Below are 45,555 nucleotides of genomic sequence, written 5' to 3'. Positions count from 1 at the left end.
CGCCCGCGGGGAGGCCCCGCCGCCGTCGGCGCGTCGCGCGGGGCTGACCCGCACGGCGCGCCGACGGCGGCGACGGGGCTCAGTACGACGAGATGTGGACGTGGTCGTAGTGGTTCTGGGTGATGCTGCCGCGGTCCTCCATGGGCTTCCAGCCGGCGCCCGGGTTGCGGGTGTCCCAGATCTTCTGCTCCCAGATGATGTACATGACGCCCAGCCGGCCGGCGTTGGCCTGCGCGTAGTCGGCGATCTGCTGCCCGAGCTGCTGGTTGGCCGCCGACGGGGAGCCGCCGTTGTTGCTCATCATGAAGTCGCACGCGCGGCCCGTGCCGTGCTCGCCGGGGTCGCCCGGGCGCAGGCAGCCCACCGGGAAGGGGGCGCCGAACTGGCTGACGATGTCGTCGCGGATGGCGGCCATGCGCGGGGTCGCGCCGTCCCAGCCGGGGCCGATCGCGCTGTCGGGGACGGAGCCGGTGCCGGGGGTGTCGGGGACCTGCTCGGCCTCGTACTCCTCGATCTTGGCGAGGACGTCGTCGCGCTGCCCCTCCAGGTCCTCGATGAGGTCCTCGGCCTCCTTGAGGGTGTCCCGGGCGTCGTCGGCGGCCTCTTGGCGCTCCCCTTCCAGCTCGGTCAGGGAGGCGACGCGCTCGCCGTTGTTGTTGGCGACGTGCCCGACGACGGCCGCGTCGTCCAGCATGCGGTCGGGGTGGCTGCTCATCACGATCTCGACCGCCGGGTCGAGCCCGCTGCCCTTGTACTGCGCCGCGGCGAGTTCGGCGACGTTGCCCCGTGCGATGTCGAGGTCGTCCTGGACCTGCTGGAGCCGTTCGTCGGCGTTGGCGACCGCCTCTTCGGCGTCGGTGAACTGCACGAGTTCACTGTCGTACTCGGCCTCCAGAGCCTCGGCGCGCTCGTTCAGCTCGTCGATGTCGACCTCTTCGTCGGCCGGGTCGGCGAAGGACGAGGCGGGCAGGAGGAGGGCGGCGCCGATCGCGAGACCGGCGAGGACGGCCGCGCGTGGGGCGGCGCGGCGGGCTGAGGGTGTGTACATGTGGGGTCACCTGGTGTCGGGCGCGGACGAACCTGCGGTCTCGCCCGGGGGTGTAGGGGCGGATGGGCGGGGAGTGGTGGTACCCGTGGTCCGCGCGATGCTGGGGCAGACGATACGAGATCCCGCCGTTATCTGACTAGCGATCCTAGGAGATTTATCCGGCGTTCGGGTCAGATCGGTCGGATCAGGACAATCCGCCGAACGCGCTCGGCAGCTTCGGCGCCGGCTCGGCGGGCGGCTCCTCGCGCAGGAACCACGCGGATCGCCGGACGGCGCGCATGGCGTCGCGGCGGGTCTCGCGGTCGAGGCGGGAGAGGTACAGCATGCCGTCGAGGTGATCCGTCTCATGCTGGAGGCAGCGGGCCATGAGCCCCTCGCCGCTGACGGTGACCGGCTCGTTGCGCAGGTCCACGCCGGTCACCACCGCCCGCTGCGCGCGCGTGGTGGGATACCAGAGCTCGGGTACGGACAGGCAGCCTTCGTCGCCCTCCTGGACCTCATCGGACAGCTCGGCGATCCGGGGGTTGATGACGTAGCCGATCTTTCCCTCGACGTTGTAGCTGAAGGCCCGCAGCCCCACCCCGATCTGGGTGGCGGCCACCCCCGCGCGCCCCGGTGCGTCGACGGTGTCGAGCAGGTCGCGGATGAGCGCGTCGGTGTGCCGGTCGAACGTGGTGACGGGGGTCGTCGCGGTGACGAGGACGGGGTCGCCGAAGAGGACGATGGGGCGCTTGCTCATGGCACCACAGCCTAGCCGCGCCCGGCGCGCGGCGGTCGGGGTTCGCCGCCGCGGCCGGCGGACGGCACCGCGGGCCGCGCGGGGGAGTCCGGGCGCCGGGCGCATCCGGGCCGGTCAGGCGAGACTGGGCGCCAGGGCGTCGTCGAGCACCATCTCGATGTAGTCCAGGGCGGCCCGGCGGCGGGCCAGCGCGCTGGCGTAGAGGGACGGGAGACGGCTGTCCCGGCGCACGCGCAGGCACTCGTTGACGATGTGCTGCCAGCGCTCGGGGAACGCGTGCAGGGCGTACATGCCCGCGCCCGATTTCGACGTGATCTCGCAGGTGCGCAGGGTGAAGTGCAGGCGGCTGACGCTCAGCACGCTCCACGAGGGCGCCAGGGATCCCAGCGCGGCCAGCCCGCGGGGGGTGACCAGCCGCCCGGCCTTGGCGCGCCAGCGGCGCCACTGCTCGTCGAGGCTGCCCAGCGACCACGCGCGCAGGCTCTCGGGCTCGTCCCACACCTCCAGCTCCACCGGGAGCGGGCCGCGGACCGTCACGCCGCGGGTGGCGAGCACGTGCCAGGTGACGGGGTTGACGTCGGCGGCGGCCTGCTCCTTGAACCGGCCGCCCACCACAGAGGGGACGGGACCGCAGGACGCGGGGTCTTCGGCGAGGTCGGCCCAGGTCACGTGGACACCGTTGAACTGGGGCGAGGGCATGTGCGAGCGCGTGCGCGCGTGGATGTGGCGCAGGGCGTCGCGTTCCGGACCGGTGGGGCGGTGGGGGGTCACGACGACGAAGTCGACGTCGCTGGAGTGGGGCCGGAAGTCGCCCAAGGCGACGGACCCGGTCAGATACAGGCCCTGGACCAGACCCGGCGCTTCGAGGTCCGCGGTGCGCAGGAACACCTCGGCCAGGGCCTGCACGCGTGGGTGAATCGCCATGCGGTCTCCAGTCTGGATCGTCCCGGCCGCGGTGAGCGCCGGATTCGGGTGCCGGCGCCCCGACGGTGCCGAGTGGCCCGCCGTGCGGTGTGGCGGTGCGCCTCCGCTACCGCTCCGGGGAGCGTGTGTCCGGGGTGCCGCGTGGTGGGTGCCGCCTGTGGCGTGCGGAGCCACCGTCAACCCCAAGTCTGAGATCCATCCTCACTGTTCGCAAGCGATCACACCGGATCCGCTTGCAGACTCCCCGGCCGACGGGGTGCGGGTGTGTGGGGGAATAGGGGTGGTCGCTCCCTTGACCCGCATGCGCGATCCTGCTATCTGAGGGCGCTCTGGGGTCCCTGTCCCGGCGGCACGATCCGATCGGGGCTCCACCCGCGCGGTTCGACGTGATGTCGGGCACACCCCGTTCGGATGGGCATGATACCCCCGCGATCGGCCCTTCGGGTGGAGAAGGTGGGATGACGGGATCGTCGCCCCCGTCCTTGCTGCTCGGTGCGGGGTGCCCGGGAATCGCCCGCGCCGGTGGGCCTGCGGCACCGCTGTTCCACGCCACCGATTACCGCGTATTGGGTTTACCGTGCCCTTCCGGATGGGTAGTGAGCAATTCCCGACTCGCATCCACGAATTGCCGTTCTGATCTGCGCCGCGCGGTGCAGAGAGGTTGGGAAATGTGCTGCCCCCCATATTGCGTCACGTTTTCGACCATCGGACGGGTGGTGCGGTTGCGGGCGGGTGCGAAGTGACCACCGCAACAGCAGGTGGCCGTGGAAAAAGCAATGCGACGTGTATAACGTGTTCGGCATGTGAGTGTGCGGCCTGGTCCGGATGGCGGATCCTCCCTCGCCCCCGACCGCCCGGCCCCGCAATGGAGCCGCTCCGCATTGATCCCCGCCGTTCCTTCGGCCGGTCGAGTCAGGTGATTGTGCTCTGTTTTCACGTGCTTAACACGAGGTCATTCCAGGGAAACCGCTGGTCCCTACCCTCTTCCGTACCGGACTGGCGTTCTCGGCGATTCCAAGGAGACGGATATGGTCCCGACGATGGTGCTCGTAGCAGATGATTCACGTGATGCGCATCGAAGGGAGGCCTTGTGCGATCTCGCCGGAGCCGTCGCCGATCGCGGCGAGGCCCCCGTCGTTCCGGCGTTCGGATCGCGGGCCGAGGTGGAGGCGGCCGTCCGCGCCGTCAGCGGCCCCAAGGTCGTGGTCCCGACGTTCGTGGCGGGGGGTGACCTCGCCAGCGCCGAGCTCTTCGCCGGCCTGAACCTGCACCACTCGGCCGACGCCTGCTCCACCGCACCGCTGGGGGCCGTCCCCTCCATCGTCGCCGACCTCGCGAGCCGGCTGCTGGACGACGGCTGGACCGCGGGCGACGGCGTCGTGCTGGCGGCCGACGGCAGCACCGACCAGGAGGAGCGGCAGACGGTGACCGACGTCGCCCGGATGCTCAGCCGCCGGCTCCAGTCCCCGGTGCAGGTCGGCTACCTCAACGCGTGGGCGCCCACGGTCACCGACGCGCTGGAGCGCCTGCACCGGGGCGGACACCGCAGAGTCTCGGTGGCCGCCTGGCGCCTGGTCGAAGGCGGCGACTACGACCGCCTCCGCGATCTCGGGGCCACCTCGCTGACCGCACCGCTGTGGCCGTCGGACATCGTGGTCGACACCCTGCTCGCCCAGCACCGCGCGGCGAAGGCACGCCTGGCAGCCTGAACCGACCCCGGAAGGCGGGCCGCCCCGACGGAGCCGCCTCCTCCCCCCACACACCTTCCCGCGCATCCCCGCACCGGGCGCCGCGCCGCGGCGCCCTCCGACCCCGAGCGCGACGACTCCGCTCCGTCCCGGGACCGGCGGCCGACCAGATGAATGGGGCCGACCGGGCAGATCGGGCGCCTGGCTCCGCTACCGTTGCGCAATGCTCTCACTGACCTTTCCCCTGATCCTCTTCCTTGGGCTCATGCTCCTCGTCGTGGTCGCCGGTGTCGTCGGCCTCATCGTGTGGGCGGCGCGGCGCTGACAGGCCCGTCGCGCCTCAGCCCCTCGGGCCCAGATCGACCCGGCGCAGCAGCTGCGCGTTGAGGGCCACCACGATGGTCGACAGGCTCATCAGCACCGCACCGACCGCGGGCGGGAGCACGAACCCGATCGGCGCCAGGACGCCCGCGGCGAGCGGTACCGACAGCACGTTGTAGCCCGCGGCCCACCCGAGGTTCTGCCGCATCTTGCGGTAGCCGGCGACCGACAGCTTGCGCACGGCCAGGACCCCGCGGGGGTCGTCCGACGCCAGCACCACGCCCGCCGACTCGATCGCGACATCGGTGCCCGCGCCGATGGCGATGCCGACATCGGCGCGCGCCAGCGCCGGGGCGTCGTTCACGCCGTCGCCGACCATGGCCACGACGTCGCCGCGCTCCTGTAGGTCGCGGACCACGCCGTCCTTCTCGTCGGGCAGCACCTCGGCGAACACCTCGTCGAGCCCGAGCCGTGCCGCCACGGAGTCGGCGACGCTGCGCGCGTCGCCGGTCACCATGGCCACCCGCACCCCGTGTTCCTGGAGCTCGCGGACGGCCCGCGCCGACTCCGGCCGGACCTCGTCGGCCAGCGCCAGGGCGCCGACCACCGTGCCGTCGCGGACGACGTGCAGAACAGTGGAGCCGCGGTCGCGCCATTCGCGGGTTCGCTCCTCCAGCGCGGCGGGCTCCGCCAGGTCGAGCGCCGCCAGCAGGGCGGGGCCGCCCACGTGCACGGTGGCGCCGTCGACGACGGCGTGCACCCCGCGCCCGGTCAGCGAACGGAACTCCGCGGCCCGGGGCAGCGCGCCCTTCTCGCGGGCCGCGCGGACGACCGCCTTGGCCAGCGGGTGCTCGGAATCGGACTCCACCGCACCCGCCAGGGCCAGGACGCGATCGCCGTCCTCCCCTTCGGCGGCGGCCACGTCGGCGACCGCGGGGCTGCCCTTGGTCAGGGTGCCGGTCTTGTCGAAGAGAACGGCGTCGACGACGCGCATGCGCTCCAGCGCCAGCCGGTCCTTGACCAGGATCCCGGCCCGCGCCGACATCCCCGTCGAGATCGCGATGACCAGCGGGATCGCCAGGCCGAGGGCGTGCGGGCAGGCGATGACCAGGACGGTGACGGTGCGGGTGACCGCGTCGGTGAGGTCGCCCATGAGCGTCCAGACGGCGAAGGTGAGCAGTCCCGCCCCAAGCGCGAACCAGAAGAGCAGGGCGGCCGCCCGGTCGGCCAGCGCCTGCGCGCGGGAGCGCGACGCCTGCGCCTCGGCCACCAGCCGCTGGATGCCGGCGAGCGTGGTGTCGTCGCCGACCGCGTCCACGCGCACCCGCAGCGCGGAGTCGGTGGCCACCGTCCCGGCCACCACGTGGTCGCCGGCCGCGCGGGTGACGGTACGGGACTCGCCGGTGATCATGGATTCGTCCATGGCGGCGGCGCCATCGGACACGGTGCCGTCGGCGGGGACCCGTCCGCCGGAGCGCACCAGGACGGTGTCGCCCGGCCGCAGGGCGGCGATCGCCACCTCGGCGGTCTCCCCGTCGGACCCGATGCGCTCGGCGGTGTCGGGCAGCAGTGCCGCCAGCGCCTCCAGCGCCCCGGACGCCTGGCCCAGTGCCCGCATCTCCAGCCAGTGCCCCAGCAGCATGATGACGATCAGCAGGACGAGTTCCCACCAGAAGTCGAGCGCCATGCCCGCGAGGCCGAACGTGCTGGCCAGACTCGCCACGAACGCGACGCTGATGGCCATCGCCACCAGCGTCATCATCCCCGGCTGGCGGACACGCAGCTCCGTGACCGCCCCGCTGAGGAAGGGCCAGCCGCCGTAGCCGAAGACAACGGTCCCCAGCACGGGCGGCACCCAGGTCAGCACATCGGGGACCATGTACCCGAGCCACCCGGCGACCATGTGACTGGTCGCGACGACGGGCACCGAGAGCACCAGACTCCACCAGAACCGCCCCCGGAACACGGCGGCGTGATCCCCGTGCCCGCTGTGCCCGCCGCCGTCTCCGTGGCCGTGGCCGTGGTGTTGGTCGTGGTGCCCCTCGTGCGTTGCGTGCCCGCCGTGATCGGCTTGCCCGCTGTGATCGTGCGGTTCAGCGTCGGAGGTCATGACATCGCTCCCTGGACTAGTTCATCAACGCTCCATTAATACCCCTAGGGGGTATATTCCTGTCAAGGGGACATGCGGATGAGATCGAGAGGAATGGCGAGATCGGCCAGGGGGCCGCAGGCCACCCGCCCGGTCCCGCCCTGGGGGCCGGGCGGGTCGCCTGATTCATCTCCGCCTGTGCGGAGCGGACGCCCGGCCGTCCGACCACATCCAGGGGAGGAACGGTTCATCTCCGCCTGTGCGGAGCGGACTCCGTGAAACAGCTCTCGGGATCGTCATTCCACGGTTCATCTCCGCCTGTGCGGAGCGGACACTAACTGACCTGGTGTTATTCGCGGGCCGAATACCGTTCGGTGGCCTTCGTAGGCGCCGCGAACGGGGTCGGACCGTGTAGGGAGATCGTGGCCATCACGCCGACTATGTCACAGGGGAGTGGAGCGCGGGCGCCCCCTTCGGGGCGCCCGCACCCTCGCCGCCGGTCATTGACCGGCGTGTAGCGGATCAGTGGCCGCCGTGGCCGCCCTCTTCGCCGCCCTCGGCGCCGGTGTCGGCGTCCGAGCCGGAGTCCTCCGCCGGGGCGGACGGGTCCTCGCCGAGGAGGCCGCGCATCTCCTCGATCTCGGTCTCCTGGGCGTCCACGATCTCCTGGGCCATCTCGACGGCCTCGGGGTAGGAGCCGCTCTCCAGCTCTGTCTGGGCCATCTCGACCGCGCCCTCGTGGTGTTCGATCATCAGCTCCAGGTAGAGCGTGTCGAATTCCTCGCCCTCGGCCGCTTCCAGCTCGGCCATCTGGTCGTCGCTCATCATCCCGTCCATGCCGTGGTCCATGCCGCCCTCGGGCTCGGTCGGCTCGCCCCAGGTCTCCAGCATCGCGGTCAGCCGCTCGATCTCGGGGCCCTGGGCGTCCTCGATCCGCTGGGCGAGGTCGAGGACCTCGTCCCCCGCGCGGCTCTCGGCCAGGCTCGACATCTCCACGGCCTGCTCGTGGTGCGGGATCATCATCTGCGCGAACATCACGTCCGCGGAGTTGGCCTCCGCCGACGCCTCGGGCGACGACGACGGGGCGGCCGAGTCGTCCTCGGCGGCCGTCCCGCACGACGCCAGGGCGGCGCTTCCGGCGAGGACGACGATGGGCAGCAGCAGGCGGGCACGCGTGACGCGCGTGTCGAACATAGGGATCCTTCTCCTTGGTGTCGCGCGCAGCACGGCACGGCACAGCCGTGCAGTGGCGCGGATGTCCTGCGAGTGGTGGTGGATGGGCCCGGAGCGCGGCGCGATCGAGTGCGCGCAAGGGCGCGGCGGCGCGCGCTCCCCGGGGCATCTACACCCGCAACACCTGGAGGGCGGAGAGAGAGGGTGGCCGTCTCGGCGGCCGGCCCGCGACCGCCGACTGCGGCAGCGGCCGTGTGCGGGCCGGTGAGGTGCGGCCCGGCCAGTGCCGGAACGCCCCGGTGACGACCCACAGCAGGGCCAGCGCGAGCCCGCCGAAGGCCAGGCAGACCGAGGTGGGGTCGAGCGGCATAGGGGCGTCCGAGCCGCCGCCCTCATCGGGCGCGGCCGCCGCCATGTGGCCGGCGCCCGTGGAGTCGCCGGCGCCGTCCCGCTCGCCCGGCGCGGCGGAATCCGCCGCCTCGCCGCGGTCGGCGGAACCGTCCGCCGGTGCCGCCGCGGGCGCCGTCATGGCCTGTGCGGAGGACCCGGATTCGTGGTCGGAGTGCAGGTGGCCGAGGGTGTGCATGGCCCCGACGCCCACCACCACGCACAGCAGCAGCACCAGGCGGGCCCAGAGGGGCGCCGACCGTCGCGGGTGCGCTGTGCTGATCACGACCCCATCCTAATGCCCCTGTGGGGTATAGAAACGCCCACTCACTGGGTAGATCCCCTCAGGACGCCCCCCGCCCCACGCGCGCCCCCCGTGCGAGTTTTCGTGGTGGTAACAGGGTGGCAACCGGAATCCCGATTCCCGAGCTGTGCATGTTCCTAAGGTGGAGGCATGAGCGACGTCATAGCGCAACTGATCGATGACAAACAGCGAGCGCGCCTGCTGCGCCGTTTCGGTACCGGCGCGACGGACTGGCTGACCGGCCTTCCCGGGCTGGTGGCCGACCTCGCGGCCGAGTGGAAGCTCACCATCGACGGTCCGGCTCCCCACGGCCGGACCTCCGTGGTGCTGTTCTGCCGCCGGGTCGACGGCTCCGCGGGCATCCTGAAGATCTCGCCCGACCCCGGGCTGGGCTCCAGCGAGGCACGCATCCTGAAGCTCTGGGAGAGCAGCGGCCGCGTCCCCGCCGTGTGGGAGGTCGACGCCGAACGCGGCGCCGTCCTGCTGGAGGCCATCGGCACCGGCCGCACCGTCTCCCTCAACGGTGAGGTGCCCCCGATGCGGACCATCGGCGAACTGATCCGCGACCTGCACGAGGTCGACATCCCCGACGGAGAGCGGGGCGAGCTGCACCCGCTCCTCACGCGGGTCAACTTCATCTTCGACATGTGGGACCGCAACCGGCGCGAAGGCGTCGCCGCCGACCTGGTGCCCACGGCGCTGCTGCACATGGGCCACTCGCGGGCCCGGGCGCTGGCCCACGGCCAGGACGACCTGGTCCCGCTGCACGGAGACCTGCACCCCGGCAACGTCATCGACGGCGGGCCCGAACGGGGCCTGGTCGCGGTCGACCCCCGCGCCTGCCTCGGGGACGCCGCCTTCGACGCCGTCGACTGGGTCCTGTGGAAGGCCACCTCGATCGGCGAGGTCGAGCAGCGGGTGTCCGAGCTGTCCGCCGCGATGGACGTGTCCGGGGAGCGGATGCTCGCATGGGCACGCGCGCACGCCCCGATCTTCGCCGTGGCATGGGCCCAGCGGGGCCGGGCCGACTCCGAGAAGTTCCACTTCCTGCTCGACTTCGCGTCCTGACCGGCGCCCGCCGTGTCGGCACGTGAGTGGCGCGGACCACTCCCGCCGCGACCACAGCGCCCCGCCACCGGGGCGCGTTCCCGTGCCGGCACGGCGTGTCCGGACGACACGCCTCCCCTTCGCCCCCTCCGCCACGGTTCCGTCACCGCCGCACCAACGGACAGTCCCGATCACGCCACCGAAAGTGTCCGGTTGTGGCCGTTCCATTCACAATTCGGCCGTACGTGGGTTTTCGTTCGATCCTGGTGAATCGACGCGATGCATGGGCAGAGGAGCCTTCCCATGTCCGTGATCACGAGATGGGGAATCGAAGGAGACGCATGCGGCAACACGCCCTCACCTACGGATGGACCGCCTTCTCGGCCCCCCTGCTGGCCTTCGGCGTCCTGGCCGGCGCCGCCGTCCCGGCAGCGGCCGACGACGCCCCGCGGACCGGCGGGGAGGAGTCCATCATCGAGACCCCGTGGGTGATCGCCCACCGCGGTGCCTCCGCCTACCGGCCCGAGCACACGCTCGCCGCCTACGACCTCGCGGTGCGCCAGCGCGCCGACTTCATCGAGCCCGACCTCGTGCCCACTAAGGACGGCCACCTGATCGCCCGGCACGAGAACGAGCTCGGCGGCACCACCGACGTCGCCGACCACCCGGAGTTCGCCGACCGCCGCACCACCAAGACCATCGACGGCGCCTCCGTCACGGGCTGGTTCTCCGAGGACTTCACCCTGGAGGAGATCAAGACGCTGCGGGCCGTCGAGCGCATCCCCGACATCCGGCCGGGCAACACCCGCTACGACGGCGAGTACGAGATCCCCACGTTCGACGAGGTGCTGGACCGCTGGGAGGAGCACCGCGACACGAGGCGGGGCCGCGACCTCCAGATCATCCCCGAGCTCAAGCACGGCGCCTATTTCGACTCCATCGGGCTCGACACCGAGGCGATGGTCGCCGAGACGCTCAAGGAGCGCGGCCTCGACGGCGAGGACGCGCCGCTGACCCTCCAGTCCTTCGAGCCCGGCAGCGCCCGCGAGCTCGACGGCCTCGTCGACACCCCCATCGTGCAGCTCATCAGCGGCTCGCAGCGGGACCTCACCACCCCTGAAGCACTCGACGAGATCGCCGAGTACGCCCAGGCCATCGGCCCCGAGACGCGCCTGGTGCTGCCCATCGGCTCCGATGGCCGCGCCGGCACCCCCACCCCGCTGGTCGCCGACGCCCACGACCGCGGCCTGCTCGTCACCCCCTACACCCTCCGCAGCGAGAACGCCCACCTGCCCGACGGCTACGACAAGGGCGACGACCCGACGCGCTACGGCGACCACCGGTCCTACTACACCGCCGTGCTCGCCACCGGTGTCGACGGCGTGTTCTCCGACAACCCCGACCACCTGCGCGCGGCCCGCGACGCGTTCGTCGAGGACCGCGACGACTAGAGGCCGCCGGCCCCTCGCCGAGTCCCGCGGGACCCGATCGACCTCGCGGTACGCGGGCCGCCCGCCGCCTCGGCCGGCGGCGGGCGACCCGCCCCGTCTGGACCCGCCGTTGCCCCCGCCGGGTCCCGTCACCCGGCCGGCCGACCGGCGCCCGCGCGCGGCCGGCCGCCGTTCTCAGCCCTTGCCGTTGCGCTCGAACCGGTAGCCCATCCCCGCCTCGGTGATGAGGTAGCGCGGGTGCGCAGGGTCGGGCTCCAGCTTGCGCCGCAGCTGAGCCATGTAGACGCGCAGGTAGTTGGTCTCGCTCTGGTAGGCGGGCCCCCACACGTCGTGCAGCAGTTGGCGCTGGCTGACCAGCCGCCCGGCGTTGCGGGTCAGGATCTCCAGGATGTGCCACTCGGTGGGGGTCAGCCGCACCTCGGCGCCATCGCGCGCCACCCGCTTGGCCCCGAGGTCCACGGTGAACGCCTCGGTGGCCACCACCGGCGCCTCCTCCACGTGCACCGACCTGCGCTGTGCCGCGCGGATACGGGCCAGCAGCTCGTCCATCCCGAACGGCTTGGTGACGTAGTCGTCGGCGCCCGCGTCCAGCGAGCGGACCTTCTCACTGGCCGAATGCCGCGCCGAGAGCACGATGATCGGCACCGACGTCCAGCCGCGCAGCCCCTCGATCACCTCGCCGCCCTCCATATCGGGCAGCCCCAGGTCGAGCAGCACGATGTCGGGCGGGTGCTTGGCGGCGGCCTGGAGGGCGGACGCGCCGTCGAACGCCGTGTCCACCTCGTAGCCCCGCGCACGCAGATTGATCCGCATCGCACGGATGATCTGCGCGTCGTCATCGACGACCAGGATCCGCATCACGCGCCCCCACTCTCCGTCGCTCCCATGTCCGCCGACGCGCCGGCCCGGCCGGCGCCTCCCGTCCCCGCGGTGTCCGCCGCGCCCCGGCCGCCGCCCGCGGCACCGGGGCCGGCGGCGGGGAGCGTGAACACCATGGTCAGCCCGCCGCCCGGGGTGTCCTCGACGGTCAGGGTGCCGTCGACCGCCTCGGTGAACCCGCGCGCCACGGCCAGGCCCAGCCCGATCCCGGTGCCGCGCGGGGCGTCGCCGAGCCGCTGGAACGCCTCGAAGATGCGCTCCTTGGACTCGTCGGGCACGCCCGGCCCGTGGTCGGCCACGCGCAGCTCCACCACGTCGCCCAAGGCGCTGGCCGAGATCAGGAACGGCCGCGCCCCCTCGGGGTTGTGGCGCGCCGCGTTCTGCACGACGTTGGCGACGGCCCGTTCCAGCAGGCCCGCGTCGGCGCGGACCCGCGGCAGGTCGTCGGGCACCTCCACGCTGACGCTGTGCGGCGGGATGCCGATGAGGGTGGCCGGGACGACCTCTTCAAGGCCCACGTCGCGCAGGTTGGGGCGGACGGTATCGGTCTGGAGCCGGCTCATGTCCAGCAGGTTGCCGACGAGCCCGTTGAGCCGGTCGGTGGAGTCCTCGATGTTCTCCAGCAGCTCGGCCCGGTCGGCCTCGTCCAGGTCGAAGTCGGCCGACCGCAGGCTCGACACGCTCGCCTTGATGGAGGTGAGCGGGGTGCGCAGGTCGTGGGAGACCGCCGCCAGCAGGGCGGTGCGGATCTTGTTCTTGGCCGCCTGCCGCTTGGCCTCGGCGGCGTCGAGGGTGAGCCGCTGCCGCTCCAGGGCGATGCCGATGTTGGTGGCGAACGCGCCGAGGATCCGCCGGTCCGCCGCCGGGAGCACGTGCCCGCGCAGGGCCAGCGCCAGGTTGTCGCTGACCGACACGAGCGCGTCGGCCTCATCGGGGGATGCGCAGGGCGGGCCGACGCCCACCGATTCCCAGCGCACCCACTCGCCGTTGTCCTCCTGCCCCAGCAGGGCCACCGAGCGCTGGGCGAAGGTCTCGCGGATCCGCAGCAGCAGCGCGGGCAGGGGCTCTTGGCCGTCGAGCACGCTGCCCGCCAGCAGGCTCAGCGTGCTGGCCTCGGCGCGCGCCCGTGCCGCCTGCACGGACCGCCGCTTGGAGATGTCGACGACGATCGCCACGAGCACCCCGACCAGGATGAAGACCACGAGGGCGATGGCGTTGTCGAGCTGGTTGATGGTGGAGCGGTACAGGGGCGGGGTGAACAGGAGGTTCAGGACCATGCTGCCCCACACCGCGCTGCACACCGCCGGCCACAGCCCGCCCACCATCGCGGTGATGACCGTCGCGGTGAGGAACACCAGGACGTCGGTCGTCAGGCCGAGCTCGTCGGCGATCGGCAGGTGCAGCAGGGCGGCCAGGACCATGGGCCCGAGGAGGCCCAGCACCCACCCCCACACCAGGCGCATCGTTCCCAGGCTCCCGGCCAGCGGCGGCAGCAGCCCGCGGCCGCGCCCGACCTCCTCGTGGGTGACGATGTGCACGTCGATGTCCCCGGATTCGCGGGCGACGGTGGACCCCACACCGGGGCCGAAGACGTACTGCCAGCTGCGCCGCCGCGACGAGCCCAGCACGATCTGGGTGGCGTTGACCCCGCGCGCGAACTCCAGCAGCGCGGTGGGGATGTCGTCGCCGACCACCTGGTGGTAGGTGCCGCCCAGCTCGGCCAGGAGCTGGCGCTGGCGGGCCAGGGCCTCGGGCGGCACATGGCGAAGCCCGTCGCTGGAGACCACGTGCACGGCCATGAGGTGGCTGGGCTGCGGCCGGCCACCGCGCGAGCGGGCGGCCACGCGCGCCGCGCGCCGCAGCAGGGTCTCGCCTTCGGGGCCACCGGTCAACGCGACCACGACCCGCTCCCGTGCCTCCCAGGTCTGGCGGATCTTGTGCTCGCCGCGGTAGCGCGCCAGCCCTTCGTCGACCCGGTCGGCGACCCACAGCAGAGCCAGCTCCCGCAGCGCGGTGAGGTTGCCCTCGCGGAAGTAGTTGGACAGCGCGGCGTCGATCTTCTCGGCCGGGTAGATGTTGCCGTGCGACATCCGGCGCCGCAGCGAGTGCGGGGACATGTCGCACAGCTCGATCTGGTCGGCCCGGCGGACGATCTCGTCGGGGATGGTCTCGCGCTGGCGCACCCCGGTGATCTGCTGGACGACGTCGTTCAGCGACTCCAGGTGCTGGATGTTGACCGTGGAGATGACATCGATGCCGGCCGCCAGCAGTTCGTCGACGTCCTGCCAGCGCTTGGCGTTCCCGGCCCCGGGGACGTTGGTGTGGGCGAGTTCGTCGACCACCGCCACCCGCGGGGCGCGCGCGATCAGCGCGCGCAGGTCGAGCTCCTCGAACGTGCCGTCGCGGTGGGTGAGGGGCCGGCGGGGCAGGACCTCCAGGCCCTCCAGCAGTTCGGCGGTGACGTCGCGGCCGTGGGTCTCGACGAAGCCGACGACGATGTCGGTGCCGCGCTCAATGCGGCGCCGCGCCTCGCTCAGCGCCGCGTAGGTCTTGCCCACACCCGGGGCGGCGCCCAGGTATATCCGGAGTTTTCCACGTGCCACACCATCCATTGTGCGTTGTGTCCTTTGTTCTTTCGCTCCGGTACGGCGGCGGGTCCCCCCGAGGCGCCGCCGGGCCGGTATCCCTCTGGCCTGCGTGTCCGGCCCTCGGGTGCGCGGCATGGGATCACCCCGCTGCGAGCGCCGCGTTGAGCGTGACCACGTTCACCGCGGGCGACCCGATGAACCCGAGCGCCCGCCCGTCGGTGTGCTCGGCGATCAGGCCGCCCACCTCCTCGGCGCTCATGCCGCGCGCGGCGGCGACGCGGTCGGCCTGGAGCGCGGCGTACTCCGGGGAGATGTGCGGGTCCAGGCCGCTGGCGCTCGCCGTCACCGCGTCGGGGGGCACCGCGTCCGGAGCGACGCCCTCCTCGGCGGCGACCGCGGCCCGGCGCTGGGCCACCGCCTCCCGCAGCTCCTCACTGTTGGGGCCGAGGTTGGACGCCGAACTCGCCGCGCCGTCGTAGCCGTCCTCGCCGGCCGCCGAGGGGCGCGGGTGGAACCACTCGGCGCCCTCGGCGTTCTGGCCGATGAGGGCGGAGCCGGCGACCCCGCCGCCGGCGCCGCGGATGAGGGAGCCGTCGGCCTGGGCGGGGAAGAGCACCTGCCCGACGCCGGTCACGGCGAGCGGGTAGGCCAGGCCGAGCAGCACGGTCAGGACGAGCAGCGCACGGGCCGCCGCGCCGTACTGGCGCAGGGCCGCGGGTGTGAAGGCGGGCACGGTGATCAGACCAATCCGGGGATCGATGAGACGACGAGGTCGATGAGCTTGATGCCGATGAACGGGGTGACGAGCCCGCCCAGCCCGTAGACGAGCAGGTTGCGGCGGAGCATCGCGTCGGGCGCCGCCGAGCTGTACCGCACACCGCGCAGGGCGAGCGGGACGAGCGCCACGATGACCAGCGCGTTGAACACGACCGCCGAGAGGATCGCCGACTGCGGCCCGGCCAGCCCCATGATGTCCAGGGCTTCCAGGCCGCCGTATCCGGGGATCGCGGCGAACATCGCCGGGATGATCGCGAAGTACTTCGCGACGTCGTTGGCGACGGAGAACGTGGTCAGCGCGCCGCGGGTGATGAGCAGCTGCTTGCCGATCCGCACGATCTCGATCAGCTTGGCCGGATCGGAGTCCAGGTCGACCATGTTCCCGGCCTCCTTGGCCGCAGTCGTCCCCGTGTTCATCGCCACGCCGACGTCGGCCTGCGCGAGCGCCGGGGCGTCGTTGGTGCCGTCGCCGGTCATGGCGACCATGCGGCCGCCCTCCTGCTCGCGCTTGATCAGGTCCAGCTTGTCCTGCGGGGTGGCCTCCGCCAGGAAGTCGTCCACCCCGGCCTCGGCGGCGATGGCGGCGGCGGTCCGCGGGTTGTCGCCGGTGATCATCACCGTCCGGATGCCCATGGCGCGCAGCTGCGCGAACCGTTCGCGCAGGCCCGCCTTGACGACGTCCTTGAGGTGGACGACGCCCAGGACGCGCGCGGTCTCCCCGTCGTTCTCGGCGACCACCAGCGGGGTTCCGCCGTCGTTGGAGATCCGGTCGACGAGGTCGGTGGTGTCGTCGGGCCAGGTGCCGCCCTGGCGCCGCACCCACGCCTTCACGGCCGAGGCCGCCCCCTTGCGGACGCAGCGGCCCCCGGGCAGGTCCATCCCGCTCATCCGGCTCTCGGCGCTGAAGGGGACCGGCACGGCGCCGGCGGCATCGCCGTCCCGCGTCTTCGTCGCGGGCGCGCACAGCGCCACGATGCTGCGCCCCTCGGGCGTGCCGTCGGCCAGGCTCGACAGGTGGGCCGCCGCCATCAGCTCCCGCCGGTCCACCCCCGCCACGGGAACCACGTCGTGCGCCTGCCGGTCGCCGAGGGTGATCGTGCCGGTCTTGTCCAGCAGCAGGGTCGTGACGTTGCCGGCGGCCTCCACGGCGCGCCCCGACATCGCGAGCACGTTGCGGCGGACCAGCCGGTCCATCCCGGCGATCCCGATGGACGACAGCAGGGCGCCGATGGTCGTGGGGATGAGGCACACGAGCAGCGCCACCAGCACGGGCACGTCCAGCCGCCCGCCCGACCAGATCGCGAACGGCTGGAGCGTCACCACGGCCAGCAGGAAGCAGACGGACAGGGACGCCAGCAGCGCGTTCAGCGCGATCTCGTTGGGGGTCTTCTGCCGCTGGGCGCCTTCGACCAGCGCGATCATCCGGTCCAGGAAGGTGGCGCCGGGTTCGGCGGTGATGCGGACGACGATGCGGTCGCTGAGCACCACGGTGCCGCCGGTGACCGCGCTGCGGTCGCCGCCCGATTCCCGGATGACGGGGGCGGACTCGCCGGTGACCGCGGATTCGTCGACGCTGGCCACGCCGTCGACGACGTCGCCGTCGCCGGGGATGACGTCGCCCGCCTCGCAGACGACGAGGTCGCCCGCCGTCAGTCCGGTGGCGGCGATCCGCGATTCGGTCCCACCGCGCAGCAGCCGGGCGGTGGATTCGCGGCGCGCCCGGCGGAGCGTGTCGGCCTGCGCCTTGCCGCGGCCCTCGGCGACCGCCTCGGCGAGGTTGGCGAAGACCACCGTGGCCCACAGCCACAGTGTCACCGAGACCGTGAACACGCTCGGGTCGGCCAGGCAGTAGGCGGTGGTCAGCACGGATCCGGCCAGCACGGTGAACATCACCGGCTGCTTCACCATGAGCCGCGGGTCGAGCTTGCGCAGCGCCGAGGGGACCGCCGCTGCGAGGGCCTTCGGCGAGAACGCGCCCGCGGCGGGCGGGCGGGGGTCGTGTCCGGCCGGGCGCGCGGGCCCGCCGGGTCTGTGCCGGGTGACGGTTTCGGCCATGTCAGCTCAGTCCTTCCGCGATCGGTCCGAGCGCCAGCGCCGGGAAGAACGTCAGACCGGTGATGATCAGGGTCGTCGCCACGACCATCGTGATGAACAGGGGCGTGTGGGTCGGCAGCGTCCCGGCGGTGGCCGGGGCGGGCCGCTGGGCGGCCAGCGATGTGGCGAGCAGGAGCGCGAACACGATGGGCAGGTAGCGCCCCAGCGTGATGGCCAGGCCCAGGGCGGTGTTGAAGAAGGAGGTGTCGGCGCCGAGGCCGCCGAACGCGCTGCCGTTGTTGTTGGCCGCCGAGGCGAACGCGTACAGCACCTCGGAGAGGCCGTGCGGGCGCACATCGGCGTTGGCCATGGCCTCCGGCGTGCCGGGGAGCGACATCGCGATCCCCGATCCGATCAGCACCAGCGCCGGCGTGGTCAGCACGAACAGGGCGATGAGCTTGATCTCCCGCGGGCCGATGCGCTTGCCGAGGTACTCGGGGGTGCGCCCGATCATCAGGCCGCCGAGGAAGACGGCGAGCATCGCGAGGACGAGCATCCCGTACAGGCCCGAGCCCACGCCGCCGGGTGTGACCTCGCCCAGCAGCATGTTGAACATCGCCAGGCCGCCGCCGAACGGGGTGAGCGAGTCGTGGGCGGCGTTGACCGCCCCCGTGGACGTGGCGGTGGTGGCGGTCGTGAACAGCGCCGACAGCCAGATCCCGAAGCGCGTCTCCTTGCCCTCGGTGGCGGCGCCCGCGGCTTCGGCGGCGGTGCCCTGCGCGCTCAGCTCGGCGGCGGTGGTCCCGGCCAGTGAGAGCGTGAAGACGGCGGCCATGGCGGCGAGGATCGCCAGGCCGTGGCGGTGCGATCCCGCCCCCGCACGGGCCAGCAGGGTCCCGTAGGCGCGGGTGAGGCACACCGGGATGAGCAGGATCAGGAAGACCTGGAAGAGGCTGATCCACGCGGACGGCCCCTCGAACGGGTGGGCGGAGTTGGCGTTGAAGAAGCCGCCCCCGTTGGTGCCCAGCTCCTTGATCGCCTCCTGGGAGGCCACGGGGCCGCCGGGGATCGTCTGCGGGCCGCCCGTCAGGGTGGCGTAGGCGGTGTGCGGGGCGAGGTTCTGGATCACGCCCCCCGCTATGAGGACCACGGCGGCGACCGCCGCGAGCGGAAGCAGGACGCGCACCACACCGCGGGTGAGGTCCACCCAGAAGTTGCCGAGCAGGTCGGTGCGCTTGCGGATCAGCCCGCGCACCAGGGCGATCGCCACCGACAGGCCCACGGCGGCCGAGACGAAGTTCTGCACGCCCAGGCCGGCCATCTGGACCAGGTGGCCCATGGTGGACTCGCCCGCGTAGGACTGCCAGTTGGTGTTGGCCGCGAAGGAGACCGCGGTGTTCCACGCCTGGTCGGGGTCGACCGGGCCCATGCCGATGCTCAGCGGCAGCCACTGCTGCACCCGTTGCAGGGCGTACAGCAGCAGGACGGAGAGCAGGGAGAACGCCAGGACGGCGCGGAGGTAGACGGGGCCGCGCATTTCGGTGTCGGCGTCCACGCCGCACAGCCGGTACACGGCCCGCTCCAAGCGCAGGTGGCGCCCGGGGGAGAAGACGCGCGCCATGTGGTCCCCGAACGGGACGTAGACGGCGGCGAGCACGCTGAACAGCAGGGCGATCTGGAGCAGCCCCGCCATGGTGTCGGACACCTAGAACCTCTCAGGGAGCACGAGGGCGATCACGAGGTAGACCAGCAGGGCGGCGGCGACCGCCAGCCCGACGAGGTCGAGCACGGCGGCGCTCACAGCCGGGCCGCCGCTCGTGCGATCAGCCCGATGAGCGCGAAGCACGCGAGCGTGAGGCAGACATAGGCGGCGTCGAGCACGGGTCCACTCCCATCCGCCGCGATCGGCCGGGTCACGGGCGACCTCGGGCGAACCGATGCGACACCAGGAATTGAACTGGCCATTCGTCCGATTCGTGGTGATTTTTACGACCTCCTGATGGCCGCCCGTCCGACCTTGACGGCGCGTTGACGAGGAGGACGGTGAGAGGGGAGGGGTCGGCGTCGTCCGAGTGGGCCCGGAGGTCCGCGCGGTCGGCCGTGGGCCCGCACGCGGCGGAACCGCGGGCCGGGCCGCCCGAAGCCCGCGCGGGGGCAGGTGGCGGGGGTCGTTTCCGGCCGACGCCGGCGGCATTGCGCTCCGGTGGCCGTCCGGGCGCGGGCGGCGGTGGCCGGATGCGGACGATCACCAGGGCCCGAGGGAGGGCGACACGACCGTCGTATCGGCGCGAATACCCTGGGAAGCCACCGCATCCCATCCCCCACCGCAAGAGGAGTGCCGCCGTGGCCGGTGGACCGCCGTCCTTCGAACCTCCCCCGGGACCGCACGGCTCCGGGCAGCCCGATCCCTACGGCCGGAATCCGGCCCCGGGGCACGGCCCGGTGCCGCCCGGGCCCGGAGCTCCCGGCTACGGGCGACCGGGGTACGGCCCTCAGCCCGGCGCTCCGCTCCCGCCGCCCCAGGGCGGCGCATTCCCGGGCCCGCCCGGCGGTCACCCCGGCTTTTCTGGCGGACCTCCCGGCCCTCCTGGCGGATTCCCCGGGCCTCCCGGTGGGCCGCTCCCGCCCGGACCCGGTTATCCGGGCTATCCGGGCTATCCCGGCGGGCCGCCGCCTCGTGATCCGCGGCGCGGATGGATCGTCGGCGGGGTCGCGGGCGGCACCGCCGTCGCGCTGGTCATCGCGGGCCTGCTGGTCTGGAGCCTGTCCGGGCCCGGGCCGGCCTACACCGAGCTGGCGGAGTGCGACGAGCTGCTTACGGGCGACCTGCTGGCCGAGATCCCCGGCGCCGAGGGCGCCGACGTCGAGGGCGACTGGATCACCGGCGAAGGCGAGGGCTCGAGCGAAGGCGCCGACGGCTCCGAGAGCGACATGTGGTGCTCGGCCTTCACCGATGACAGCGGCGAGGAGCCACCCGTCGTCAACGCGTCCTTCCGGCTGTTCCCCATCTCCACCGAGGAGGACGACTACGCCGAGCTCCAACGGCAGCTCGACCGCCTCCGGCGGCCGATCGACCGCGAGCTGGACGACGGCGCGACATCCGGCGACGCCCTGACCATCAGCGACGGCTTCGTCGCCGACGTCGAGATCCGCGACCTGTCGGTCGGCGAGGCGGGATACGCGGTCGACTACTCCAACGTCGAGTCCGACGACTTCTTCGAGGACCGCGACGGCTGGGCCGTCGCCGGCTTCACCACGCGCAACGTCATGGTCTCGCTCGTCTACGAGGGGACCAACGGCATGCGGCCCGCCGAGCGGCTCGACGCGGTGTCCGACGCCGCCCGCCTGGTCGAACAGTCGATCGGAGCCGTCGGCCGAACCGCCTAGCCACACGCCATCGGCGGCCACCACACCCGTGGACTGGGCACCTCCCGGCCGGCTTCGGCGGCAAGCGCACCGACGGGGAGGACCAGCCGGAGGATCCACGGAACGGGCTCGCCCGATACCCGATACCCGATGCCCGGTGCCGGGGCGGCCTTGGGCGGGCGGCGGTCCTGGCGCCATTCGGTTCGGGTGCGAGTGCCGCCGCCCTGTCCAGAGGGCGTCGTCTCCGGCCGACGAGTACGCCGCTGAACGACGTGTCCAATCGCCGGATCCTACGACGGTGCCGGTGCCGCCGACGGAAACATTCCGGGCGGACAATGGCGGGGCGGAAGTGTCCGTGGCGGAAGGGGTCGGCCCCGCCGCCGGTCGACCTCCCTCCGGGGTGAGGAGCCCGTACGATGCCCGGTCAGCCGCCCACCCCCCGCTCGCCCTGGGAGCCCCCCGAACCCTCCGGCGACGGCAGGCCCTCCGGGCCGCCACCGGAACCGAGACCCTCCCGGCACGCTCCCACCGGAAGAGCCCCGAAAGGCCGCCCGGACTTCCCCGGAGAGCCGGGGGGACCGCTGCCCGAGGGCGCGGTCCGTCCGCCCGGCAAGGGCCGGGCCCTGATCACGGCCGCCGCGGCGCTCGCGGCGGTCGCGGTCGCCGTCCCCCTCGCGTGGGGCCTGGCCGGGCCGCGCCCCGCTTATGCCGGCCTCGAAACCTGCGCCGACCTCCTTCCCGACGACGTCTTCGCCGACATCCCCGCCACCGAGGGGCACACGCTCGGCGGCGGGCCCAGCTACTACTACGGTGAGGCCGAGCCGGGAATCGACGAGTCCCTGTACTGCTCGGCGACGCGGGACGACGAGGACCCGGCGCTGTTCACCGTCATCGTGCTGCGCTACCTGCCCGAGACCCGGGACACCGACTACGCCGAACCGCGCGACCGCGTCGCCCGCGCCCTCGCACCCCTTGAGCGCGGGCTGGGCGGCGCGTCGGCCGCGCCGGCGGTCGATACCGGGGACGACCTCGTCGCCGATCTGGAACTGCGCGACCTCCCCGTCGGCGACGGCGGCCACGCCGTCTCCTACTCCGAGCCGCGCAGCGACAACCCCGCCGTCGCGGCCCAGGACGACTGGGCCGAGGCGGTGTTCAGCACCCGCAACATCGCGGTCGACGTCATCTACCGGGGCAGCCCCGGCATGGACGCCGGCGCCAAGCTGGACGCCGCCGCCGGCCTCGCGACCACGGTCGCCGACCGCATCGGCGCCACCCTTGACACCGTCTGACAGTGAGACCGCAGATGGCAGTGCTCGGGGAGCTGAGCCGTCGACCGACCTACGCTTCGGCTGTCATCAGCGGGAGTCGCCGGTCCGGGCGCTGCCATCGGGGGCGCGGCCGGGCGGGAGTCCGTGGCCTCGTAGGAGCCTGGCCGAAGGACCCTTCACTCTCTCGTCCGTCCCTCCTGGCCGGCGCACGCTGCACCGCCGAGGGCGTGTCCACGAGGAGCATCATCCGCCGGCCCGGACGCCTCGTGGTCCGCGGGGTCTACCGGCTGCTTCCACAACCGCGCCTGACCACCGAACCGCTCCCACGGATCGGCGGCATCCATGGGAGCTTCTCCCGGGCGGGACCGCATCGGCCCGTCCCCGCGCACGGTCACGGCGCTCGGCGGTCCGCGGTCGGCACGGTCGCCGCGCGCGTCGGCCTGTGCCCGTGCATGATCGCGCGCCCACCGGCCCGTCCCCGTGCGCGAGGCCGCACGCACCGGCCGTCCGCATGGCCACCGCGTCCCGCTACCCGTCCCCTGCGCGATCACCGCGCGGCGGCGGCGCGGTTCGCGGTCAGAGTGGAGGGGGGTCGAAGGCGCCGACGACAGCCGTGGCGTCGTCGTGGCGTTTGGTCCCCCGGGCCGGGCGGTCGAGTTCGGCGGAACGGACTGCGGCGATCAGCGCCTCGGGGCCGCCGGACTCCAGCAGCGCCCAGGCATCGGCCCAGGTCGCGCCGTAGTCCGTGACAAGGCGTGCGCAGCCGTCGGTGAGCAGCGCGAACCGCCGCCGGGACGTGGGGGCCCGCCCGCACACGGCGTGCGCCGCGGCTTCCACGGAAGCGCCCGCCACCCAGAACCCGCCCGCTGTGTTGCGGGCGGCGCGGACGAGGGCCCGGCTGTAGGGGCGCCCGCCCGGCAGGCGCTCCAGCCGGTCGTCGGTCACCGCGGTCACGGAGGAGGGCGCCGGCCCGTCAGCGGAGTCGTCGGCATGGGGCAGCAGGACGGTGCAGTCGCCCAGCACGAGGTGGTCCAGGCCGTCGCCGGTCGCCCGTACGACGGCCGCCGTCGCCGACGGTCCGTCGGGGTCGCCCAGGTCGCAGCCGGGGCCGTGGGCCGCGCGGGTGCGCTGGATCGCGGCGGCGAGGACGTCCTGGAGGGGGACGCGGTGCGCGTCGTCGGCCGTCAGCTCGGCCGTCAGGCCCTGTGTGAGCCGGTCGACCAGCCACCGCACCCCGTGCCGGCACCCGCTGTCGACCCCGGGAGGGGCGGTCGCCCCGTCGAGCACGAACGCCCAGCCCGTTCCGGCCGCCACCGCGTCCTCGTTGACCGCGCCCTGCCCCTGCTCGCTCGCGTAACGCATGTGCACGGCAGGAGCCTAGCCAGCCGCCGCCTGCTGGACGGCCCGGACGCGTCGGACCGCCGGGGCCGCCGCGTCGAGCCGCCGGAGCCGTCCCGGCAAGAGCAGGCCCGCACGCCGGCCTCGTCGGCGTGCGGGCCTCCGGTAGAGCAGGTCCCCTCATCTCGGCCTCGCCGGCACTGTCCCGGTGGGGCCCGGCTCACGCCGGCCCTGCCCGGTCCGTCCCGGTGAGGGGCCCGCCCCGAGCCGGCCGGACCGGCGCCGGTCGCGGGGTGCGGCCGGGGTCCGGGACGGCGGCCCGGCGCGGCCGGGTCAGCGCTTGCGGGTGCCGGGGAGGATGCCCGCGTCGCGCACGGTGCGGGCGAAGGGCTCCGCCAGGGAGACCAGCCGCTCGCAGCCGTCCGGGCCGAGCCCGGAGAAGGCGGGAAGGGCCAGTTCGTCGGTCTGCGCCTCGACGGCCGCCCGCAGGCGCCCGCCCTCGGCGGTGGCGGACAGGGCACCGTCCGCACCGACGGCCACCAGGCCGCGGTCGACGGCGGCGGCGACGCTCGCGTCCCAGGCGTCCTGCCGCCATCCCCGCGACGCCCGCAGTCCCGACGCGCTGTACGCCCCCGTCGCGGCGTGGGTCACCAGCGCTTCCAGAGGTCCGATGCGCGCGGCGAGCAGGGCGGCGATGTGCCCGTCGCCGCGGAACTCGCGCAGCAGGCTGGCCGCGTGCCATAGGACGAGGTGCGGCTCCTGCGGCCAGTCCAGCCCGGAGTGCCCGGCGAACAGCGGACGTCCGTGTGCATGGCGCGCCGCCTCCTCGGCCGCCGTGTGGGCCAGCGACGCGGCCTCGGCCAGCTCGGCCGAACCGATCGCCTCCGCACCCAGCAGCGCCCGGAGCGAGGAATCCGCCGCCGCCAGCCGGGCGCGCACCACCGCATCGGGGGTGGCGATCCCCCACGCCCGCGGGATCACCGACGCGATCAGCTCGGGGTTGAAGTTGTAGAACGTCGCGGCCACGGCCTGCGGTCCCACCGCGCCCAGCGGCGCGGAGCGCGTGGCGAAGTACCCCATGACGCGGGGTTCGAGCCCGATCCCCGCATACACGTCCAGCCGCTCGGGGGCGAAGTAGATCTGCGTGTGAAGGGGCTCCGTCGCCTTCCAGACGGAACGGGCCAGTTCGGGGGAGACGGTCGGTGCGGGCATGGGGGTCCCTTCGGTTCGGCTCCACCGCCGCGGGAATCCGCGATGGCGGCCCTCAGGCTAGACCGTGCCCCCCGGCCGGCCTGCGGGGCACTCTTGAGGCGGCGCCGATCCGGGGGAGGCGTGCCTCGCGGGGTGCCCCCTCGTTCCCCGGTCGCACACCGCTCCTCAGCACGGCCACCGCCGGCGTCACGCGGGCACGCTCGATCGGGGTTCCCCGCTCATCCTCGGGGCCGCGCGGCGCGATCGGGGGCGCGGGCGTCCCGCCTCGGAGCGGGGGCGCTCCTGACGCCGTCAGACCTCGGAGGCGCCCTGTGCGGCGCGGGCGGCGCGGCGCTGGGCGTCCAGGACGGTGGCCTCGGCCGCGCGGCGGTCCTGCCAGCCGCGGACCTCCGAGCTCTTGCCCGGCTCCAGGCGCTTGTAGATGTCGAAGAAGTGGGTCATCTCGTTGACCTGGAACTCCGGCATGTTGCGCAGGTCGCGGATGTGCTCCAGACGCGGGTCGCCCGCGGGCATGCACAGGACCTTGGCGTCCGGGCCGCCCTCGTCGCGCATCCAGAAGACGGCGACCGGCCGCACGCGCACCACGCAGCCCGGGAAGGACGGCTTGTCCAGCGGCACCATGGCGTCGAGGGGGTCGCCGTCCTCGGCGAGCGTGCCGGGCAGGTAGCCGTAGTCGGCCGGGTAGGTGGTGGCGGTGAACAGTGCCCGGTCCAGCCGGATCCGGCCGATGGCGTGGTCCATCTCGTACTTGTTGCGCGACCCCTGCGGGATCTCCACGACCATGTCGAAGTCCATGCCTGCTCTCCTCACAGCGCCACGGCGCGGCGGCGCGCCGATCGGGCGCCCGCTCCGGGGCGCCGGGCCGCGCCGGCGGGCCGCGCCGGCGGGCCGTGGCGGCCCGGTCCGGCCCGGGCGCGCCCCGCCGGGCGGTCCTTCCATGATCCCGACCCTACGGGTGCGGAGCGGCGAGCGCACGGGGGCGTTGCGGTGGCCGACGCCGGGACGGTCGGCGCCGGCCACCGCGCTCAGTCCTCGGCTGCCGCGGGCCGCAGGCCCGAGGAGATCAGCTCCATCACCGAGGAGTCGGCCAGCGTGGTCACGTCGCCGACCTCGCGGTTCTCCGCGACGTCCCGCAGCAGCCGGCGCATGATCTTGCCGGAGCGGGTCTTGGGCAGCTCGGGGACGATCAGGATCTGCCGCGGCTTGGCGATCGGCCCGATCTCCTTGGCCACGTGGTCGCGCAGCGCGGCCACCGCCTCGGCCCGGTCCCCGTCCGGCCCCGCGGTGCCGCTGCGGGCGATCACGAACGCGACGATCGCCTGGCCCGTGGTGGGGTCCGACGCGCCGACGACGGCGGCCTCGGCGACGGTCGGGTGGGAGACCAGCGCGGATTCCACCTCGGTCGTGGAGATCCGGTGTCCCGACACGTTCATCACGTCGTCCACCCGGCCCAGCAGCCAGATGTCGCCGTCGGCGTCGTACTTGGCGCCGTCACCGGCGAAGTAGTAGCCGAGGTCGGCGAACCGCGACCAGTAGGTGTCGCGGAACCGCTCGGGGTCGCCCCAGATCCCGCGGAGCATCGACGGCCACGGCTGGTCCAGCACCAGGTAGCCGCCCGACCCCTTGGCGACCTCGGCGCCGGTCTCGTCCACGACCCGGGCGCCGATGCCCGGGAGCGCGCGCTGCGCCGATCCCGGCTTGGCCGCCGTCACCCCGGGCAGCGGGGAGATCATGATGGCGCCGGTCTCGGTCTGCCACCACGTGTCGACGATCGGGGTCGTGCCGCGGCCGATGTTCTCCCGGTACCACAGCCACGCCTCGGGGTTGATGGGCTCGCCGACGCTGCCGAGCAGGCGCAGCGACGACAGGTCGAACGCCGCCGGGATGTGCGCGCCCCACTTCATGAAGGTGCGGATGAGGGTGGGCGCGGTGTAGTAGATCGACACCCCGTAGCGCTCCACGATCTCCCAGTGCCGCCCCTCGTTGGGGGTGTTGGGGGTGCCCTCGTAGACGACCTGGGTCGCGCGGTTGGCCAGCGGGCCGTAGACGATGTAGGTGTGCCCGGTGATCCAGCCGATGTCGGCGGTGCACCAGTACACGTCCTCGCCCGGGCGGTGGTCGAACACCACGCGGTGGGTGTAGGCGGCCTGGGTGAGGTAGCCGCCCGAGGTGTGCAGGATCCCCTTGGGGCGCCCGGTGGTGCCCGAGGTGTAGAGGATGAACAGCGGGTGCTCGGCGTCGAACGCCTCGGCCGTGTGCTCCGTCGGCTGCGCGTCCACGAGGTCGTGCCACCACAGGTCGCGCCCCTCGGTCCAGGGCACGTCGGTGCCGGTGCGCCGCACCACGACGACCTTCTCGACGACGGGCAGGTCCGCCAGCGCCTCGTCGACGTTCTCCTTCATCGGCGCGGCCGACCCGCGCCGGTACTGGCCGTCGGAGGTGATCACGACGCGCGCCGCGGCGTCCTCCACACGGGAGCGCAGCGCCGCGGGGGAGAACCCGCCGAACACCACGCTGTGGGTGAGGCCCAGGCGGGCGCAGGCCAGCATGGCGACGATGGCCTCGGGGACCATCGGGAGCTGGATGGCCACCCGGTCGCCGGCCACCAGCCCCAGGGAGGACAGCGCGTTGGCGGCGCGGCTCACCTCGGCGAGGAGCTCGGCGTAGGTGATGTCGCGGCTGTCGCCGGGCTCGCCGACCCAGTGGATGGCGACCTGGTCGCCGTGGCCGTCCTCGACGTGGCGGTCCACGCAGTTGTAGGCGACGTTGAGCCGGCCGCCGGTGAACCACTTCGCGAACGGCGCGTCGGACCAGTCGAGCACCTGCTCCCACGGGGCCGCCCAGCTGAGGCGTCCGGCCTGTTCCGCCCAGAAGCCCTCGCGATCGGAGACGGCGTCGTCGTACAGGGCGGCGGTCGCGTTGGCCCCGGCGGCGAAGTCCTCGCTCGGTGGAAACGAGCGGTCCTCGCTCATCAGGTTCGACAACACTTCCTCTGCCATGTCAACTCCCGACGTACGTGATGCCCACTACCTTCGGCGACCACCGTAGGATCAAGGGTGCCGACAGGACACGTCCCGCACGGCCACCAGTACCGTTCACGCGATAGACGGCACCGCGGACGCGACGAACGGTCAGCGGGGGTGTCGTCCAGTTCGCACCGCCACGTCCCTTCCGTCCCCGGCAGTGATGATGAGAACGCCCATGCAGTCGCCCGCCGACCGACTCCGAAGACAGGCCGTGCTCTGGCGGCCCGCCCGGCGGCCCGGTTCCCACGCCGATCCGCCGGCCGCGCTGCGCGCCGCGCGCGGAGTCTCCGAGGGGCTGCGCGACGGCCTGGCCGGGGTCGGCGCACCCGCCGCCGTGCGCCGGCTGCGCCGGCTGCTCGGGATCCCGGGCCTGGCGGTGGCCGACCTGTCGGGGCGCCTGCTGTGGGCCGGGCGGCCCGCACCCGAGGCGGAGACCGGGCCCCTGGTCGAGGACGTCCTGCACAGCGAGGCTCCGCGCGGCGGCCCCCTGCTGAGGGCGGTGCCGCTGCACGTCGACGACCAGCTGGCCGGCGCCCTGGTCGTCGCGGGACGGGTCCGCGGCGCCGCCGTCCGCGAGGCCGCCGCCCTGATCACCGAGGCGCTGCGCCGCGGCCGGCTGGAGGCGTCGGCCGAGCAGGCCGCCCGCGCCGAGCTGCGGGCGCTGCGCGCCGAGATCTCCCCGCACTTCGTCTACAACGCCCTGACCGTCGTCGCCTCCCTGGTCTCCTCCGACCCCGAGCGGGCGCGCGAGCTGATGCTCGACTTCGCCGACTACACCCGCTACAGCCTGGCCCGGCGGGGCGAGTACACCACCGTCTCCGACGAGTTCCACGCGATCGAGACCTACCTGATCCTGCAACGCGCCGTCCTGGGCGACCGGCTGCGCGTGCAGGTGCGGGTGGCGCCCGAAGTGCTGGGCGTCGCGGTGCCCTACCTCGTCCTGCAACCACTCGTGGAAAACGCCATCCGGCACGGGATCGAACCCCGCTCCGGCGCCGGGCTGGTGCAGGTCTCCGGGGAGGCCGAGGGCAACGACTGCGTCATCGCCGTGGAGGACGACGGCGTGGGCATGGACCCCGCCGAAGCCGAGGCCGTCCTCGCCGGCCGGGGCCGGGCGGACAGCGTCGGACTGTCCAACGTGGACCGCCGGCTGCGCCACGTCTACGGCGCCTGGTACGGGCTGGTGGTCGAGACCGCCGTCGACGCGGGCACCCGGGTCGTGGTGCGCGTTCCGAGATTCCAGCCGGGAGTGATGCCCTGATGTCACCGGATCGCGCGGGCCTGCGGGTCCTGGCCGTCGACGACGTGCGCCCCGCCCTCGACGACCTCTGCCGGCTGCTCGCCGACGCGCCCGAGGTCGGCGAGGTCGTGGCCGCCGCCGACCCGCTCAGTGCGCTGAGGTCCATCCAGGGCGACCGCTTCGACGCGGTCTTCCTGGACATCTCCATGCCCGGACTCGACGGCATCGAGCTGGCGTCGCTGCTCGCCAAGCTGAGCGAGCCGCCCGTGATCGTCTTCGTCACCGCGCACGAGGGCCACGCCATCACCGCCTACGGGCTGGGCGCCGTCGACTACCTGCTCAAGCCCGTGCGCGCGGAGCGGCTGGCGACCGCGCTGGGGAAGGTGGCCCGCATGGCGGCCTCCGCCGATACGCCGCCCGCCGGCAACCGGGCCCCCGACACCATGGCCGTGCTGACCGTGGAGTCCGCGGGGCGCACCCGCTACGTGCGGCGCAGCGACGTCCGGTTCGTCGAGGCCAACGGCGACTACGTGCGGCTGCACACCCCTTCGGGCGTGCACCTGGTGCGGATGCCGATCTCGCGGCTGGAGGAGTACTGGTCGGGCACCGGGTTCAGCCGGGTGCACCGCGGCTACCTGGTCGCCCTCGACGCCATCCGCGAGCTGCGCAGCGACTCGGTGGGCGGGCTGCTGGCCCACACGGACCTCGGCGACGTCCCGGTCAGCCGGCGCCACTCCCGCGAGCTGCGCGAACAGCTCCTGCGCGCCGCCCAGCGCGGCGAGCTCGACGGCGAAGGACGGCGGCAGCCCGGATGAGCAGGGTCAAGCGGGTCGCGGTGTCGAGCCCGCAGACGCGGCTCGCGCACGCCAGGGGCCGGTCGCGGGGGCGCTGGCGGGTGCCCGCGCTCGACCCGGCCGACGCCGAGCGCGCCGCCGCCCTCTACCGGCGCCAGCGGGTGCAGGGGGTGCCCGTGCTCCTGCTGCTCGCCGCGCTGCTGCTGGGCCTGCCGCTGGTGTTCGCGGCGTGGCCGCAGCTGGACGACGTGCGGCTGTGGGGCGTCCCGCTGTCCTGGGCGGTGCTGGCGGTGCTGCCCTACCCGTTCCTGGCCCTGCTGGCGCGGCGCCAGCTCCGTGCCGCCGAGCGCGTCGAGGAGCGGCGGTGATGGCGTCCCTGCTCGCCGTCGCGGTGCTGGTCCTGGTGACCCTGCTGATCGGCGTGCGGGGGGTGGCCGCGCTGCGCACCACCTCCGACTTCCTGGTGGCATCGCGCCGGGTGTCCCCGCTGCTGAACTCCGCGGCGGTGTCGGGGGAGTACCTGTCGGCCGCGTCGTTCCTCGGCATCGCCGGACTGGTGGTCAAGGACGGGGTGGGGGCGCTCTGGTACCCGGTGGGGTTCACCGCGGGCTACGTCGCCATGCTCGTGCTGGTGGCCGCGCCCATGCGCCGCACCGGGGCGCTGACCGTGCCCGACTTCGCCGAGGCGCGGCTCGCCTCGCCCGCCCTGCGGCGGGTGAGCGCGCTGGTCGTGCTCGTGATCGGGGGCCTGTACGCGGTCCCGCAGTTCAGCGTGGCGGGGCTGGTGCTCAGCTCGGTCACCACCTGGCCCTACTGGGCGGGGGTCGTGATCGCCGGCGCGGCGGTGAGCGTCACCCTCGCGCTGGGCGGCATGCGCGCCGCGACCTACGTGCAGGCGTTCCAGTTCTGCCTGAAGCTGCTGCTGTTCATCGTGCCGGCGATCTGGCTGGTGGCCCAGGCGGGGCCCGACGTGCGCGAAGAGGCGCTGCACCCGGTGGAGTTCTCCCGGTTCGAACGCGACACCACGGTGTCGTTCCAGGTCGACGCAGTGCTGACCGTCGACGAGACCACCGTTGTGGACGTGTCCGGCGGCACCGCCGACGTGCTCACACCCGGACGGCACCCGATCACGTCGGGCACCACGCTCGTCTTCCCCGAGGGCGCGGCGGTGCCTCGCACCGACGGCGGCCCGCCGCCCGGCGCCGAAGGCTGGCAGCGGCCGCTGCTCGACCCCCGCGACTCCGGCCACCCGGTGCTGGGCACCTGGGCGGTGCTGCTCGCCACCGCCCTGGGCACCATGGGGCTGCCGCACGTCCTCATGCGCTTCCACACCAGCCCCGACGGCCGGTCGGCGCGGCGCACCGCCGCCATCACCGTCGCCCTGCTGGGGGTGTTCTACGTCTTCCCGGGGGTCTACGGGGTCCTCGGCCGGGTGCTGGTGCCCGAGCTGTACCTGACCGGCGCCACCGACACCGCCGTGGTGTCGCTGCCCACCCGGGTCGACACCGGCTGGGCGGGCACCTTCATGGCGTCGATGCTGACCATGGGGGCCTTCGCGGCGTTCCTCGCGACCTCGCTGGGGCTGCTGCTGGTGATGGCCGGCGCCATCGCCCACGACCTGCTCCCGGGCGGGCTGCGCCGGCTGCGGATCACCGTCGTGGGGGTCGCCGCCATCACCGTCCTGCTCGCGCTGCCCGCCGCGCGCATCGACGCGGGAACCCTGGTGACCTGGGGGTTCACTGTCGCCGCGTCCACCTTCTGCCCGCTGCTGGTGCTGGGGATATGGTGGTCGCGCCTCACCGCGACCGGGGCGATCAGCGGGGTTCTCTCGGGCCTGCTGGCCTCCTCGGGCGCCATCACGATCGCCCTGTTCGGGCCGCCCCTGGCCGGCCTGGCCGGCCTGCTCGTCACCCAGCCGGCGCTGTGGTCGGTCCCGCTGGCGTTCGCCACCACGGTCGCGGTCTCCCTCTGCGGCACGCCCGCGCCCTGGTCACGGGCTGCGATGCTGCGATTGCACCTGGATGAAGAGGGGCCGGGGCCCCGCGGCGGGCGCTCACCGGATCGGCCCTGAGTGCCGTTCGGCGTGCCGCGCCCGCCGTTCGTCGACCGTTCGTCGCTCCATCGGCCGTTTCCGGCGGGTGGAGGTGTTACGGGGCACCCCGCCGTCCTTAACGTGGCGCGGAACACATGTGTCGCCGGACACACGAGGACGCGGTGCGGAGGTCTGTGGTGACGGATACCGAATACGACAAGGACGTCGGGGGCGACCCCGGCCCCGACTGGGAGAAGGTGCAGGCGAGTCCGGAGTTCGTTGAGCTGCGCAGGCGACTGCGCGTGTTCGTGTTCCCGATGACCGCCTTCTTCCTCGGGTGGTACCTGCTCTACGTGGTGGTGGCCGACTACGCCCATGGATTCATGGCGATCAAGCTGCTCGGCAACATCAACGTCGGCCTGGTGTTCGGGCTGCTCCAGTTCGTCTCGACCTTCGTGATCACCGGGCTCTACGTGCGCTACGCCAACCGCCGCCTCGACCCGCTGGCCGAGGACATCCGCAGCGGCATCGAAGACGGACAGGAGGGGAAGGCCGAATGAACGGCGCGCTGACCCTCGCCCAGGAGGCGCAGGGGATCGAGGGCATCAACCCGGTGCTCAACATGAGCATCTTCGGTGCCTTCGTCGCGGTCACGCTGGTGATCGTGTTCCGGGCCAGCCGGAACACGAAGACCGCGTCGGACTACTACGCCGCCGGCCGCGCCTTCAGCGGTCCGCAGAACGGCGTCGCCATCGCGGGCGACTACCTGTCGGCCGCGTCCTTCCTCGGTATCTGCGGCGCCATCGCGCTCAACGGATACGACGGCTTCCTCTACTCCATCGGCTTCCTGGTCGCCTGGTTGGTGGCGCTGCTGCTGGTGGCCGAGCTGCTGCGCAACACCGGCAAGTTCACCATGGGCGACGTCCTCGCCTTCCGGATGCGCCAGCGCCCGGTGCGCGCGGCCGCCGCGATCTCCACGCTCGCGGTGTCCTTCTTCTACCTGCTCGCCCAGATGGCGGGCGGCGGCAGCCTGGTCAACCTCCTCCTGGGCATCCAGGGCGCGGCCGGGCAGTCCGCGGTCATCGCCGCGGTCGGCGTCGTGATGATCATCTACGTGCTGATCGGCGGCATGAAGGGCACCACCTGGGTGCAGATCATCAAGGCCGTGCTGCTGATCAGCGGCGCGGGCGCGATGACCCTGTGGGTGCTCGCCATGTACGGGTTCAACCTGTCGGGCCTGCTGGCCGACGCGGTCGCCCAGGAAGGGAGCAAGGGCGAGGCCCTGCTCTCGCCCGGCGCTCAGTACGGCATCAGCGAGATCAGCAAGCTGAACTTCCTGTCCCTGGGCATCGCCCTGGTGCTGGGCACCGCGGGCCTGCCGCACGTGCTCATGCGCTTCTACACCGTGCCTACGGCCAAGGAGGCGCGCCGCTCGGTGGTCTGGGCCATCGCGCTGATCGGGGTCTTCTACCTGTTCACGCTGGTCCTGGGCTACGGTGCCGGGGCGCTGGTCGGACCAGAGGCGATCGCATCGGCGCCCGGCGGGCAGAACTCGGCGGCCCCACTCCTGGCATTGGCCTTGGGCGGACCCCTTCTCCTCGGGTTCATCGCGGCGGTCGCGTTCGCGACCATCCTCGCGGTGGTGGCGGGGCTGACGATCACGGCGTCGGCGTCGTTCGCCCACGACGTCTACGCCAACGTGATCAAGCGGGGCAAGGTCGAGGACAAGAACGCCGAGGTCCGGGTCGCCCGGATCACCGCCCTGGTGATCGGCGCGGTCTCCATCGTCGGCGGGATCCTCGCCCGCGAGCAGAACGTGGCGTTCCTGGTGGCGCTGGCGTTCGCGGTGGCGGCGTCGGCGAACCTGCCGACCATCCTCTACTCGCTGTTCTGGCGCAGGTTCAACACGGCCGGCGCCCTGTGGAGCATCTACGGCGGCCTGATCGTCACGGTCACCCTCATCGTGTTCTCCCCGGCGGTCTCGGGGGCCGAGACGTCGATGATCAAGGGGGTCGACTTCCACTGGTTCCCGCTGGAGAACCCGGGCCTGGTGTCCATTCCGCTGTCGTTCCTGCTCGGCTGGCTCGGTACGGTTCTGTCCCAGAAGGGCGACCGCGCCAAGCAGGCCGAGATGGAAGTCCGGTCCCTGACCGGCGCGGGTGCGGAGAAGGCCACCGCGCACTGACCGCACAGCCCTGAAGGCGGCCGTTCCGGTACCGAACTCCCTTGCCCGGCCCGGCCGTCCGCGCCGCGTACCCCGCAGGAGACTCCAGCGGGGTACGCGGCGTCCTGCTGTGCGCGGCGCCGGGCCGGCGCCGGGCGGTGTGCCGCCGCTCCGGCCTTGGGCCGGTGTGCGCGGCGGCCGGGCGGCCTCTGGGAGAGGGCGGGCGGCCGCCGGTCGGCGGGCGTTCCGGGGGTGGGGGAGGGGTACATGTGCCGCATGGACGAATGGGACTTCCGCACCAGTAGCCACAGCCTCTCGGAGAACTGCGTGGCCATCGCGCGTCTCGGCCACGGGCGCGGAGCGTGCGGGCGGACGGGCCGGCCGCGGGGTGCGGGGGTGGCGGTGCGGGACTCCGCGTATCCGGGGGCCGGGTGCGTGGAGGTGCCGGAGCGGGAGTGGGCCGCGTTCCTCCGCGCGGTGAAGCGCCGCGCGCTCTGAGCGGGCGGCCCCTCCGAGGGTGTTCCGGAGGCGAGGGCGATGTTCCCGCCTCCCCCTCCGGAGGCGGGAACATCGCGTCTCGGGTCCTGGCGGGTCAGGCCGCGGGGGTGGGGGCCGGGTGCCAGGTGAGTGTGAAGGTGACGCCGGTCCGGGGGCGGGGGAGCAGGGACCAGGAGTCGGCGATGTAGTCGATCAGGGTGAGGCCGCGTCCGTGCTGCGCCATGGGCGTGAGCGGGCGGATGAACGGAACCGTCCCGCCGGCGGGACGTCCTTCGTCGTCGACTTCGATGGTGATGCGCCGCCGATCCACCTTCAGGGTGACTTTGAAGACGCCACCGCGCCCGCTGGCCGTGTAGCGCAGGGCGTTGGTACTCGCCTCGGAGACGAGGAGGACGGCCGAGGCGATCGTGTCGGAGGGGATGTCGAACCACTCGTGGGTGGAGAGGATGTCGTCGGTCCACTCCCTTGCCTTGCGGATCTGGTCGGACCAGCCGGGGAACCGCTGCTCGAACGTCACTGCCATCACCGGACCCAGGCGGAAACCGGGGATCCGGCACGGAACAGGTAGGGGCGGATGCGCCCCCTGCGCTCGGTCCGAACGAACGTGCCCGTCGGCCTCTGCTGCCAGGTATCGTCGTGCATCGCTTTCACCTTTCGGATTAATTGGCGGAGATCGTGTCCCCGGGCGTCTATCACCGCCGCGCGGGCGCCTCCGTGTTGAGGTTCGCTTCAGTCGGTTACGACACCGTCCCTGTGAGTAACACCATGCGGGTTCCGGTGGCACCCCGCCAGACGGATCACCAACTTGTCAATTCCGGTTGTTAGAAGAGATGTGTGGCGGCATTATCTAAAGAGTTTGGTGATTGTGGTGATTACCCATCGGTCCGAGGAGGCAGGATGAGCCGGAAGGCGAGCCCGGAGAGGAAGCGTTTCGGCCGCGATCTGCGTGCTGCTCGGGAACGGGCGGGGATGTCGCAAGCCCAGGTGGCTAGGGCTCTCAACGTGGTCCAGTCCGCGGTTTCGGGCTGGGAGACCGGTGTACGCGGCATGCGGTTGGACCATGCCCGGCTGCTCGACGATCAGTTCGGGTCGGCTGGTGCTGTCGTACGTTCCTGGAGCAAAGCCAACGCAGCGAGATCCCTACCAGAGTGGTACGAAGAGGTCGAGCAGCTGGAGGGTGTGATCACCGAGCTGCGCGAGTACCAGAGTCAGGTCATCCCTGGTCTCATCCAAACAGAGGGATACATTCGAGCCGTCCTCAAGGACACCGGGCCATGGGTCACGAACTCTGAACTCGATGAGATGGTGCGGTCCCGTCTCCGGCGTCAGCGGATCCTCGAGAAGGAAGCGCACCCGCTGGTGTCAATGGTGGTCGATGAGACGGCGGTGCACCGCCGATTCGGTGGGAGGGCCGTGCTGAGCGAACAGCTCGCGCGCGTGCTCGACCTGGTCGAAAGAGGCGTCATTCGATTCCAGGTCTTCCCTGGCGGTGCGGAGTGTCACCCGGGTGCGTCCGGCCCGTTCCGGATCTACCTGTTCCCCGACAAGCCCATGGTCGCTTCCGCGGAGCACATGGAGGGCGAGAAGCTCCTCGATGAGATGATTCATGTGCAGCGCTGCACAACGATATTCGGCATCCTCCAGTCCGAAGCTCTATCGACCCGAACGAGCGCGGAACTGGTCCGGAAAGTCAAGGAAGAACTCGATGACGATGCCTGATCCGATTTGGCACACGAGCACCTACAGTGCCCAATCCGGGAGCTGTGTTGAGGTTGCCGAGGGCTCGACGGTTCTCGTGCGTGACACCCGGCATCGCGAGTTGGGACACCTGGGCTTCGGGTCCGCCGAGTGGCGTGCGTTCATCCAAGGCGTCCGGTCCGGCGAGCTTTGACCCCCCACAGTGAAGGCCACCACCGCCGATGACGGACGTGGTGGCCTTCGCCGGCGCCTATGCGCGGCGGGGTGCGGCGGCGACCTTGGGCCAGTGCTTCACTACGACGGTTCCGTAGAAGAGCGAGTAGTTGGTGGCCAGCACGTCGTTGACGGGGAGGAAGTCGTGCTCGGCCGGCAGGGCGACCTCGTGGCCGAACCCCGGTGCGGCGAAATAGCACCAGCCCTTGCCCTCGACGTGGGCGAGCCACTGGCGGGTGTCCTCGGGGATGTGATCGGGCACAGGCTCCGGAAAGCTGATCGTGACGCCGCGGCGCTTGGCCTCGGCCACCATCACGCCTCGTGCGTGTTCCTCCAGAGACTTGCGCTCCATCATCGGCTCCATCACTTCCACTTGCCGCACCGCGTGCAGTTGATCAGCTCGTTGGCGTTGGACTGCCCGCATTCGCAGGTCCACGATCGAAGGACAGGGCGTAGGCGTGCCCAGAGTGCGCGCATACCAGCCTCCAGAGTAGAGGGTGTCACTCGCTTTGAAGGTAGCCCAGTGATCACCAAGTGTCATCGGGTCCGTCCGCACGCGGCCAGACCGCCTTCGGCCGCGGCTCTCGGGAACCGCTTTCTGCTGCTCGCGCGTTGACCCGTCACCGGCATCGGCTCACGGTTCCGCGACTATGCGCGTCCGCCGGTTGCCGAATCGTCATTGCCCCGCAATCGAAACGGTCCGCTCGCCGTCCCCGCGGCCCGCCGTTCCGGGCGCCTCCCCTTCCGCCATGGCGGCCCGGCTCCCGGTGGGCCGGGCGCCGACCGTGCCCAGACCCCCGGCGGCCGGGGCATGCCCTCCGCCGGCCGGACACATGCGCCGTCGACGCCGGGCCCTGCGCGCCTGCCCGGTGGCGGTGGCGGCCGAGGGCTTGCGAGATGGCGGCCGGCCGGGGTTCCGGCAGCGGGTCTTCGCCACGCGCTCCAGCGCCGTTCCCACCTGGGAACCGCGCTCGCCGCCTTGTCGCGGAGGCTTGGCTCACCGCTTGGAGGGACGTTGTGGCGGTCCGGTGCCGGTGCGGCTCGGGTTGGGCCGCTCGGCGTGCCCAGCGGTGGCGTCCACGGTCGCCACTCCGCTCTGGTGCGGCGCGTCGGGGGCGGTTCGGCGTGATTCGCGGTCGTCCGGAGACGCCTCCGCTGCCGTGTAGGGCCTCCGGGCCGCCGGGTGGTGGCCCCGGCCGTGCCGTCGGCCCCGGGGATACGCGAGGTGGCGCCCCCGGCGACCTACCGGAGCTGCGGCGGTGCGGTTTCGCTACGCTCTCCAGCGCGTTCCCGACTGCGAACCGCGACCTCGGCAGGGGCGCGCCCGCCGCCCGCCCCGACGGTGGGCAGACCGCGCGGGCATCGCCGTTCGTTCCCCGACCGCCCATGGAGGGCCCCGATGAAGACCCTCGTCCTCGACGACGACCCCACAGGGACGCAGTCCGCCTCCGGCGTCCCGGTCCTCCTGGAGACCGGCGAGGCCGCACTCTCCCGCGACATCGAGGACGCCCTGCGCGCCGACGACGCCCTCTATGTCCTCACCAACAGCCGCGCCCTCGGGGCCGAGGAGGCGGTGGCGCTCGTCCGGCGGATCCGCGCGGCCGCTCTGGAGGCCGCGGACCGCATCGGCACCGGCGTTCGCTTCATCCTGCGCGGTGACTCCACCCTGCGCGGGCACGTCTTCGCCGAAAGCGACGCCTTCGCCACCGACGACTCCGTCATGCTGTTCGTCCCCGCGTTCCCCGCCGGGGGCCGCACCACGCGCGGCGGCGTCCACTACGTGCGTGTGGGGGACGCGGACGTCCCGGCCGCCGAGACGGAGTACGCCGACGACCCCGTGTTCGGGTTCGGCTCCAGCGACGTGCGCGGCTACGTCGCCGAGCAGGGCGGCGGGCGACCCGCGCTCACCGTCGCGCTCGGCGACCTCCGCTCCAGCGGCGGCGGCGCCCTAGCCGGAGCGCTCACCTCGGCGGCCCCCGGCACCGTGGTGGCGCCTGACGCGGTCACCGACTCCGACATCGACCTCGTCCACGGCGCCCTGCTCCGGGCCTGGGCCGCGGGCCGCGACGTCGTGGTCCGCTGCGCCGCACCGCTGGCCGCTCGCTGCGCCGACGCGGCCACTGCGGCGCTCCTGCCGGCGCCGCTCGACCGGATGCCCGGCCCGGTACTCACGGTCTGCGGCTCGCACACCTCCGGCGCGACCGCCCAACTCGCCGCGCTGGAACGCCGGCGGGGCCTGCGGCCGGTCGTCCTGGACACCGACGCCGCGCTCGCCGACCCCGCCGCGGCGGGAGCCGACCTCATGGAGCGGGCCCGCGCCGTCCTGCGCGACCGCGGCGCCGCCGTCATCGCCAGCGAGCGGCGCCGCCGCGCCGCCGACAGCACGCTCGGCCACGGCGAACGCGTCATGGCCGCGCTCACCGCGGCCGTGAACGGGCTCTCCGGCGAGGTCGCGGCCGTGGTCGCCAAGGGCGGGATCACCTCGGCCGAGGTCGCGCGCACGGGGCTCGGCGCGCGGGTGGCGCGCGTGCGCGGCCAGGTGCTCCCGGGGATCAGCGTCTGGGACCTGCCCACGCCCGCGGGCCCGGTGGTGCCCTACGTGGTGGTTCCCGGCAACGTCGGAGGGGAGACGACCCTCGTCGACGTCCTGGACGCCTTCGGCGTCTGACGGGCGGACCGGGTGGCGGTCGCGCCGGCGGATCGCGTCGGGGGGCGCGTGGACCGAATCCGCGGCGGGGGGTGCCCCGCACCGCGAAGCGGCGGGGCGGGCCCCTTCACGGGCGACGGCCGCAGCCCGTGCCGTCGTGTCGCCCTCGCGGACGGTGCGGGCGCCGATGCCGGCGCCGCCCTGGTCCGGCCCGCGTCCGTCCGCCGGAGTGCGTGGACGGAGCCGCCCATCGCCCGGCAGCCGACCGCCCCCATACGGGTGCGGGCACCGGTCATCGGCCGCTATCGGTGTCGGACGCGGTGGGCGGACCCGGCCGGCGCACTCTCGTGCGGTCGCGGGCAATAGCAGGCGCAGCCCGGATGCCGCGACGGGCGGGCGGATGCCGCGACGGGCGGGCGGGTCCGCCCGGTCTCCGTCAGGCGCCGAAGGCGCCCGCGTTCTCCCGGACCCACTGGGCGAAGATCCGTGCGGGGGCGCCGGTGACCTCCTCGACGGTGGGCAGCACGGTGTAGGCGACCTCGTGGGGATCCACGCGCACGGCCAGGAAGAACGCGATGTCCTCCGAAGTGAAGCCGGCCTGCTCCCACCCCGCGACCGCTTCGTCGCGGGGGAGTTCGGCATAGCGCACGTCCCGGCCCAGGACCTCCCCGATGATGCGCGCCTTGTCGGGGTGGGTCAGCACCTCCGGGCCGGTCAGCACGTACTGCCGGCCGGCGTGGCCGTCGCCCGCCAGCGCCACGGCGGCGACCGCCGCGATGTCCGCCTCGTGCACCATCGCGCTCCTGGCCTCCGGAAAGGGCTCACGGACGACGCCTCCACCGCGGACGGCCTCCGCCCATTCGAGCGCGTTCGCCATGAACTCCACCGGGGCCAGCCGGGTGGGCGCCAGGCCGGCGGCCTCCAGCGCCTCCTCCAGCGGGGTCCGCTCCATCTCCCCCTTCAGCACCGTCACCCTGTGCACGCCCGACCGCCGCGCCAGGTCCGCGATCTCCGCTCCGTTGGCCAGCGGCGCGTGATCCGCCCCGTCGAAGCCGATCAGGTGCACGGCATCGGCGCCCGCGAAGGCGGCGGCCAGGCTCGCGGTGTCCGCCAGGTCCCCGGCGACCACGTCGGCGCCGGCCGGGAGCGCGGCCCTCGCGGGGGAGCGGGTGAGGGCCCGAACCCGGTGCCCGTCGGCCAGCAGCCGTTCGACCAGGGGGCGTCCGACGTTTCCGGTCGCCCCGGTGACAAGGATCGTCATGGTGTTCTCCGTCATGGAAAGCGAAGCTATGGGGGTTCGCGGCCGGATCCCGTCCGCGATCGCTGCGAGACTTCCCCCATGTTGGAGACCTCGGCCCGGCTGCTGCGCCTGCTCGGCCTCATGCAGGCCCGGCACGACTGGACGGGCCCCGAGCTGGCCGAGCGCCTCGGCGTGAGCCGGCGGACCGTACGCCGCGACATCGACAAGCTGCGGACGCTGGGCTACCCCATCGACGCGGCCGGCGGCGTCGGCGGCGGCTACACGCTCGCCCCGGGCGCCGTGCTGCCCCCGCTGCTGCTCGACGACGAGGAGGCCGTGGCGGTGGCGGTCGGCCTGCGCACCGCGGCCGGCGGCGCGGTCACCGGTATCGCGGAGACCTCGGTGCGCGCCCTCGCCAAGCTCGACCGGATGCTGCCCTCCCGGCTGCGCCGCCAGGCCGACGCGCTGGAAGCGGCGCTGGTGGCCCTGCCGGCGCCCGGTGCCACCGTCGGCGCGGCGACGCTGACCGCGATGGCCTCGGCCATCCGCGACAACGTGCGGCTGCGCTTCGGCTACACCGCCTACGACGGCGAGCGGACGGTGCGCGAGGTCGAGCCCTACCGGCTGGTCCAGTTCGGGCGCCGGTGGTACCTGTTCGCCTGGGACACCGATAAGACGGGGTGGCGGCGGTTCCGCGCCGACCGGTGCGCGCTGCGCACCCCCAACGGGCCGCGGTTCAGCCCGAGGCCGCTGCCCGATGACCTCGCCGGCCGCTTCGTCCGGGACATGGCCGTCGACCGCTACCGCCACCAGGCGGTGCTCACCATGCACGCTTCGGCCGAGCGCGTGGCCGACGAGGTTCCGCCCGCCATCGGCGTGGTCGAGCCGGTCGACGAGGCGACGTGCACCCTGCGCATCGGCTCCGACCGGCTCGACCACCTGGCCGTGTGGGTGGCGACGTTCGGCTTTGACTTCGACGTCCGCGAACCCCCCGAGCTGGCGGAGGAGATCACCGTCCTGGTCGAGCGCCTCCGGCGCGCCGTGGAGCCACCGGACCGCCCGAGCGGTTGAGAGCGGACCGCGCCCAGAACCCGTGGTCGTGGCCGCGGCCGACCGCCACGAAGTCCCACGACGCGTCCTGCGGCCAGCGGCTCGGCGCATGGCGGCCGCCGAGGGAGAGCGGGCCCTCCTCCTCCGGGACGCGCCCGAACCCGTCGTCGAGCACTCCGTTCACCGTGCACCGCTCGTTGATCCGGGTGTCCTTCGCGGCGGCGTGGAAGACGAGCCCGCCCAGGTGCTCGGTGGCCGCCGCAGGCGGAGCCGAGGCGCACCGCGTGACCGGCCCGCACAGCCGAAGCGGGCTCGCACCGGATCCGCCCCGGGGCGGCGCGCGCTCGGCCGAGTGCGCGCCGACGCCGAACGCCGGGAGAGCGCCCGGGCGTCACCCGGCGGGGGAGCGGCGGCCGTAGGTGAGCCGGCGCACCAGGGTCTCGGCCGGGCCCCGGTGCCCGCGTCGGCGCATCGTCTCCGCCACGGCCACCGTCGCCGCCCAGGTCGCCGCCCCGATGGCGGCCGCCACCGCCGCCCCCTGCGACGCGCCCAGCCCCGCCCCATAGGGAGCGAAGGCGGCCGTGAACACCACGGACTGGAGCAGGTAGCAGGTCATCGACCGCTGCCCGACGGCCTCCACCGCCCGCACGACGGCGCCCCGCCGCTCCGCGGCCCGGATCGCGACCAGCCCGATCAGCGCCGCCCAGCCGACGCCCCCGGCCCATCCCGTGACGTCGTGGACGACCGCCAGGACGTTCACCGCCTGGAGTGGCGCGTCCGTCCACAGCTCCGCCTGGATGAGCGCGTCCGGGAACCCGCCGAGGACCGCCGTGCCCAGGCCGGCCGTCGCCGCCCACACCAGGAACCGGCGGTGCCGGGCCGGGTCGTCCAGGATCCGGCGGCGGGCCGCCCACACCCCCCACAGCAACGGCGGCACCACCACGGTGAGCAGCGTGACCGGCGTGTAGAGGACCCACTCCTGGAGGCGCTCGGCGGTCGCCGCGGCGATGTCGCCCCGGACGAGGGAGCCGGCGGCGACCGAGGCGTCGTCCCCCGACGCCGCGCGCAGCATCACCACCGCCGTCCGCAGCCCGATCGAGGCGGCGGCGAAGGCACCCGAAACCCACAGCAGCGTCGCGTCCCCCGCGCGCAGCAGCCCCGCGAAGAGCAGGACGGCCAGGCCGTAGGCGCCGATGATGTCAACGGGCAGCAGCAGCGCCCCGTGGACGAGGCCGATCACCACCAGCCACACCCCCCGCCGGCGCAGGACCCCGAGGGGGCGCCCACCGCCCGCGTCGAGCCGCCGCAGCAGCTGCACCATGCCGTAGCCGAAGAGGAGGGAGAACAGAGGGATCGCCCTGGCGTTGACGACGGTCGACTGGACCAGGACCACGAGCTGATCGGGCACCGATGCCACGATGTCCGGTGCCGTCAGGAAGAACTGCGCGTTCACCAGCGCGATGAACAGCAGCATGAACCCGCGGGCGAGGTCGGGGGCGAGCGCCCGCTGCCCGAGCGAGGTCGGTCCGGGGCCGCGCCGTTCGGACGGGGCGGGGACTGATGAGCCGGTCACCTGGGAACTCCTTGCGTGGAAGCCGTCGGCGTGAGCCGGGGAGGAACGCACCATCGACTGCTGTGCGTGAGGGAGTGATCGCGTACGGTCGCCGGGTGGTTCCGTGGGTCGGGACCACCCGGCCGGGTAGGCGGGACACGCGGTCCCGTCGACCTGTCGGCGGCCGCCGGCCGGCCGTCCCGGCGGCACCCGCGGCCCGCGGATCCGCGCGTCCGCGCACGGGTCTCGCCCGCGAGGCCGGCGGAGAGGCGAAGGCCGATGCGCGCCCTTCGCCTCACGGCGCCGCCGCCCCTGCGGGGGCCGCGCATCAGAACCTACGGATCGCGTCCGCGCCGCTGAATGGGGGCGGGCCTACGCTTCGGGTGGCCCTGGCACTACCGGCGCGACGGGCCGCCCGTTTCCGGGCGGCGTCAGGGGCAGCGGCGCCCGGCGGATCGGTGTGCATGTTCCGGGGCGATGCTGGGCAGCGGTGCCAGTGCCGGTTCTTGCACCCGATGGAAGGCGAGGACGAACATGGCGACAGCACCGACCACCCCGGTCAAGAACGACCACTACAACCTCACCTGGGCGCTGCACCAGTCGCTGGAGAACGTCTACCGGCTGGAGACCTACATCGAGGACGCGGAGCGTCAGGGCGATGAGGAGCTGGCCCGCTGGTTCCGCCGGATCCAGGAGAACAACCAGAAGGCCGGCGAACAGGGCCAGCGGCTGCTGGCCGAGCGGCTGGCACACGAGGTCGGCTGACCGGCCGTTGACGCGCGCGGGCGGCTCCCTGCCCGCGGACCCCGGCGGCCCGCCCCCAGGGCCGGTCGGCCGGGGTCGTCCGTTTTCGGCCGCTCGCCCCTGCCGCGCCCTTTCGGCGGTTGCGACGCCCCGACGTCGGCGGGGCCGGCGGACCCGCCCGTACGCGCGGCGGGACCAGGCGGCCCTGCCCCGAGCGGGCGACCGGGCCGGACCTCGGCTGCGGCCGGATCCGGCCGCAGCGGCTCCGCCGAGCGCACCGGGAATCCCCGCCGAAACGGGCCGGAAAGGCGAAAGGGCGCCCGCTTGCGCGACCGCCCAGGGACACGGGTGCCTTCACCCGTTACCGGTACGTGCTATATGCCGGCGCCGACGACGAAGTACGAGAACACCGCCAGCACCCCCACGATGGCCCAGACCACGACGGCGATTCCGTCGAGCCGGTGGCGTCGATGTGCTTTTCTGGCCGATTCCATGACGTCCCTGTCATCGGGACGCATCGGTAACACTTTGTGTTCAGTCCGCCTTTTGTACGGTTGCGCGCTTTCGCGCAACGAGTCACGGCAGATTATCAGGGAGGTACCCGGTGTCGGGGCCCCGGGGCGGCGGTGATGGGGCGGGGGTGTCGCGCCCGTGGCCGGTTCGGGCCGCGGACGGTCCGCCGCGCCCCCTGCCGCCCGGCCGTGACCACGGGGGTCGGGGCCGGGCTCGACGCATGGCGGTCCGGGCCGTGACGGGACCGGGACCGGCCACCAGATGGGCCCGGCGGCCGCACCTGCTCGCAGGGGCGGCCGCCGGGCGGTGCGCGCGTCCGGTCCGGCGGCGGTCCGGGGCCGCCGCGGGGCCGGGCTACTCGCCGTCGCCCTGCGGGCTGCCCGGAGTGCCGGGCTCGTCGGTGGCGTCGGGCTCGCCGGTCGCGCTCTGCTCGACCCATTCATCCCAGGACCGCTGCCAGTAGCCCCACCCGTTGTCGACCTCGAGCTGGCGGTCAGTCCCGGTGACGACCAGCGGGTCGCCCATGTAGGAGTTCTCGTAGAACCACTTGGCGTCCGCGGTGGCGAGGTTGGGGCAGCCGTGGCTGAGGTTGGCCTCACCGAGCTGGTCGTTCCACGGGGCGGCGTGGGTGAACTCGCCGCTGTTGGAGAAGCGCACGGCGTATTCGACGTCGAGCTTGTAGTACTCGGGGTCGTCCTCGGGGATGCCGACGGTGGCGGAGTCCATCACGAGCTGGTCGTACTTCTCCATGGTCAGGTGCACGCCGCTGGTGGTGGTGTACGCGCGGGTCGTCGCCCGGCCCAGGCTGGTCGGGAAGTCCTGGATCTCCTCGCCGTCGCGCTCGACGACCATGCGCTTGGTGTCGCTGTCGATCGTGGTGATCTGCGACCGGCCGACGTCGAAGTTGAGCTGGTGGTTCTCGATGCCGAAGACCCCGTCGGCGGCCTGGACGCCCGCCAGGCGCATGTTGACGGTGATCTTCTGGTCGGGCTCCCAGTACTCCTCCGGGCGGAACACGGCCATCTGGTCGCCGAACCAGTTCCACGCGCCTTGGGCGGGCTTGTCGGAGACGACCTCCATGGCGGATTCCACCGCCGCCTTGTTCTCCACGGGAAGGTCGAAGTTGACGATGACCGGCATGCCGACGCCCACGGTCTCCCCGCTGGTGGGGAAGTTGGACTCCAGCTCCAAGCGCTGTCCCTCCACCGCCTCCCGGGTGGTGAACACGCTCACCGCCTCGGCGGTCTCACCTTCGGCGTCCTCGGTGGTGGCGGTGACGGTCACCTCCGAGCCCGGGGTGAGGGTCCAGTCGCTGGTCCAGGCGGTCTCGTCGTCGTTGAGGGCACCGGTCATCTCGTTCGCGCCGGTCGGCTCCTGGCCGTCGACCGCGACGGTGACATCGGTGATCGTGCCGCCGTCCGCCCGGACCTCCACGGGGGAGTCGGGGGAGACGTCGCCGGCGCCGTCCTCAGGTGTGATGCGCACCTCGGCCCCCGTGTCCTCCTCGGACC

39 protein-coding genes (1 of these 39 cut by a window edge) are annotated in these 45,555 nt (G+C 73.2%); 17 read left to right on the top strand and 22 right to left on the bottom strand.

Annotated elements, in window-relative coordinates; translation table 11 throughout:
- Positions 1 to 79: 79 nt before the first annotated feature.
- The 3 genes from ACFO4E_RS22140 to ACFO4E_RS22130 all read right to left on the bottom strand — a co-directional run bounded on the left by ACFO4E_RS22140 (position 80) and on the right by ACFO4E_RS22130 (position 2,711).
- The gene (locus ACFO4E_RS22140; RefSeq protein WP_378577792.1) at positions 80 to 1,048 is read right to left on the bottom strand and encodes a coiled-coil domain-containing protein; all 969 of its coding nucleotides are present in this window, start codon (positions 1,046 to 1,048) and stop codon (positions 80 to 82) included.
- Between the two features lie 184 nt (positions 1,049 to 1,232).
- Positions 1,233 to 1,787 carry a peptide deformylase gene (gene def, locus ACFO4E_RS22135; protein WP_378577790.1) on the bottom strand — a complete coding sequence of 185 codons (555 nt, stop codon included), beginning with the start codon at positions 1,785 to 1,787 and terminating at the stop codon, positions 1,233 to 1,235.
- Positions 1,788 to 1,901: 114 nt separating this feature from the next.
- Complete coding sequence (locus ACFO4E_RS22130) at positions 1,902 to 2,711, bottom strand: nucleotidyltransferase domain-containing protein (protein ID WP_378577789.1); 810 nt, start codon at positions 2,709 to 2,711, stop codon at positions 1,902 to 1,904.
- 1,028 nt (positions 2,712 to 3,739) lie between these two features.
- Between ACFO4E_RS22130 and ACFO4E_RS22125 the strand changes: the two genes are divergently transcribed.
- A complete protein-coding gene (locus ACFO4E_RS22125; RefSeq protein ID WP_378577787.1) occupies positions 3,740 to 4,420 on the top strand; it encodes a sirohydrochlorin chelatase in 681 nt (226 codons plus the stop codon).
- A 319-nt stretch (positions 4,421 to 4,739) separates the two neighbouring features.
- Here the strand turns inward: ACFO4E_RS22125 and ACFO4E_RS22120 are convergent, their stop codons facing one another.
- From ACFO4E_RS22120 to ACFO4E_RS22110, 3 genes are all read right to left on the bottom strand, one after another.
- Positions 4,740 to 6,830 carry a heavy metal translocating P-type ATPase gene (locus tag ACFO4E_RS22120; RefSeq protein WP_378577785.1) on the bottom strand — a complete coding sequence of 697 codons (2,091 nt, stop codon included), beginning with the start codon at positions 6,828 to 6,830 and terminating at the stop codon, positions 4,740 to 4,742.
- A 501-nt stretch (positions 6,831 to 7,331) separates the two neighbouring features.
- The gene (locus tag ACFO4E_RS22115; protein WP_378577783.1) at positions 7,332 to 8,003 is read right to left on the bottom strand and encodes a DUF305 domain-containing protein; all 672 of its coding nucleotides are present in this window, start codon (positions 8,001 to 8,003) and stop codon (positions 7,332 to 7,334) included.
- 148 nt (positions 8,004 to 8,151) lie between these two features.
- The gene (locus ACFO4E_RS22110) at positions 8,152 to 8,655 is read right to left on the bottom strand and encodes a DUF6153 family protein (RefSeq protein ID WP_378577781.1); all 504 of its coding nucleotides are present in this window, start codon (positions 8,653 to 8,655) and stop codon (positions 8,152 to 8,154) included.
- Positions 8,656 to 8,823: 168 nt separating this feature from the next.
- On the opposite strand from ACFO4E_RS22110, the gene ACFO4E_RS22105 reads away from it, so the two are divergent.
- On the top strand, positions 8,824 to 9,741 hold the full coding sequence (locus ACFO4E_RS22105) for an aminoglycoside phosphotransferase family protein (RefSeq protein ID WP_378577779.1): 918 nt from the start codon (positions 8,824 to 8,826) through the stop codon (positions 9,739 to 9,741).
- Between the two features lie 320 nt (positions 9,742 to 10,061).
- Positions 10,062 to 11,171, top strand: coding sequence for a glycerophosphodiester phosphodiesterase family protein (locus tag ACFO4E_RS22100; RefSeq protein WP_378577777.1), 1,110 nt, complete (start codon positions 10,062 to 10,064; stop codon positions 11,169 to 11,171).
- 174 nt (positions 11,172 to 11,345) lie between these two features.
- Here ACFO4E_RS22100 and ACFO4E_RS22095 read toward each other — a convergent pair whose 3' ends face one another.
- From ACFO4E_RS22095 to ACFO4E_RS22070, 6 genes are all read right to left on the bottom strand, one after another.
- Entirely contained in the window at positions 11,346 to 12,029 is a 684-nt protein-coding gene (locus tag ACFO4E_RS22095) for a response regulator (RefSeq protein ID WP_378577802.1), read from the bottom strand.
- Positions 12,029 to 14,662, bottom strand: a complete 2,634-nt coding sequence (locus tag ACFO4E_RS22090; protein ID WP_378577775.1) for an ATP-binding protein — start codon at positions 14,660 to 14,662, stop codon at positions 12,029 to 12,031. The genes ACFO4E_RS22095 and ACFO4E_RS22090 overlap by 1 nt, the downstream gene beginning before the upstream one ends.
- A gap of 115 nt (positions 14,663 to 14,777) precedes the next feature.
- On the bottom strand, positions 14,778 to 15,371 hold the full coding sequence (kdpC, locus tag ACFO4E_RS22085) for a K(+)-transporting ATPase subunit C (protein ID WP_378577773.1): 594 nt from the start codon (positions 15,369 to 15,371) through the stop codon (positions 14,778 to 14,780).
- 5 nt (positions 15,372 to 15,376) lie between these two features.
- On the bottom strand, positions 15,377 to 17,470 hold the full coding sequence (gene kdpB / locus ACFO4E_RS22080; protein WP_378577771.1) for a potassium-transporting ATPase subunit KdpB: 2,094 nt from the start codon (positions 17,468 to 17,470) through the stop codon (positions 15,377 to 15,379).
- A gap of 1 nt (position 17,471) precedes the next feature.
- Positions 17,472 to 19,142, bottom strand: a complete 1,671-nt coding sequence (gene kdpA, locus ACFO4E_RS22075) for a potassium-transporting ATPase subunit KdpA (protein ID WP_465263138.1) — start codon at positions 19,140 to 19,142, stop codon at positions 17,472 to 17,474.
- A gap of 12 nt (positions 19,143 to 19,154) precedes the next feature.
- Entirely contained in the window at positions 19,155 to 19,250 is a 96-nt protein-coding gene (locus tag ACFO4E_RS22070) for a potassium-transporting ATPase subunit F (RefSeq protein WP_378577767.1), read from the bottom strand.
- A gap of 542 nt (positions 19,251 to 19,792) precedes the next feature.
- Here ACFO4E_RS22070 and ACFO4E_RS22065 point away from each other — a divergent pair.
- Positions 19,793 to 20,836: a hypothetical protein gene (locus ACFO4E_RS22065; RefSeq protein ID WP_378577765.1), complete on the top strand. Its 1,044-nt coding sequence runs from the start codon at positions 19,793 to 19,795 to the stop codon at positions 20,834 to 20,836.
- 395 nt (positions 20,837 to 21,231) lie between these two features.
- Positions 21,232 to 22,104 (top strand): hypothetical protein, encoded by an 873-nt coding sequence (locus ACFO4E_RS22060; RefSeq protein ID WP_378577763.1) that lies wholly within the window; start codon positions 21,232 to 21,234, stop codon positions 22,102 to 22,104.
- 555 nt (positions 22,105 to 22,659) lie between these two features.
- On the opposite strand, the gene ACFO4E_RS22055 is transcribed toward ACFO4E_RS22060, so the two are convergent.
- The 4 genes from ACFO4E_RS22055 to acs form a co-directional block, all read right to left on the bottom strand.
- Positions 22,660 to 23,445 (bottom strand): protein phosphatase 2C domain-containing protein, encoded by a 786-nt coding sequence (locus ACFO4E_RS22055; RefSeq protein WP_378577800.1) that lies wholly within the window; start codon positions 23,443 to 23,445, stop codon positions 22,660 to 22,662.
- Between the two features lie 309 nt (positions 23,446 to 23,754).
- Positions 23,755 to 24,633, bottom strand: coding sequence for an SCO6745 family protein (locus tag ACFO4E_RS22050; RefSeq protein WP_378577761.1), 879 nt, complete (start codon positions 24,631 to 24,633; stop codon positions 23,755 to 23,757).
- A 291-nt stretch (positions 24,634 to 24,924) separates the two neighbouring features.
- Complete coding sequence (locus tag ACFO4E_RS22045) at positions 24,925 to 25,428, bottom strand: inorganic diphosphatase (protein WP_378577759.1); 504 nt, start codon at positions 25,426 to 25,428, stop codon at positions 24,925 to 24,927.
- Positions 25,429 to 25,658: 230 nt separating this feature from the next.
- Positions 25,659 to 27,632, bottom strand: coding sequence for an acetate--CoA ligase (gene acs / locus ACFO4E_RS22040; RefSeq protein WP_378577757.1), 1,974 nt, complete (start codon positions 27,630 to 27,632; stop codon positions 25,659 to 25,661).
- Positions 27,633 to 27,924: 292 nt separating this feature from the next.
- Between acs and ACFO4E_RS22035 the strand changes: the two genes are divergently transcribed.
- The 7 genes from ACFO4E_RS22035 (at position 27,925) to ACFO4E_RS22005 (ending at position 34,387) form a co-directional block, all read left to right on the top strand.
- Positions 27,925 to 28,920: a sensor histidine kinase gene (locus ACFO4E_RS22035; protein ID WP_378577798.1), complete on the top strand. Its 996-nt coding sequence runs from the start codon at positions 27,925 to 27,927 to the stop codon at positions 28,918 to 28,920.
- A complete protein-coding gene (locus tag ACFO4E_RS22030; protein ID WP_378577755.1) occupies positions 28,920 to 29,714 on the top strand; it encodes a LytR/AlgR family response regulator transcription factor in 795 nt (264 codons plus the stop codon). Before ACFO4E_RS22035 ends, ACFO4E_RS22030 begins: the two co-directional genes overlap by 1 nt.
- On the top strand, positions 29,711 to 30,061 hold the full coding sequence (locus tag ACFO4E_RS22025; RefSeq protein WP_378577753.1) for a hypothetical protein: 351 nt from the start codon (positions 29,711 to 29,713) through the stop codon (positions 30,059 to 30,061). Before ACFO4E_RS22030 ends, ACFO4E_RS22025 begins: the two co-directional genes overlap by 4 nt.
- Complete coding sequence (locus ACFO4E_RS22020) at positions 30,061 to 31,764, top strand: sodium/solute symporter (RefSeq protein WP_378577751.1); 1,704 nt, start codon at positions 30,061 to 30,063, stop codon at positions 31,762 to 31,764. Before ACFO4E_RS22025 ends, ACFO4E_RS22020 begins: the two co-directional genes overlap by 1 nt.
- 158 nt (positions 31,765 to 31,922) lie before the next feature.
- The gene (locus ACFO4E_RS22015) at positions 31,923 to 32,285 is read left to right on the top strand and encodes a DUF485 domain-containing protein (protein WP_378577749.1); all 363 of its coding nucleotides are present in this window, start codon (positions 31,923 to 31,925) and stop codon (positions 32,283 to 32,285) included.
- The gene (locus ACFO4E_RS22010) at positions 32,282 to 33,910 is read left to right on the top strand and encodes a solute symporter family protein (protein WP_378577747.1); all 1,629 of its coding nucleotides are present in this window, start codon (positions 32,282 to 32,284) and stop codon (positions 33,908 to 33,910) included. The genes ACFO4E_RS22015 and ACFO4E_RS22010 overlap by 4 nt, the downstream gene beginning before the upstream one ends.
- Before the next feature lie 246 nt (positions 33,911 to 34,156).
- On the top strand, positions 34,157 to 34,387 hold the full coding sequence (locus ACFO4E_RS22005; RefSeq protein ID WP_378577745.1) for a DUF397 domain-containing protein: 231 nt from the start codon (positions 34,157 to 34,159) through the stop codon (positions 34,385 to 34,387).
- 94 nt (positions 34,388 to 34,481) lie between these two features.
- Here the strand turns inward: ACFO4E_RS22005 and ACFO4E_RS22000 are convergent, their stop codons facing one another.
- Complete coding sequence (locus ACFO4E_RS22000) at positions 34,482 to 34,910, bottom strand: ATP-binding protein (protein ID WP_378577743.1); 429 nt, start codon at positions 34,908 to 34,910, stop codon at positions 34,482 to 34,484.
- Positions 34,911 to 35,284: 374 nt separating this feature from the next.
- Here ACFO4E_RS22000 and ACFO4E_RS21995 point away from each other — a divergent pair, with 374 nt between their 5' ends.
- Together ACFO4E_RS21995 and ACFO4E_RS21990 are read left to right on the top strand one after the other, a co-directional pair.
- Positions 35,285 to 36,106 carry a helix-turn-helix domain-containing protein gene (locus tag ACFO4E_RS21995; protein WP_378577741.1) on the top strand — a complete coding sequence of 274 codons (822 nt, stop codon included), beginning with the start codon at positions 35,285 to 35,287 and terminating at the stop codon, positions 36,104 to 36,106.
- Positions 35,994 to 36,278: a DUF397 domain-containing protein gene (locus tag ACFO4E_RS21990; protein WP_378577740.1), complete on the top strand. Its 285-nt coding sequence runs from the start codon at positions 35,994 to 35,996 to the stop codon at positions 36,276 to 36,278. Before ACFO4E_RS21995 ends, ACFO4E_RS21990 begins: the two co-directional genes overlap by 113 nt.
- A gap of 57 nt (positions 36,279 to 36,335) precedes the next feature.
- On the opposite strand, the gene ACFO4E_RS21985 is transcribed toward ACFO4E_RS21990, so the two are convergent.
- Entirely contained in the window at positions 36,336 to 36,680 is a 345-nt protein-coding gene (locus ACFO4E_RS21985) for a hypothetical protein (protein ID WP_378577738.1), read from the bottom strand.
- A gap of 1,017 nt (positions 36,681 to 37,697) precedes the next feature.
- On the opposite strand from ACFO4E_RS21985, the gene ACFO4E_RS21980 reads away from it, so the two are divergent.
- Positions 37,698 to 38,966, top strand: a complete 1,269-nt coding sequence (locus ACFO4E_RS21980; RefSeq protein WP_378577736.1) for a four-carbon acid sugar kinase family protein — start codon at positions 37,698 to 37,700, stop codon at positions 38,964 to 38,966.
- 415 nt (positions 38,967 to 39,381) lie between these two features.
- On the opposite strand, the gene ACFO4E_RS21975 is transcribed toward ACFO4E_RS21980, so the two are convergent.
- Positions 39,382 to 40,206, bottom strand: coding sequence for an NmrA family NAD(P)-binding protein (locus ACFO4E_RS21975; RefSeq protein ID WP_378577734.1), 825 nt, complete (start codon positions 40,204 to 40,206; stop codon positions 39,382 to 39,384).
- A gap of 78 nt (positions 40,207 to 40,284) precedes the next feature.
- Here ACFO4E_RS21975 and ACFO4E_RS21970 point away from each other — a divergent pair, with 78 nt between their 5' ends.
- Positions 40,285 to 41,256 carry a helix-turn-helix transcriptional regulator gene (locus tag ACFO4E_RS21970; RefSeq protein WP_378577732.1) on the top strand — a complete coding sequence of 324 codons (972 nt, stop codon included), beginning with the start codon at positions 40,285 to 40,287 and terminating at the stop codon, positions 41,254 to 41,256.
- Between the two features lie 370 nt (positions 41,257 to 41,626).
- On the opposite strand, the gene ACFO4E_RS21965 is transcribed toward ACFO4E_RS21970, so the two are convergent.
- Positions 41,627 to 42,808 (bottom strand): DUF418 domain-containing protein, encoded by a 1,182-nt coding sequence (locus tag ACFO4E_RS21965; protein WP_378577730.1) that lies wholly within the window; start codon positions 42,806 to 42,808, stop codon positions 41,627 to 41,629.
- 513 nt (positions 42,809 to 43,321) lie between these two features.
- On the opposite strand from ACFO4E_RS21965, the gene ACFO4E_RS21960 reads away from it, so the two are divergent.
- Positions 43,322 to 43,552: a hypothetical protein gene (locus ACFO4E_RS21960; protein WP_378577728.1), complete on the top strand. Its 231-nt coding sequence runs from the start codon at positions 43,322 to 43,324 to the stop codon at positions 43,550 to 43,552.
- 353 nt (positions 43,553 to 43,905) lie between these two features.
- Here the strand turns inward: ACFO4E_RS21960 and ACFO4E_RS21955 are convergent, their stop codons facing one another.
- Both ACFO4E_RS21955 and ACFO4E_RS21950 read right to left on the bottom strand, forming a co-directional pair.
- Positions 43,906 to 44,049 carry a hypothetical protein gene (locus ACFO4E_RS21955; protein ID WP_378577726.1) on the bottom strand — a complete coding sequence of 48 codons (144 nt, stop codon included), beginning with the start codon at positions 44,047 to 44,049 and terminating at the stop codon, positions 43,906 to 43,908.
- A 349-nt stretch (positions 44,050 to 44,398) separates the two neighbouring features.
- A protein-coding gene (locus ACFO4E_RS21950; RefSeq protein WP_378577724.1) for a L,D-transpeptidase crosses the window boundary here: on the bottom strand, positions 44,399 to 45,555 show its 3' portion. The gene runs 115 nt beyond the window's last position; only the last 1,157 of its 1,272 coding nucleotides appear in the window; its start codon lies off the right edge, out of view; the stop codon is at positions 44,399 to 44,401.

This window comes from Nocardiopsis mangrovi (assembly GCF_042653925.1).
GTDB classification, from domain to species: Bacteria; Actinomycetota; Actinomycetes; order Streptosporangiales; family Streptosporangiaceae; genus Nocardiopsis_B; species Nocardiopsis_B mangrovi.
The sequence above is the reverse complement of the archived record's forward strand: the minus strand, read 5'-3'. Positions and strand labels throughout refer to the sequence as shown.

Excerpts from the sequence above, each read along its gene's own strand:
- ACFO4E_RS22125 (WP_378577787.1), top strand. The coding sequence starts at position 3,740 with ATGGTCCCGACGATGGTGCTCGTAGCAGATGATTCACGTGATGCGCAT.
- ACFO4E_RS22060 (WP_378577763.1), top strand. The coding sequence starts at position 21,232 with ATGCCCGGTCAGCCGCCCACCCCCCGCTCGCCCTGGGAGCCCCCCGAA.
- ACFO4E_RS22030 (WP_378577755.1), top strand. The coding sequence starts at position 28,920 with ATGTCACCGGATCGCGCGGGCCTGCGGGTCCTGGCCGTCGACGACGTG.
- ACFO4E_RS21960 (WP_378577728.1), top strand. The coding sequence starts at position 43,322 with ATGGCGACAGCACCGACCACCCCGGTCAAGAACGACCACTACAACCTC.
- kdpA (WP_465263138.1), bottom strand. The coding sequence starts at position 19,142 with ATGGCGGGGCTGCTCCAGATCGCCCTGCTGTTCAGCGTGCTCGCCGCC.
- ACFO4E_RS22090 (WP_378577775.1), bottom strand. The coding sequence starts at position 14,662 with ATGGATGGTGTGGCACGTGGAAAACTCCGGATATACCTGGGCGCCGCC.
- ACFO4E_RS22025 (WP_378577753.1), top strand. The coding sequence starts at position 29,711 with ATGAGCAGGGTCAAGCGGGTCGCGGTGTCGAGCCCGCAGACGCGGCTC.
- ACFO4E_RS22000 (WP_378577743.1), bottom strand. The coding sequence starts at position 34,910 with ATGGCAGTGACGTTCGAGCAGCGGTTCCCCGGCTGGTCCGACCAGATC.
- ACFO4E_RS21970 (WP_378577732.1), top strand. The coding sequence starts at position 40,285 with ATGTTGGAGACCTCGGCCCGGCTGCTGCGCCTGCTCGGCCTCATGCAG.
- ACFO4E_RS22050 (WP_378577761.1), bottom strand. The coding sequence starts at position 24,633 with ATGCCCGCACCGACCGTCTCCCCCGAACTGGCCCGTTCCGTCTGGAAG.
- ACFO4E_RS22095 (WP_378577802.1), bottom strand. The coding sequence starts at position 12,029 with ATGCGGATCCTGGTCGTCGATGACGACGCGCAGATCATCCGTGCGATG.
- def (WP_378577790.1), bottom strand. The coding sequence starts at position 1,787 with ATGAGCAAGCGCCCCATCGTCCTCTTCGGCGACCCCGTCCTCGTCACC.
- ACFO4E_RS22130 (WP_378577789.1), bottom strand. The coding sequence starts at position 2,711 with ATGGCGATTCACCCACGCGTGCAGGCCCTGGCCGAGGTGTTCCTGCGC.
- ACFO4E_RS21955 (WP_378577726.1), bottom strand. The coding sequence starts at position 44,049 with ATGCGTCCCGATGACAGGGACGTCATGGAATCGGCCAGAAAAGCACAT.
- ACFO4E_RS22105 (WP_378577779.1), top strand. The coding sequence starts at position 8,824 with ATGAGCGACGTCATAGCGCAACTGATCGATGACAAACAGCGAGCGCGC.
- ACFO4E_RS21995 (WP_378577741.1), top strand. The coding sequence starts at position 35,285 with ATGAGCCGGAAGGCGAGCCCGGAGAGGAAGCGTTTCGGCCGCGATCTG.
- ACFO4E_RS22140 (WP_378577792.1), bottom strand. The coding sequence starts at position 1,048 with ATGTACACACCCTCAGCCCGCCGCGCCGCCCCACGCGCGGCCGTCCTC.
- ACFO4E_RS22045 (WP_378577759.1), bottom strand. The coding sequence starts at position 25,428 with ATGGACTTCGACATGGTCGTGGAGATCCCGCAGGGGTCGCGCAACAAG.
- ACFO4E_RS22120 (WP_378577785.1), bottom strand. The coding sequence starts at position 6,830 with ATGACCTCCGACGCTGAACCGCACGATCACAGCGGGCAAGCCGATCAC.
- ACFO4E_RS21990 (WP_378577740.1), top strand. The coding sequence starts at position 35,994 with ATGTGCAGCGCTGCACAACGATATTCGGCATCCTCCAGTCCGAAGCTC.
- ACFO4E_RS21980 (WP_378577736.1), top strand. The coding sequence starts at position 37,698 with ATGAAGACCCTCGTCCTCGACGACGACCCCACAGGGACGCAGTCCGCC.
- ACFO4E_RS21975 (WP_378577734.1), bottom strand. The coding sequence starts at position 40,206 with ATGACGATCCTTGTCACCGGGGCGACCGGAAACGTCGGACGCCCCCTG.
- acs (WP_378577757.1), bottom strand. The coding sequence starts at position 27,632 with ATGGCAGAGGAAGTGTTGTCGAACCTGATGAGCGAGGACCGCTCGTTT.
- ACFO4E_RS22005 (WP_378577745.1), top strand. The coding sequence starts at position 34,157 with ATGTGCCGCATGGACGAATGGGACTTCCGCACCAGTAGCCACAGCCTC.
- ACFO4E_RS22020 (WP_378577751.1), top strand. The coding sequence starts at position 30,061 with ATGGCGTCCCTGCTCGCCGTCGCGGTGCTGGTCCTGGTGACCCTGCTG.
- ACFO4E_RS22055 (WP_378577800.1), bottom strand. The coding sequence starts at position 23,445 with ATGCGTTACGCGAGCGAGCAGGGGCAGGGCGCGGTCAACGAGGACGCG.
- ACFO4E_RS22115 (WP_378577783.1), bottom strand. The coding sequence starts at position 8,003 with ATGTTCGACACGCGCGTCACGCGTGCCCGCCTGCTGCTGCCCATCGTC.
- ACFO4E_RS22010 (WP_378577747.1), top strand. The coding sequence starts at position 32,282 with ATGAACGGCGCGCTGACCCTCGCCCAGGAGGCGCAGGGGATCGAGGGC.
- ACFO4E_RS22100 (WP_378577777.1), top strand. The coding sequence starts at position 10,062 with ATGCGGCAACACGCCCTCACCTACGGATGGACCGCCTTCTCGGCCCCC.
- kdpB (WP_378577771.1), bottom strand. The coding sequence starts at position 17,470 with ATGGCCGAAACCGTCACCCGGCACAGACCCGGCGGGCCCGCGCGCCCG.